The sequence below is a fragment of the Neolewinella marina genome, assembly GCF_002631205.1.
Classification (GTDB): Bacteria; Bacteroidota; Bacteroidia; order Chitinophagales; family Saprospiraceae; genus Neolewinella; species Neolewinella marina.
Genome location: NZ_PDLO01000013.1, coordinates 1 through 57,671 on the forward strand (window position 1 = coordinate 1; position 57,671 = coordinate 57,671).

The 57,671-nt window shown below is 63.2% G+C and carries 34 protein-coding genes (1 of these 34 running past the window's edge); 16 read left to right on the top strand and 18 right to left on the bottom strand.

Annotated elements, in window-relative coordinates; translation table 11 throughout:
* Positions 1-441: 441 nt before the first annotated feature.
* Complete coding sequence (locus CGL56_RS17560) at positions 442-2,001, bottom strand: sulfatase family protein (protein WP_099107896.1); 1,560 nt, start codon at positions 1,999-2,001, stop codon at positions 442-444.
* 55 nt (positions 2,002-2,056) lie between these two features.
* Positions 2,057-2,539, bottom strand: a complete 483-nt coding sequence (locus CGL56_RS17565) for a DUF4199 domain-containing protein (protein WP_099107897.1) — start codon at positions 2,537-2,539, stop codon at positions 2,057-2,059.
* 193 nt (positions 2,540-2,732) lie between these two features.
* Between CGL56_RS17565 and CGL56_RS17570 the strand changes: the two genes are divergently transcribed.
* The 4 genes from CGL56_RS17570 (at position 2,733) to CGL56_RS17585 (ending at position 7,593) form a co-directional block, all read left to right on the top strand.
* Positions 2,733-3,878, top strand: a complete 1,146-nt coding sequence (locus CGL56_RS17570) for an alpha/beta hydrolase family protein (RefSeq protein ID WP_209280313.1) — start codon at positions 2,733-2,735, stop codon at positions 3,876-3,878.
* Entirely contained in the window at positions 3,856-5,013 is a 1,158-nt protein-coding gene (gene pelA / locus CGL56_RS17575; RefSeq protein WP_099107899.1) for a pectate lyase, read from the top strand. Before CGL56_RS17570 ends, pelA begins: the two co-directional genes overlap by 23 nt.
* Positions 5,014-5,189: 176 nt before the next feature.
* Positions 5,190-5,891 carry a hypothetical protein gene (locus CGL56_RS17580; RefSeq protein ID WP_209280314.1) on the top strand — a complete coding sequence of 234 codons (702 nt, stop codon included), beginning with the start codon at positions 5,190-5,192 and terminating at the stop codon, positions 5,889-5,891.
* A 73-nt stretch (positions 5,892-5,964) separates the two neighbouring features.
* Positions 5,965-7,593 carry a long-chain fatty acid--CoA ligase gene (locus tag CGL56_RS17585; RefSeq protein WP_099107901.1) on the top strand — a complete coding sequence of 543 codons (1,629 nt, stop codon included), beginning with the start codon at positions 5,965-5,967 and terminating at the stop codon, positions 7,591-7,593.
* A gap of 73 nt (positions 7,594-7,666) precedes the next feature.
* On the opposite strand, the gene CGL56_RS17590 is transcribed toward CGL56_RS17585, so the two are convergent.
* From CGL56_RS17590 to CGL56_RS17600, 3 genes are all read right to left on the bottom strand, one after another.
* The gene (locus CGL56_RS17590; protein WP_099107902.1) at positions 7,667-10,540 is read right to left on the bottom strand and encodes a PKD domain-containing protein; all 2,874 of its coding nucleotides are present in this window, start codon (positions 10,538-10,540) and stop codon (positions 7,667-7,669) included.
* Positions 10,541-10,894: 354 nt separating this feature from the next.
* Positions 10,895-14,029 carry a glycoside hydrolase family 2 TIM barrel-domain containing protein gene (locus CGL56_RS17595; RefSeq protein WP_099107903.1) on the bottom strand — a complete coding sequence of 1,045 codons (3,135 nt, stop codon included), beginning with the start codon at positions 14,027-14,029 and terminating at the stop codon, positions 10,895-10,897.
* Positions 14,030-14,228: 199 nt separating this feature from the next.
* Positions 14,229-16,751, bottom strand: coding sequence for an outer membrane beta-barrel family protein (locus tag CGL56_RS17600; protein ID WP_099107904.1), 2,523 nt, complete (start codon positions 16,749-16,751; stop codon positions 14,229-14,231).
* 186 nt (positions 16,752-16,937) lie between these two features.
* Here CGL56_RS17600 and CGL56_RS17605 point away from each other — a divergent pair, with 186 nt between their 5' ends.
* Both CGL56_RS17605 and CGL56_RS18305 read left to right on the top strand, forming a co-directional pair.
* A complete protein-coding gene (locus tag CGL56_RS17605; protein WP_099107905.1) occupies positions 16,938-17,993 on the top strand; it encodes a sensor histidine kinase in 1,056 nt (351 codons plus the stop codon).
* On the top strand, positions 17,990-18,691 hold the full coding sequence (locus CGL56_RS18305; RefSeq protein ID WP_167641582.1) for a LytR/AlgR family response regulator transcription factor: 702 nt from the start codon (positions 17,990-17,992) through the stop codon (positions 18,689-18,691). Before CGL56_RS17605 ends, CGL56_RS18305 begins: the two co-directional genes overlap by 4 nt.
* On the opposite strand, the gene CGL56_RS17620 is transcribed toward CGL56_RS18305, so the two are convergent.
* Complete coding sequence (locus tag CGL56_RS17620; protein WP_099107906.1) at positions 18,688-19,836, bottom strand: dioxygenase family protein; 1,149 nt, start codon at positions 19,834-19,836, stop codon at positions 18,688-18,690. The two genes, CGL56_RS18305 and CGL56_RS17620, sit on opposite strands and share 4 nt — an antisense overlap.
* 30 nt (positions 19,837-19,866) lie before the next feature.
* Positions 19,867-20,739 carry a LytR/AlgR family response regulator transcription factor gene (locus tag CGL56_RS17625; protein WP_099107907.1) on the bottom strand — a complete coding sequence of 291 codons (873 nt, stop codon included), beginning with the start codon at positions 20,737-20,739 and terminating at the stop codon, positions 19,867-19,869.
* Positions 20,740-20,947: 208 nt separating this feature from the next.
* Here CGL56_RS17625 and CGL56_RS17630 point away from each other — a divergent pair, with 208 nt between their 5' ends.
* Positions 20,948-22,225: a hypothetical protein gene (locus CGL56_RS17630; RefSeq protein WP_143470786.1), complete on the top strand. Its 1,278-nt coding sequence runs from the start codon at positions 20,948-20,950 to the stop codon at positions 22,223-22,225.
* Here CGL56_RS17630 and CGL56_RS17635 read toward each other — a convergent pair.
* Positions 22,222-22,791 carry a carbonic anhydrase gene (locus tag CGL56_RS17635; protein ID WP_099107909.1) on the bottom strand — a complete coding sequence of 190 codons (570 nt, stop codon included), beginning with the start codon at positions 22,789-22,791 and terminating at the stop codon, positions 22,222-22,224. The two genes, CGL56_RS17630 and CGL56_RS17635, sit on opposite strands and share 4 nt — an antisense overlap.
* A gap of 189 nt (positions 22,792-22,980) precedes the next feature.
* On the opposite strand from CGL56_RS17635, the gene CGL56_RS17640 reads away from it, so the two are divergent.
* Positions 22,981-23,472 (top strand): VOC family protein, encoded by a 492-nt coding sequence (locus CGL56_RS17640; RefSeq protein WP_099107910.1) that lies wholly within the window; start codon positions 22,981-22,983, stop codon positions 23,470-23,472.
* A 68-nt stretch (positions 23,473-23,540) separates the two neighbouring features.
* On the opposite strand, the gene CGL56_RS17645 is transcribed toward CGL56_RS17640, so the two are convergent.
* The 8 genes from CGL56_RS17645 to CGL56_RS17680 form a co-directional block, all read right to left on the bottom strand.
* Positions 23,541-25,925 (bottom strand): T9SS type A sorting domain-containing protein, encoded by a 2,385-nt coding sequence (locus tag CGL56_RS17645; protein ID WP_099107911.1) that lies wholly within the window; start codon positions 25,923-25,925, stop codon positions 23,541-23,543.
* 33 nt (positions 25,926-25,958) lie between these two features.
* Entirely contained in the window at positions 25,959-26,771 is an 813-nt protein-coding gene (locus tag CGL56_RS17650) for a glycoside hydrolase family 16 protein (RefSeq protein ID WP_099107912.1), read from the bottom strand.
* Between the two features lie 6 nt (positions 26,772-26,777).
* A complete protein-coding gene (locus tag CGL56_RS17655) occupies positions 26,778-28,433 on the bottom strand; it encodes a glycoside hydrolase family 16 protein (protein ID WP_099107913.1) in 1,656 nt (551 codons plus the stop codon).
* A gap of 80 nt (positions 28,434-28,513) precedes the next feature.
* On the bottom strand, positions 28,514-30,544 hold the full coding sequence (locus CGL56_RS17660) for a PKD domain-containing protein (RefSeq protein WP_099107914.1): 2,031 nt from the start codon (positions 30,542-30,544) through the stop codon (positions 28,514-28,516).
* Positions 30,545-30,567: 23 nt separating this feature from the next.
* Positions 30,568-32,037, bottom strand: a complete 1,470-nt coding sequence (locus CGL56_RS17665) for a RagB/SusD family nutrient uptake outer membrane protein (RefSeq protein ID WP_099107915.1) — start codon at positions 32,035-32,037, stop codon at positions 30,568-30,570.
* 11 nt (positions 32,038-32,048) lie between these two features.
* Positions 32,049-35,111 (bottom strand): SusC/RagA family TonB-linked outer membrane protein, encoded by a 3,063-nt coding sequence (locus tag CGL56_RS17670; protein ID WP_099107916.1) that lies wholly within the window; start codon positions 35,109-35,111, stop codon positions 32,049-32,051.
* Positions 35,112-35,407: 296 nt separating this feature from the next.
* Positions 35,408-38,191, bottom strand: coding sequence for a helix-turn-helix and ligand-binding sensor domain-containing protein (locus tag CGL56_RS17675; RefSeq protein WP_099107917.1), 2,784 nt, complete (start codon positions 38,189-38,191; stop codon positions 35,408-35,410).
* Between the two features lie 63 nt (positions 38,192-38,254).
* Positions 38,255-39,853 (bottom strand): hypothetical protein, encoded by a 1,599-nt coding sequence (locus CGL56_RS17680; protein WP_143470787.1) that lies wholly within the window; start codon positions 39,851-39,853, stop codon positions 38,255-38,257.
* Positions 39,854-40,078: 225 nt separating this feature from the next.
* On the opposite strand from CGL56_RS17680, the gene CGL56_RS17685 reads away from it, so the two are divergent.
* The 5 genes from CGL56_RS17685 (at position 40,079) to CGL56_RS17705 (ending at position 52,818) form a co-directional block, all read left to right on the top strand.
* Positions 40,079-42,016 (top strand): sialate O-acetylesterase, encoded by a 1,938-nt coding sequence (locus CGL56_RS17685; RefSeq protein ID WP_099107919.1) that lies wholly within the window; start codon positions 40,079-40,081, stop codon positions 42,014-42,016.
* A gap of 16 nt (positions 42,017-42,032) precedes the next feature.
* Positions 42,033-44,108, top strand: coding sequence for a glycoside hydrolase family 43 protein (locus CGL56_RS17690; RefSeq protein ID WP_209280316.1), 2,076 nt, complete (start codon positions 42,033-42,035; stop codon positions 44,106-44,108).
* Positions 44,109-44,225: 117 nt separating this feature from the next.
* Complete coding sequence (locus tag CGL56_RS17695) at positions 44,226-44,657, top strand: hypothetical protein (protein ID WP_143470788.1); 432 nt, start codon at positions 44,226-44,228, stop codon at positions 44,655-44,657.
* A 68-nt stretch (positions 44,658-44,725) separates the two neighbouring features.
* Positions 44,726-46,120 (top strand): deoxyribodipyrimidine photo-lyase, encoded by a 1,395-nt coding sequence (locus CGL56_RS17700; RefSeq protein ID WP_099107922.1) that lies wholly within the window; start codon positions 44,726-44,728, stop codon positions 46,118-46,120.
* 1,055 nt (positions 46,121-47,175) lie between these two features.
* Entirely contained in the window at positions 47,176-52,818 is a 5,643-nt protein-coding gene (locus CGL56_RS17705; protein ID WP_167641583.1) for a T9SS type A sorting domain-containing protein, read from the top strand.
* A gap of 86 nt (positions 52,819-52,904) precedes the next feature.
* On the opposite strand, the gene CGL56_RS17710 is transcribed toward CGL56_RS17705, so the two are convergent.
* Complete coding sequence (locus CGL56_RS17710) at positions 52,905-53,693, bottom strand: hypothetical protein (RefSeq protein WP_099107924.1); 789 nt, start codon at positions 53,691-53,693, stop codon at positions 52,905-52,907.
* A gap of 82 nt (positions 53,694-53,775) precedes the next feature.
* Positions 53,776-54,834 carry a proline iminopeptidase-family hydrolase gene (locus tag CGL56_RS17715; protein WP_099107925.1) on the bottom strand — a complete coding sequence of 353 codons (1,059 nt, stop codon included), beginning with the start codon at positions 54,832-54,834 and terminating at the stop codon, positions 53,776-53,778.
* Between the two features lie 240 nt (positions 54,835-55,074).
* Here CGL56_RS17715 and CGL56_RS17720 point away from each other — a divergent pair, with 240 nt between their 5' ends.
* The 3 genes from CGL56_RS17720 to CGL56_RS17730 form a co-directional block, all read left to right on the top strand.
* Complete coding sequence (locus tag CGL56_RS17720) at positions 55,075-55,506, top strand: VOC family protein (RefSeq protein ID WP_099107926.1); 432 nt, start codon at positions 55,075-55,077, stop codon at positions 55,504-55,506.
* A 149-nt stretch (positions 55,507-55,655) separates the two neighbouring features.
* On the top strand, positions 55,656-56,555 hold the full coding sequence (locus CGL56_RS17725) for a sugar phosphate isomerase/epimerase family protein (protein ID WP_099107927.1): 900 nt from the start codon (positions 55,656-55,658) through the stop codon (positions 56,553-56,555).
* 114 nt (positions 56,556-56,669) lie between these two features.
* Positions 56,670-57,671, top strand: partial view of a mandelate racemase/muconate lactonizing enzyme family protein gene (locus CGL56_RS17730; protein ID WP_099107928.1) — the 5' portion only. 165 nt of this gene lie beyond the right edge of the window; 1,002 of the gene's 1,167 nt are visible here — the first part of the coding sequence; the start codon lies at positions 56,670-56,672; the stop codon falls past the right edge of the window.

Sequence of the window (57,671 nt, forward strand, 5' to 3'; positions counted from 1 at the left end):
GGCCGGGTGTACACGTGTACACCGAACAGAATACGCAGATAATAAACAATACCGGGCAGCTAGACCTGTTCCCGCCTAATCATTTACACTAATCCGTCAAGCTATATTAGGCACGGACACATTGTCCATGGTACTTTGTAAATGGTATATGGTAAATCTCCCCCGGCCCTGGAAGGGACGGCGCCGAATTAGCGGGGTCAATTCCGAGGGGACCGAGGAATGGGCCTCGCGGTCATTGGGCGTGATTTCCCATACCTCCCACATCAAAGGTTAAACAACCACGGAGGCCGCAGAGAATCACAGAAAGTTACGGTTGTTCCCTCCATGATTCTCCGTGTACCTCTGTGCCTCGGTGGTTCAAACCAATCGGGCCGGGAGGCCCTCCACCCTTTACCGTCTTGTACGCAAACACTCGGCCCAAAGGGCCTCGACCTGCCATTCCTACTCCAGCTTCAGCAGCTCAGTCTCCGAGTACTCCACCCCGCGGATCTTCGCGAAATCCCGCACCAGTTCCTTCAGTTTCTCGGGGTGGGTGGCGGCCAGGTTGTTTTGCTGGCCGATGTCTTCGGTGAGGTTGTAGAGCTGGTAGTCGGGGGCGTTGCCGAGTTCGATGTTGACCTGCCGCTGGACGGGCGGGCCGCTGTAGGGCGGGATCATGAGCCATTCGCCGCTGCGCAGGGCGGTGCGGGAGGTGGCTTCCAGCACGAGTTGCTCGCGGCCGCGGTCGCTCTCTCCCAGGAAGGTGGGGAGGAGGTCCTGTCCGTCTACCGAAGGGGTGGCCGCGCCGACGAGGGACGCCAGGGAGGGCAGCAGGTCGAGCTGGCTGACCAGGGCGTCGGATACTCCCGGCTCGATGCGGCCGGGCCAGTAGGTGATGAAGGGCACCCGCGTTCCCGCCTCGTAAAGGCTGTACTTGCCGCCGCGCAGGGGGCCGGCCGGCTGGTGGTCGCCCACGAGTTCCACGGCCTGGTCGTAGTAGCCGTCGTTGAGTACGGGGCCGTTGTCAGAGCTCAGGACGATGAGGGTGTTTTCCAGCAGGCCCTCTTCCTTCAGGGTCTTCACGAATTCCCCGATGGCCCAGTCGGCCTCCACGATGGCGTCGCCGCGGGGACCCATGCCCGATTTGCCCACGAAGCGGGGATGGGGGGTGCGCGGCACGTGGGGCTGCTGCAGGGCGTAGTAGAGGAAGAAGGGCTCGTCGTCGCGTTCACGCACGTAGGCCTGGGCTTCGGCGAGGAAGTGGTCGGCCATGTCCACGTCGCTCCACCGGGCGGCTGCTCCGCCCTTCATGAAGCCGATGCGGGGGATGCCGTTCACGATGCTGTTGTTGTGGCCGTGGTGCCACTTCATGGTGGTGAGCTCGGGGTTGTCCTTGCCGGTAGGTTCGCCGGGGAAGTTCTCCGAGTAGCTCACTTCGATGGGGTCGTTGGGGTCCAGCCCCACCACGTGGCCGTTCTCGAGGTAGACGGTGGGTACCCGGTCCTGGGTGGCGGCGAGGATGTAGCTGTGGTCGAAGCCCACTTCATTGGGGCCGGGGCTCACCGGGCCGTTCCAGTCCACGTTGCCGCGGCCGAGTCCGAGGTGCCACTTGCCCACCACGGCGGTGTGGTAGCCGCGCTGCCGGAGCATGCGGGGCACCGTCATCCGCGCGGTATCGATGATGAGGGGGGCGGTGCCGGGCAGGATCTTCGCGTCCTGGTTGCGCCAGGGGTAGACGCCCGTGAGCAGGGCGTAGCGGCTGGGCGTGCAGGTGGCCGAGGAGGCGTAACCGTTGGTGAACCGGCGTCCGCCTTCGGCCAGGGCGTCCATGTTCGGGGTGGCCAGGGCGGTAGCTCCGTAGGCGCCCACGTCGCCGTAGCCGAGGTCATCCAGGTAGATGAAGACGATGTTCGGCCGGTCAGCGGCGGCGTTCGGGGTGTCGGGGTCGGTTTCGGGGGCGGGGCCGCAGGAGCCGAGGAACAGGGCGAGGAGCCCGGCGAGGAGGAGCACAGATCGTTTCATTTTGCCAATTTAGAAAGTCTGTCCCTATATGGCACGCCGCGGACCCCGGTGCGCCCTACGTCCCCCGCCGCCGGACGAAGAAGGCCACGATCGCCGCGGTGAGCAGCCCGAGCACCAGGCTGCCGATGAAGGCCTGGAAGACGTAGCTGCTGAGGTTGAAGTTAGCCTCCGCCTCGGCCTGGGTGAGATACCCCTGCTCCACCGAGTAGCGGATCACGTTGGTGAAGTAGTCCGGCGTGACGATGGTGTGGGTGATGAGCTGGGCCAGGGGGCTGAGCACGGCCACCATGACCGTCATGACCACCCCCGCGGTGAAGCCCTGGCGGTAGCTCATCTCCCCGCCGTAGTAGTGCTCCCGCTTGTCGCGCAGCGCCAGTACGTAAACGATGGCGGCCGGAATGGCCACCAGGTTGGTGTAGGTGGGGTGGTAGGCCAGGTAGACGTCGTGGAGGCCCGCCAGCCGCTCCAGGAACAGCCAGCCTAGCATCATGAGGGTGAAGATGACGGCCCACTTGAGTTCGATGCGGTAACGGTTCATGGTCGGGGAGTGCGTAAAGAGGGTGTAGGGTTAAGGTAAGGGGCACGCGGGACAAGGAAGGCTACCCAGTACGCTTTCAAAGGCGTACTTTAGAATCCGCAATCTTGAAACCGATTGCAAAGCCGCTATGTACTTACCCCTGACGTCCCGATCGATTCCGCTGATTATCCTGCTGAGCTTGCTAGGGGGTGCAATGGCTGCCCAGTCCGTGCCGCTGGTGTACCCCCGGGAACATACGGGGGCGGACTGCCCTGAACCGCCGCTGCCCGGGCTAGAGGAGTTGCCGGTGGTGGCTACCCTGCCGGACCCCTTCGCTGCTTCCGACGGCAGCGGGCGAGATACCACCCTGATCGGCTGGCGGTGCCGGCGGGCGGAAATTTTGGCCGAGATCCAGCATTACGAGGTAGGCCGCAAGCCCCCGCGCCCGGATACCCTGACCGCCCGTTTCGATGGCGACAGCCTCTACGTAGCGGTGACGCGGAACGGATATACCCTGCAGCTTTCCGCCGCTGTGGCGCTGCCCGCGGGTGCCGGGCCTTTCCCCGCGGTGATCGGCATAGGGCCGGGTGCGGGTAGCCTACCCCCGGAGCTGTTCGCGGAGCGCGGGATAGCACAGATCGCCTTCAACTTCAGCCAGGTTATGGCCAACACCCAGACGCGCGGGGCTGAGCCCATCAACCACCTCTACCCCGAGCAGACCGACATGGGCGCCTACGCGGCCTGGCCCTGGGGGGTGAGCCGCCTCATCGACGGCCTCGAGCTGACGCAGGACGTGCTGCCCATCGACCTCAGCCGCCTCGGCGTCACTGGTTGCTCCTTCGCGGGGAAGATGGCGCTGTTCGCCGGGGCCTTTGACGAGCGCATTGCCCTGACCATCGCCCAGGAACCCGGGGGCGGGGGCGGAGCCGCCTGGCGGGTATCGGAAACCCTCGGCGAGGTGGAAACCCTGGGCCGCACCAGCCACGCCTGGTTCAAGGAAAGCATGTTCCAGTTTGCCAACGCGGTGGACCGCCTGCCCTTTGACCACCACGAGCTGATGGCCCTCATTGCGCCCCGCGCCTTCCTGTTTTTGGGAAACACGGATTATGAGTGGCTGGCCGACGAGTCGGGCTACGTCTCCGCCCGCGCCGCCCACGAAGTGTGGAAGGCGTTGGGGGTGGCCGATCGCTTCGGCTTCTCCATCAACGGAGGCCACGGCCATTGCCAGTTGCCCGCTGAGCAGTGGCCCGAGGTGGGGGCCTTCATCGATAAATTCCTCCTCGGCGATCAGGCGGCAGATACCGAGGTGATGATTCACCCCTTCAAAACGGTAGATTATGCACGCTGGATGGAGTGGTAACTGGTCGGACCATTTACCGGTCGGACCACGTAATGGTCCCACCCGTTTTCGGCGGACCACCTTTCTCCCGGTCCTGCTCTGTCTATTGGTTTCCGGAGGGCTCGGTGCCCAGGCCGGGTCAATCGAATGGCGCGACGCCCTGCGCCAACCCGCGGAGTGGTACGCCGGCCCCGAGGCCGCCCGCATCGCCGATAACCTCCTGGTCTACCAGCACCCCATCGGCGGCTGGCCCAAAAACCTGGATATGGCCGCTGCCCTGGACCAGGAGGCGAAGGAGCGCATCCGCCGGCAGCAGGCTACTCGGGACCACGACCTCGGCCGGCCAACCATTGATAATGGCGCCACCTACACCCAGTTGCGCTACCTGGCCAGGGTGTACGCCGCCGGGGGAGGGGAGCGCTACCGGGAAGCCTTCAACAAGGGCATCGACTACCTGCTGGAAGCCCAGTACCCGAACGGTGGCTGGCCGCAGTACTACCCGCTGCGCAAAGGCTATTACTCCCACATCACCTTCAACGACGGCGCCATGATCGGGGCCCTCGAGCTGCTGCGGGAGGTAGCCACGGGAACCTACCCCTTCGTGGACCGCCGGAGGGTGAGGGCCGCCCGCGCGGCGGTGGAGAAAGGGGTAGAGCTGATTCTGGCCACCCAGATCGAAGTTGATGGCCAGCTAACCGCCTGGTGCGCCCAGTACGACCCGCAAACCCTGGAACCCACTACGGCCCGGGCCTACGAGCTGGTCTCCCTGAGCGGGGCGGAAAGCGTGGGCATCGTTAATTTTCTGATGGGAATACCGGAACCCACGGTCGCCATCACCCGGGCGGTCGAGGGAGCGGTAGACTGGTTCGAAAGGGTACAGCTGTCGGAACTGCGCCTCATCCGGCAAGAGAACCCCGCCCTGCCCAAGGGCTACGACCTGATCGTGGGCTTCGACCCCGAACACGCCACCCCCCTGTGGGCCCGCTTCTACGAGATCGGTACGAACTACCCGATGTTCGTGGGGCGCGACGGGGTGGTGCGCTACGCCCTCTCCGAGATCGAGTACGAACGGCGGGTGGGCTACCGCTGGCTCAACGACTGGGCTACGGAGCTGCTGGAAAAGGACTATCCCGCCTGGCGGAAAGCGTGGAATTAGGCACCTGCCCTCCGGGGCCTCCCTGAAATACCAGAAAAAAAATTGACCGCGAGCGTAACAACCAGGCAGGCCAGCGCATGATGCAGTAGCCCCGGCGACCGATTGGCACGGGGTGATTCGACCGCTTCTTCACTCACTCCTGGCGTATGGGCAAGTACGGCAATTTGCACCTCTGGATGATCCTCCCTTTCCTGGTGATGCAATTGGGCATCTACGAGGACTACTGGGGAGACTTTACCGACAACGCCTGGTCGGTGCACGTGCACTACTGGACCGGGACGGTCTGGTACCTCTACCTGATCGTCCAGCCCTACTACGCCACCCACGGGCAGCTCGTGCGCCACCGGACCAACGGCATCATCGGTATGTTCCTGGCGGGGGGCGTATGCCTCACGGCACTGAGCATGATGCACCGGGACGTCAACAACGCCCATCTGGCGGCGGAAATGGCCGACCGCTTCGGCCCCTTCGAGCCCTGGTTCTTCTACGGGGTGGCGGCCGTGGAGATCCCCATGATGGCCGCCTTCGGGGTTGCGGTGATCATGAGTATCGTGCAGCGCAAGCAACTGGAAAACCACGCCTGGTGGCTTATCACCACCGTCTTCATCATCATGATGCCGGCCCTGGCGCGGGGGATCCAGAACCTGTACGTGGATTACTACCGGGATAACTGGCCGGACATCGACATCATGGCCCCGATCTACTTTTCCCAGTTCCTCATCGTGCTGATGGTACTGGCTGCGGCGCGCTACTACCGCAAACTGAATCACCCGGCCACCTTCGTGGCCATTGCCGTGAATCTCTACGCTTGCCTGATCAAGCCCCTCGGGCAATCGCCGGCGGTGCAGGCCTTCTTCGAGGGGGTGGTGAAGGGATAGTTGGGGCGGAGCTCGTCCGACCAGCCAATACCGGACGAATGGTTAAATTACAAATCCACCCAACCTCCCGCTTATGCAAGGCCTGATGATGCAATACCCCCTCACCACCAATACCATCCTGGAGTACGGCAACCGGGTCTTTCACCACAAGCGGATCATCACCCACCTGCCCGACGGTACCCGGCGGGTCTGCACCTTCGGCGACCTCTACCGCCGGTGCAAACAGCTGGCCAATGCCCTGCGGCACACCCTCGGCGTCCAACCCGGGGATGTGGTGGGCACCTTCGCCTGGAACCACGGCCCCCACGTGGAGCTCTACTACGGCATTTCAGGCATCGGAGCGGTCTGCCACACGATCAACGTGCGGCTGTCGCCCCAGCAGATCGAGTACAGCATCAACCACTCCGAGGACAAGGTGATCTTCGTCGACGCCACCCTCGTTCCCCTGCTGGAGAAGATTGCCCCCCTGGCCGAGACGGTCCGCCACTACGTGATCCTGAACGCCCCGGCCGACTTCACCACCACCTTGGAGCCTATCCTCCACTACGAAGAACTGCTGGCCGAGCAGCCCGACGAGTTCGAGTGGCCGGAACTCGACGAAAACACCGCCTGCGGCATGTGCTACACCAGCGGCACCACCGGACTGCCCAAGGGGGTACTGTACTCCCACCGGTCCACCTACCTCCACGCCATGGCCATCATGTCGCCGAACGCCGGCAACCTGAGCAGTCGGGATACGGCCCTGCTCATCGTGCCCCAGTTCCACGTCATGGCCTGGGGCTACCCCTACGTATGCCTCCTGGCCGGGGCCAATATGGTCCTGCCGTCTTCCAACCTCCAGCCCGCCGCCCTCATCCGCATCCTGCAGGAGGAGCAGGTGACCCGGGCCAACGGGGTGCCCACGATCTGGCTGGGCATCTACGAAGAGCTGAAAAATAACCCACCCGCCGAACCCCTGGCGCTGGAGGAGTACGTGGTGGGCGGTTCGGCCCTGCCGGCCAGCCTGATCGAGGCCTTCGAGCGCGACTTCGGCATTCGGGGCGTCCACGCTTGGGGCATGACGGAAACCTCCCCCCTGGGTACCCTGAGCCGGCTGCAGCCCCGCCACGAATCCCTTCCGCCCAAGGACCAGCTGGCCGTCCGCGCCAAACAGGGGATCCCCTTCCCGGGGGTGGAGATCCGCATCGTATCCGACGAAGGGACGGTGTTGCCGTGGGACGGTAAGACGATGGGGGAACTTCAGGTGCGGGGTGCCTGGACGATCAGCGCCTACTTCAAGACGGCGAACCAGGAAAGCTTCACCGACGACGGATGGTTCCGCACCGGCGACGTGAGCACCATCGATGAAGCCGGTTATATGGAGATCAAGGACCGCACCAAGGACCTCATCAAGAGCGGCGGGGAGTGGATCTCGAGCGTCGCCCTGGAAAGCGCCCTGATGGCCCACCCCCGGGTGAAGGAGGCGGCCGTCATCGCCATCCCCGACCAGAAGTGGATCGAGCGCCCCCTGGCCGCCGTCGTCTTTCACGACCGGCGGCAAGCGGCCACCAAGGAGGAGCTCATGGATTTCCTGGCCCGCGACTTCGTCAGCTACCAGATTCCCCACGACTACGTCTTCCTGGATGAGGTGCCCAAGACCAGCGTCGGAAAGTTCAACAAGAAGGAACTGCGCCGGCGCTACGCCGAGGAGGAGCTGATCTGACCTACCCCCCGAAAACCGAAAAGCGGTGCCGAATTGCTTCGACACCGCTTTCCGGTTTCAGGGATCAGCCGGTTTACCGCCGGATGAATGATTGGGTAGTGCTGCGGTCGCCTTCCACCACGCGCACCTGGTACATGCCGCTGGGCAGGGATCCGATGGTGAGTTTGGTGGAGATTTGCTCGCTTTCCTTTTCCAGTACCTGCTCCTGTATGCGGCGGCCGTGGAGGTCGTAGACGATCAGGTCTACCGGACCGGTGTAGTCGCTGTTGATGGACAGGGTAACCTGCTCCACGGCGGGGTTCGGGTAGGCCGATACGCTGGGCGCGGCCACCGGGGAGGTGAAGGAAGCCGGGGTGGTCGACATCGACATCTGGTTGATATCCATGCTTTCGCTCGTCGTGCCGCAGCCGCCAACGTTGGGGCCGAGTCCGGCGGGGGCGGTCACCCCGGAAGTCAGGACCACCTTGTCGATTTTGGTGCCGGGCTCGCGGTTGGCGATCCGGATGGTGTGGTATCCGATACCGAGGTCGATGGCTGCGGCATTGCCGTCGTGATTCACCTGCCGCCATTCGAAGCCGGAGGTCAGCAGCTGGTCGCCGTTGGTTTCCCGCCAGAACTTCATCCAGGGGCGGTTGTCCACCTTCACCCACACGCTGTTGCGGCCAGGATCCGGAGCATCGAGGCGGATGTAGAGGTGGTGAAGTCCTGGCTTGGTAGCGACTACTTCGTACTGCAGTTCCTGGCCGACCACGTCGGAAGCGGGCTCATCCAGCTGCCGCTCCCCGGCGAAGACCATATAGGTTCCTTCGGAGGCGTCGGCGGAGGACCGCTCCTGCCAGCCGTTGTTCACCAGGGCGCATTCGGCTTCGGAGGCGCCGGCGGGGTTGGCCGCCTCACAGTTCGAGGCGTCAGAGCCAAAGCCGGTGGGGAGACTGCCGCGCTGGGTGAGGTAAATCTTGTCGAGTTGGGCACCCGCTTCGCGGAAGGCGAAGTCGATAGTGTTCACCCCTTCGGCGAGGGTCAGGCCAGTGGGCATTTTATTCCAGCTGAAGCCACTGCTCTGGGCGATGCCGCTGCTCCACTTGTACCAGCCGCCGTTGTTTACGCGGACCCAGTAGGAGTCGGCCGTGTTGGTCGGGGCGTTGATGCGGGCAAAGAGTTGGTAAGTGCCGGCGGCGGCGGAGGCCAGGGTAAAGCGGACGCGGTTCTCGGCGCGGTCCTCGGGGGCGGCCGTCATGGCGCTGCCGCGGGGAGTCACTACGTACTTCTGTCCGGAGGCGAGGAGGGCTGTCTCGGTGGTCCAGTTGCTGCCGACTACGGCGCACTCGGCTTCCAGCCAGAAGTCACCGGCCAGGGCGGGCGGGGCTTCGTTCACCTGGATGGTCACCACGTCGCGGTCTTCCAGTCCGCCGTCGTCGGTTACCGTCAGGGTGACGGAGTAGGTACCCGTGGTCAGCAGGGCGGTGGGGCGCACGCCTTCGGCCGAGCCGCCGTTCCACTTCCACTGGTAGGAAACGATGCGGCCGTCCAGGTCGGCGGAATTGCTGCCGTCAAGGGTTACGGCCAGCGGGGTGGCTCCGTAGGGCTGGTCCACGGTGGCCACCGCTACGGGGGGCTCATTGGGGGCGTTGCAGCTGTAGTCGATGCCGCCCAGGCCCGAGGGGCGCTCACCGGTGGCCGAGAGGAAGAGTTTGTCGATCCGGGTACCGGCTTCGCGGAAGGCGATGTCGATGGTGTTGGTACCGGCGACCAGGTTTACCGCTTCCAGCATTTCGTTCCACTGGAAGCCGGCGCTGCGGGTCAGGCCCGATTTCCAGGCGTACCAGGCACCGCCGTTCACCCGCAGGTAGTAGGAGTCGCTGAAGCCACTCGGGGCGTCCACGCGGGCAAAGAGGCGGAAGGGCCCTTCCTGGGCGTCGCGGATGGTGAAGGTGAGGAGGTTTTCGGGCGCGGCCGCGGGTGCCGCCTGAGTGGCATTGCGCGGGGAAGCCGCATAAGCCTCACCGGAGGCTGCGCTGCTGGTGTGGGTAGCCCAGTTTTCGCCGACGCGGGCACACTCGGCTTCCAGCCAGAAGGTAGCATAGGTGGGGGGCGCAAAGGCCGTAACGTAGACGCGGTCGGTGGAGCGGGCACCGGTATCATCGGTCACCTGCAGGATAACCTCGTGGACGCCTTTGGGGAAAACCACCCGGGGGCGGGGGCCGGTAGCCGAGCCACCTTCCCACGACCAGCGGTAGTTGAGCACCTGTCCGTCGGCGTCCTTGGAGGTGGTGGCGTCGAACTGGACGGTCAGCGGACCGGTGCCGGTGAGGCGGTCGGCGCGGATCAGGGCGGTAGGGATGAGGTTGCGGTCGGGGTCGGCGGCACAGTCTTCGATCTGGACGACTTCCACCACGGCCCGGTTGGGACAGGCGGCGGTGCCGGAGGCCAGTACGTAGAGGCCGGGAGCGGTTACCCGGGGTTCGCTGGCCGAGGAGGAGAATCCGTTCGGCCCCGTCCAGCGGTAGGCATCGCTGGCCGAATAGCCGCGCAGGGTGACGGTGTCACCGGCGCAGTGGAGGATCTTGCCCAGCCGGTCGGTATTGGCGTCGACGCGGCAATCCGGCAGGTTGGTGCCAACCGCCAGGGGGAAGGAGACGCTTGCCTGGAAACCCAGGGCGTCGAGGGCCGTCACCCGCAGCTGGTACAGCTCACCCACGGCCGCGGCGGGCGCCTGGATGGTAAAGGTGGCTTCGGCGGGGGAGAACTTTACCCAGTCCGGTAGCCGACTGCCGTCGGCCAGGGTGGCGGCAAATCCCAACCCTTCACCGGTGAAGGAGCCGTTTACGACGTAGGTCCATTCTGTATCGGCGGTCACCGTCAGGGCCGGAATCGACCGGACGGCGGGTCCCTCAAAGTACGACGCGGCCCCGGCGGGACCGACGCTGCAAAGGAGACAGAAAGCCAAGAGGCTGGGTAAGGGTAAAGCGGTAGCTATTACGCCCTTGAGCGTTGGAATAATTTTCATGAGAGAGAGATAAAATCAGAGAGAGAATCAGGTGCAAATACCAATCACGCTTTAAACGAACGTGAACAACACAGAGAGAATCAAATAAGTCACCCTCAAACGGTCTACCCCCACCGACTAATTTTGCAGGTTGGGTGTTTTAACTCCGGATGTTCGTTGAGCGGAGTTAAAAAGACCTTGATTTCCTAGTAAACGTCAGGTAGCCGACATATTATTTTTGACTTGCTATAAAGAAAGTGGCCATTTGTCGGGCCACCACCAGTTCTCATACGGTAGGGAAGGTGAGTGCCGCTATCAGCGGACGGGGCTGAGGAGGAAGCTGTAGGTATAGTCGCCCGCCGGCAGGGTGTACTGGGCGTGGGGGCGGGCCCCCCAGCTGTCGTCGCCGCCGACGCCCGATTGTTTGTAGTCCACGTTTACGGTCACCAGCGGGCGCACGGGAATGTCGTAGGTGTGGCGCTGCACCTTTTCCGGGCCCTCGTCGTAGTCGCTGTTCAGCTGGTGGTGGGCGTTGAAGCCGAGGAGGGCCGATTCTGCCCGCACCGCGATGCCCCGTCCATTCCCGTCGAGGAACTGCACCTCCCGCACCCCGGTGCGGTAGCCGTTCTCCTGGGGGCGGGTATAGGCGTAGCCAAGGTCACCCACGCTACTGGAATAGCGGCCCACCAAGGCGGCGGTGTTGCGGTCCTGGTAGTTCTCCACGGGGCCCCGTCCGTAGTAGGTCACGGCGTCGTAGGCCGGTTGCAGGGCGAAGGTGTTGCCGAGGCGGGGGATGGCCGCCAGTTCCTTGTTGACGCCTCTTAATTGGTTGCTTACCCGCAGTTCGCCCCGGGCGTTGAAGGTGTAGCTGACCTTTACCGTGCCACCGGTACCCGGCAGGTCGTATTCGGCCGTGAGGCACTGCAGCCCGTTCTCGGCCGGATCCACCGTGAAGGATTTCAGTACGGGTTCCTGGCTGGCCTTTTTCCAGACCTTTGCTTCGCGGGGCATGCCGTAGCCGTAATCGTTGTCGGTGGGTGCCCGCCAGAAGTTGGGCTTGAGGGGGCTCACCAGCAAGTTGCCCGCGCCGTAGTCGAGGCGGTAGAGCAGGCCGGTTTCCTTGTCGAAGGCCGCGGTGAAGTCTTCTCCACTCAGGGTAACGGTTTCCGGCCCTTCCTCCACCTCGGGCGAGTTACCGGGGGTGGCCGTCAGCCGGGCGAAATGGGGTTTTGAGAGGGGAAACTCTGCCCTGGCAACCACGTGGCCCGACGCCAGCAGGGGCTCGGCTTCCTTCAGGCGGGCCTGTACGCGCAGGTAGTATTCCTGGCCGGTTTCCCGGGCGGGCAGTTCGAGGGCAAGCGTGGTGTCCCGTCGCGCGGCCAGGGCGGTGGGGGGCAGGTCGCCGGAGGCCACCTCTTCACCGTCGGCCAGGAGGCTCCACGAGAGGGCGAACCGGTCCAGGCTGATGAAGTCGTAGCCGTTATAGAGGGTCAACCGGCCGGCCACCGGGTCGTAGTCGGGGAACTTGATGTACTGGTACACCTGCTTCACCTCGTGGAGGGCGGGGTGGGGGGAGCGGTCGGGGCTCACCAGGCCATTGAGGTTGAAGTTGCGGTCGTTCTGGAGGTACTGTCCGCCCAGGTCGCCGCCGTAGGCGTAGTAGGTGACGCCGTCGGGGGTGGTGGCGTCGAGGCCCTGGTCGACCCAGTCCCAGATGAATCCGCCCTGCAGCACGTCGTAGCGCTCGATGACGTCCCAGTAGTCCTGCAGGTTGCCGACACTGTTGCCCATGGCGTGGGCGTATTCACACAGGATCAGCGGGCGTTGGGGATCGTCCTCGGCGTAGGCGATGAGGTCCGGGATGCGGGCGTACATCGGGGCCTGGATGTCGGTGTTCTCGTACTGGGTGGCGCCTTCGTACTGCACGGGGCGGGTGGGGTCCACCTTTTTGAGCCACTGGTAGGTGACGTAGAAGTTCTCCCCGTTGCCGGCCTCGTTGCCGAGCGACCAGGTGACGATGCTGGGGAAGTTCTTGTCGCGCTCGTACATCCTTACCGTGCGGTCCAGGTGGGCGGCCCGCCACTCGGGCAGGTAGGCGGGGTGGATGGCCTGCCGCTGGAAGTCATCGTCGAGGCCCTGGTTGGTGGTACCCATGCCGTGGGTCTCGATGTTGGCCTCGTCCACTACGTAGAAGCCGTACTCGTCACACATCCGGTAGAAGAACTCATTCTTCGGGTAGTGGCTGCACCGGATGGCGTTGATGTTGAATTCCTTCATCCGCTGCATGTCCTGGCGGGTGAGTTCCTCGGAGATCACGTGGCCCGTGGCCGGGTCGTGGTCGTGGAGGTTGACGCCCTTGAGGTAGACGGGCACTCCGTTGACCAGGAACTGGTTGTCGCGGATCTCGATGGTCCGGAAGCCCACGCGGGAGCTGGTGGACTCCACCGCCCGGCCCACGGAATCCCGCAGGGTAATGACCAGGGTATAGAGGTTGGGCGTCTCGGCGGTCCAGGGCCGGGCCGCGGGGACCGTCCCCGAGAACTCCACCGCCCCGCCGCCAACGGGCACCCGGAGCGGGCGGTTGAACTCCAGGACGGGCCGCTCGCCTTCCAGCAGGGTGGCTTCCACCCGGTAGGCGTCACTCACCGTGCCGGTGGTGTTGCGGTACTCCAGTTCAAGGTGGAAGTCGCCGTCGCGGTAGGCTATGGTGTCCAGGGAGGCCACCACGCGGAAGTCGCGCAGGGTCACCTTCGGCGTGGCGTAGAGATAAACGTCGCGGTCGATGCCGCTGAGCCGCCAGAAGTCCTGGTCCTCCAGGTAGCTGCCGTCCGACCAGCGGTACACCTCCACGGCCAGGGTGTTCTCCCCCGGGCGGAGGTAGTGGGTGATGCGGAATTCGGCCGGTGTCTTGCTGCCCTCGCTGTAGCCTACCCGCTCGCCGTTCACCCAGACGTAGAAGGCCGAGCTGACCCCACCGAAGTGGAGGTAGATCTCCTGCCCCGCCCAGTCGGCCGGCACGGTGAAGTTGCGACGGTAGCTGCCCACGGGGTTGTGGTCGTGGTCGATGAAGGGCGGATTGGCCGGGAAGGGGTAGGTGATGTTGGTGTAGATCGGCGTGCCGTGGCCCTCCAGTTCCCAATTGGCGGGCACGGGGATGTCAGCCCAGGCGGACACATCGAAATCCGGCTGGTAAAAGTACACCGGCCGGTCGGAGGGAGTGGGCACCCAGTTGAATTTCCAACTGCCGTTCAGGCTGCGGTAGAAGGGAGACTGTTCGTACGGCACCTGCGCCCGCGCCGCCTCGGGAGACGCGTAGCGGTAAAAGGCAGCGTGGGGGTACTCCCGGTTGATCTGGTAAACTTCGGGGTCCTCCCATTCGCGGAGGGTTTGGGCGGAGAGAACGATGGGAAGCAGGACAAGGCAAACAAGAACGGAGAAAACCAGGCGCATAGGGATCGAGGGGTTAAAGGAGCAACTTACGACTTAAGCCACAACCTTTTGCCGGGTTCTCCCCGGCGACCCGGCCATCGGTCAGCGGCCCGTCAACCCGGGGGCACCGTGCGCGAATTGCGGCTGCGGAAGGAGTAGCACGCAAAAACGGGAGACGCCAATCGGCATCTCCCGTTCCCCTTACCGGCCGCTGCCGGACCTAGCCGCCGATCATATCGCCACCCTGGGAGGTGTTGTTGGTGTTCTTGCGCTGGAAGAGGGAGGTGTCCATCTTGCCGAAGCGGTAGGCGAAGTTCAGGCGTACCGTCTGGGGGTTCATGAGCCGGGAGGTTTCCTGGCTGAAGAAGTCCGTCTGGGTAAAGGTCCCGAATTCCCGGCTGCCAAAGACGTCCTGCACGCTCAGGGTGAGGGAGGCGGCATTATCCCAGAAGCTCTTGCGCAGGGAGGCGTCGACGAACCAAACCGACTGGGTGTACCCCTGGGCGGTGTTCTGGGTGCCACCCCCGCCCCCGCGGAAGGCGTCGTTGTTGGTCGTAGGCGTGAAGGAGGCCTGGCTGCGGTACTCACCATTGAGCTGGAGGGCGAAGTTGTTCGGCAGCCTGATCTGGGCGGTTTCCTTCAGGAAGGCACTCATCCGGTTTACCTGCAGGCCGGCCTCCAGGTTGGAGGCGTTGACGTTGGACTGGTACACGTTCAGGTTGGAGGTCAGGTCGAGCCAGCCGAAGAGGTTGGTCTTCAGGGTGGCCTCGGCCCCGTAGGCGGTGGCCTGGTCGGTGTTGGCGTAGCTGGTTACGATGACCTCCTCGCCGAGGGTTTCGTTGAACTCGGTGAACTGGTAGCCGGCGATCAGGTCGGTGGCCTGCTTATAGTAGACGGACACGAGGAGGTTGTTGCCGCTGGGAAAGATGTTCTGGTACGAGAGCTCCAGGGAGGTGGTGAATTCCGGTAGCAGCTGGGGGTTGCCGCGGCGCAGGTTCAGCGAATCCGAGAAGTCGGTGAAGGGCATCGTCTGGAAGAAGTTCGGGCGGTTCACCCGGCGGGTGTAAGCGAGTTGCAACTGGTCGGTTTCGTTGAGCTTGCGGGTAATGAAGGCACTGGGGAAGAGGCTAAGGGGGTAGTCGATGGAGAAGGAGGAGTCGCGGTCGGCAAGCTCACCCCGGTAGAAGGAGCTCTCGGCGCGCAGCCCGGCCTGGAATCCCCAGGCGCCCACCTCGCGGCCGGCCTGCAGGTAGCCGGCGAAGACGTTGTCGTTGAAGGCGAAGTAGTCGGAGAGCTGCACCACCTGGGTCCAATCGTCCCCCTCGCCGGGGTTGACGAAGTTGGCCTGGTCGCTGACGTTGCCGCGCAGGGTGGCCTTGATGCCGCCTTCCAGCTTGGTCTTGGCGTCGAGGGGTGCCACGAAGTCGGACTGCAGCGTCAGGAAGCTGCCCGAGCCCGTGGACTCCTGCCGCTCCTGGCTCAGGGCGCCGCTGTCGTATTCGTTGCGGTAGAGGCTGTTGCCCGAGAAGCTCACCGCATTGTAGCTGAGGTCGGCGGTCCACTCGGCGCCCGGCTGGGGGAAGAGGTGCTTGAACTGCAGGGCGGCGCCGTAGTTGCTGAAGTTGCGGTCCTGGACGCTGAAGCGATCGTAGGAAGCATTCTCGGTTCCGGAAGCGTAGAGGTAATCGGTGGAGGTGGTGATGGTGCCCTTGGGGGCAAACTGACCATTCATATAGCTGCCGCTCAGGGTCAGGGTGTTGCGGTTGTCGAGGAAGTAGTCCAGCCCGGCCCGTACGTTGCCGAAGGTGCCCTGGTTGGTGGATTCCGACGTCTGGGAAATGAGGGTATTGGGGTCGCCGAAGTAGCTCTCGCGCAGGGTGGTGGACAGGGAGGTGCGGCGGTTGCTCATCAGCATGCCGGAAGCAAAGGCGTTCACCTTCTCGCCCCGGGCGTTGAGGTCGCCACCGAGGTTGTAGCCCCCCTGGGAGTCGCCGCCCACCCGCAGGTTGCCATTGTAGCCGACCTGCTGGTTCTTCTTCAACACGATGTTCACGATGCCCGCCGCGCCGCCGCCGGCGTCGAACTTGGCCGATGGGTTGGTGATCACCTCCACGCTTTCGATGGTATTGGCGGAGATCTGGTCGAGGGAGAGGGTAGTCGGCCGCCCGTCGATGAATACCTGGGGGGAGCCGTTGCGCAGGCTTACGTTGTCGTCGAGGTCGACCGACAGGGAGGGGACGTTCTTCAGGGCATCCACGGCGGTGCCACCGGCGGAGCTGAGGTCCTTGTCTACCCGGTAGCTCTTGCGGTCCAGGGACAGGGTGGACAGGGAGGCCTCCGCGGTAACGGTCACCTCGCTGAGGGTGCTGGCGGAGGTTTCCAGCGTCAGGTTGCCAAGGTCGCGGCTGGCGGCGCCACCGAAGTCAAAGGGCTGGCGCATCTCCGCGTAGCCGAGGAAGGAGATCACCAGTTCGTAGTTGCCCCTCACGGCCAGGTTCTCAATGTTGAAGTCGCCATTGTCCTCGGTAAATTGGCCGGCGAGGAGGGTGTCCTTCAGGGACTGGGTAGCGGGGTCCACCACCTGGCCGGCTACCTGGACGGTGGCGTAACCGACGGGGGCTCCGGCTTCATCCACTACCTTGCCGTACACCCGCCCCGTAGGTGCCGGGCGACCGGGAAACTGGGCGAACAGGGAGGTGGTGGTGGCCAGTAAAAGGGCAAGAAGGAGGAAGGGATGTCTCATGGCGGAGGGTTGAAAAGCGCCCGGCGGCAGTGCCGGAACTACTGATTGCAACACGAAGGTGGGGGGATATATGGCCCCCAAACCGGGTGTCTCGGTGAACCCGGGAAGTGTCTCGGTGAACGCCCCGGACCACCCCCGCCGGGGGGGCGGAAAAAGCCGACCTTTGGAGCGTCAGCTGTCCTTTATATGTCCACAACGCGCATTTCCCGGTCCGTTCTTACCCAGGCATCCGTGTGGGTGGGCCTCCTGCTCCTCTTCACCCTGTCGGGGGATACGACCCACCGTACGACGGCCGACTACTGGCTTATCGTGGTGCGCATTGGCGGCTTCGCGGCCTTCTTTAACCTGCTGTACTATCTGGTCCTCCCCCTTTACTTCGCCGGCCGGAAGCGGGCGTTCTACGGTTGGGTGGTGGTGGTCTTTCTGGGGTACGTGGCCTACTCCATCGGCACCGACTACTGGCTGCTCGACCTTGCTCACCGGGGCGCGGACGCGGGTGCCGGGGAAGCCCCCCCACGCCGGGAACGCCCGTGGACCTTCCTGCTGTTTGTGGCCACCTTCATCGGGCTGGCCATTTTCGGGGTGGCGGCCACCTTCCGGGGATTCGCCGCCTTCGAAAGCAAGCGCAAGGCCGAGGAGGAAGCCAACCGCCAGCGGCTGGAAGCCGAGATCGCCCTGCTGAAGTCCCAGATCAACCCCCATTTCCTGCTCAATACCATCAACAACCTTTACGCCCTGGCCCTTACCGCGCCGGACAAGACCCCCGATGCCCTGCTGAAGTTGTCGGAGATGGTGAGCTACATCCTCTACGAATGCGCCAGCCCGCGGGTGACGCTGGCGCGCGACCTCGACTTCATCGCCAGCTACGTCGACCTCCAGCGGCTGCGCCTCCCACCGAACGCCGAACTCCGCCTGGAACTGCCCGCCGCCACGCCCGAGCGGCTGCTCATCGAGCCCATGCTGCTGGTCCCCTTCGTCGAGAATGCCTTCAAGCACGGGCTGACCACCAGCCAACCCTGCACCATCAGCATCCGCATCCTGCTGGAAGGAAACGAGCTGCGGCTGCAAGTGAAAAACCTCCTGCTGCCGCCGAAACAACGGCAAAACGGACAGCCCTCCGGCATCGGCATGGCCAACACCCGGCAGCGGCTGCAGCACGCCTACCCGGACCGCCATACCCTGCACGTGGAGCAGCGGGACGGCCACCACCACGTAGAACTCCAACTCAACCTCGCCCCATGACCTTCATCGCCCTCGACGACGAGCCCCTGGCCCTGGTGCTGATCGAACGGCTGGCCCGTGAGGCCCCCGACTGGCAGTTGCTCCGGACCTTCACCGACGCGGCGGCCGCCGCGGAGTACCTGGGCCGCAACACGGTCGACCTGTTGATCACCGACATCAACATGCCCGACATCAGCGGACTGGAGTTCGTCCGCCAGCTCCCCGACGAGCGGCCCCTGGTCATCTTCCTGACCGCCTACAAGGACCACGCCCTGGAAGGGTTCGAACTGGACGTGGTGGACTACCTCGTCAAGCCCGTAGCCCCGGCCAGGTTCCAACGCGCCCTGGCCAAGGCCGGTGAGTGGCTCCGCCTGCGGGAACCGGCACCCGCGGGCCCCGCCCCGGAAGACCACTTTTTCGTCTTCTCCGAATACCAGGAGATCCGCATCACCACGGCCGACATCCGCTACATCGAGGGCATGGGCGACTACGTAAAGATCCACCTCGCAGGCAGCCCCCGCCCGGTGGTGACCCTGGGTCGCCTGAAGCACATGGCCGACCGGCTCCGCGACCATGGCTTTCAGCGCATCCACCGCTCCTACCTCATCAACCTCGCACGCGTGGACGCGAAGCAGAAGTCCCGGGTGCGCATCGGCGAAGACTGGCTGCCCGTGGGAGAGACCTACGCCGCTGCCCTGCACAAGGTATGGGAAGACTAACGCGCCCCGCCCCCCAACCGCTCATCCACCTCGGCGAAGCGTTCCGGGGTCGGTAACGGATCCACCCAGTTGCCGATCACCTTGCCGTTATCGTAGAGCAGGAGGGTCAGGCGGGCCTCCGAGTGGAGGCTAAGGGCGCTTACTTCCGAAGCCGTATCCTGCAGGTTCGGAACGAGGGTAAGGGCTACGTTGCTCAGGTTCAGGCAGGTGGCCATTTCTTCGAGGCGCCTGATGCGTTCGGCCCGGGGCAGCTTCGAGTCGTCTCCGTCTACGAGAAATACCCGCAGCGCGCCGGCCCCTTGTGCTGCTTGCCCTTCCAGAAAAGCGAGCCAGCGCTCGATGGCCGACCAGTCGGCTCCGGCCCCGGCGAAGAGGAGGGCACCCCGGTATTTGCCGTATTTGCAAACCGGGCAGACGCGGGTGCCGGCATCCGGCCCGTGGACGTGGTAAGGGGTGAAGGAGGTCAGGTCTTCCCCGATGGCCGGACCGGACCGCGGGCCCCTGGTGGCTTCGGCCGGATGCCCCGGGATGTTGAGACCCACGATGATGTTGTGTTCGGCGATCTGCCGGTCGCCTACCTCCTTGACCCTCAGCACCCCGCTGCCCCCGCGGTTTTCGGCTCCCCGGCGGCGGGCGGTGGTCAACAGGGAATCGTCGTCGAAGACGAAGGCGTCGAGGTAATAGGGCACCTCAATGCCGGGTTCCAGCAGGGCGGGATGAATATGGGCGGGATCGTCGCGGCCTGGGTAGGGGGCGGGACGGACGGTGTAAATCGCATAGCGGCCCTCCTTGTCCGATTTCACCCAGCCCCGCAGGGAACCGTGGCGCGCCACCCGGGGGTCGGATAGATCATGCGTGGGGTAGACGCCCGTAGCGTCCGTTTGGTAGTAGTAGAGGACGACGCCGGCAGCGGGGGTGACGCCGTCGGGCCGCAGCATCCTGCCCCGGATCACGAGCCGTTGCCCCCCGGAATGCCAGCCGGCCGTGGTGTCAGTGGCAGCAATCTCCGCGGGCATGCCGTAGTAAAAGAACTCACGGTTTTCAAAGGGGCCACCGACGGTTTCGGGGCCGGTCGCCTGGGCGGAACAGCGGTGGAGAGCGCCCGACAGCAACAGCAGCAGGGTACAGAAGGGAAAACGTAGCATAGCGGCTTTTTTTCCAAAATGGCGGGAAATTCACTGGCCTGCAGCTTGGGTTGGCTGACCCGTGTACCCCGTTTGCCCACCCGTGTCGGCCGTCACCGCGGCAAAGAAATCATCGCGGTAGTGCCGGCTCAGCCGCAGGGTCCGTCCACCCTCCAGGGCCAGGTCGTAGTCGCCGTTGCGGCGGGAAACGTAGGCGGATACGGCGGACAGCCGCACCACGGCGGACTTGTGGACGCGCAGAAAGCCGTGGGGAGCCAGCCGCTCGGTCAATTCGTTCAGGGAATCGCTGACGAGGTACTTCCGGTCGGCGGTATGCAGGGCCACGTAGGGCTTTTCCGCCACCGCGTAGCGCAGCTCGGCGATGGGCAGCAGGGTGGTTTGCCCGCCCGACTTCACGGTGAGGGTAGGCGGGGCCGCGGGGGCCAGGGAACCCTCAACAGGCCGCCGGGGGAGGGTAGCGCCACCCCAGAGGGCGAAAACCGACAGCAGACCGTAGCCCAGGAGGCAGCCGAAGAGGTTCTCGGAGACCAGGTAATTCAGGCTGCGGCCGTAGGGAAAGGTGGAGTCGAGCATCCAGGTTGACCAGCCGTACACCAGGGCCGGGAACAGCAGGAAGTGGACGAAGGCCGTGGACAGTACCCCCCCGGCGACGACCACTGGTATAGGATACCCGCGGAAAAATCCCCACCGACACAGCCACCGCAGCAGGGGGTAGAGGGGGAGCATCAACAGCCAGAAGGCCGCGAAAAGGCCGGATTCGGAAAGGTAAAAGGCCGAATCCCGCCGGCTGGCATCGAGAATGTCCTGAAAGACCACCAGCAGGAATACGCCGCCGGCCGCGACCAGCAACCAGCGCCACCTCAGCCGGGGCAGGGAAGTGGGCTGTGAAGTGGGCGGGGGCATGGCGGCAGCGTTCGGTCCTCCTGAAGTTACGACAATTGCCGCGGACGCGGGTGGGCCCTAGCGCCGGTACACCGGGTACGCCCGGCCGCCCACCACCAGGTAATAAAGGCCCCGGGGGAGGCCAGTTGCATACTGCTGTGAGAAGCAGCCGGTTACTGCCACGGCAGCAGGGGGTGCTATCTTTACCCCCCTAAATACCTCCTCTCCCGTGCGTACGATTGCTGTCTTTCTGTTGGTGCTACTGTTCCATGCCCTGCCGGGGCAGGCGGTGTATTCCGTGCGGGAAACCCTCCTCTTGCCGGACGGGGTAACCCTGGAGGGGGCGGCGGTGTATGCCCGATTGCCCTTGTCGGGCAGCGGGCAAGTGGTAAGCCACGTCCTGTTCTCCTCTTCCCCGGCTGACGGCTCCGGGAACAGTTACCGCTGGGACCTCGACCGCCTGCCGCAGACCGATAGCCTGCGGTTCAGCTACCGGGTTAGCCTGGCCCCGACCCCGGCGTGGAACCGCGACAGCCTGGACCAGCACCCCCGCCCCGCCTTCACCTGGCCCGACACCGACGATGGCCCCTACGTACTGCCCCCGCTGGTGCGGGAGGACGTGGGCAAGACGGAGTTCAGTACCCTTACGCCCGGGGATACCAGCCTGGCGGATGTGGATCGCCTCATCCGGCGACTGGACCGGCGGGTGCGGACGGTGAGGAGCGCGGAAGGTTTTGACTACTCCCAGCCCCTGCTGGAAGACCTCTTCCGGCGGCGCACCACGGCGCGCCGCAAGCATCTGTTACTTTCCCTGGGCCTGCAACACCTGGAACTACCCCACAGGGTGGTCGCCGGCAAGGTGCTGAGCTACGGGGAGGTGAGGGAAAATGAATTGTGGGTGGAGATCCCGGTAAACGGTCGCTGGTACCGGGTGTACTACGGCGACGGTATCGATCGCCGGGAGTGGGGGGAACCCGCCGAGCCCGACCGCTTCCTGGCCTGCTCCTACGACTGGCGCGACTTCACCCTGGAGGTGGTCAACGCCCCCGGCATGCCGCCGGTACCTACTACCCTGAGCGGGGAATATTCCAATGTGGTGGTGGATTTCTGGGTGGCCAAGGATGAGGCCCTGGCGCGGCAGCGGTACGCCCAGGCGCTCGTGTACCTGGACTCGGTGCTGACCTACCTGCCCCGGAGCGTGGTGGCGATCTCGGAAGTTGGCCTGGTGTATACCCAGGCGGGGCGGCCCGACGATGGGCTACCGTTTCTGCAGCAGGCCCTGCGGCTGGCGGCCACGCCGGCGGACCAGAGCCTGGCCATGGTGCAGATGGCGAAATACTTTTCCCTGCAGCGGCAGGCGGAGGAGTCGCTCCAGGCCCTCGCGCGGGCCTACCGGCTTACGCCGGTCGACCTGTCGGTGATCTACACCGACCCGCGCTTCCAGTACCTGGCCCGTCAGGGGAACCTGGAGCAACGCCTTTCCGCCTACGTGCGGAGGCTGGACTAGGAGAGCATGTCTACCTTGCCCGTGTGAAGGTTGTAGTAGGCGGGTACGATCTTCACCTTGCCGTCCTGTACGGCCTGGCGGATGATGCTGCTGCGGTCCTGCAGTTCTTGGGCGGTGAGGCGAGCATTCTCCTTCACGACTTCGTTCACGGACGCGCCCTGGGGGGAAGACTTGATGGCCGGCTTGATGTGGGCCGTGAGGTGGTTGAGGTTGTAGCCGTTGTCGCCTCCCTGGAGGGCGGCCGTGACGGCGCCGCAGCTCTCGTGGCCGAGGACTACGATGACCGGGCTACCGATGTGGGCCACCGCGTACTCGATGCTGGCGATGGAGGAGGTGTTGGCAATGTTGCCGGCTACCCGCACGACGAAAATCTCGCCGAGGCCGGTGTCGAAGGCCAGTTCGGGCACAACGCGGCTGTCGGCGCAGCTGAGCACGATGGCGTAGGGCTTCTGGCCGGAGGTGAGTTCTCCGCGGCGGGAAGAGTTCTGCAGTTTGCCGTCGAGCTTGTCGGCTACGAAGCGTTCGTTGCCTTCCTGGAGGCGGGATACTACCTGGTCAATGGTCATAGGGGTATGTCTTTAGTGCATGATGGTTACGCCCCTGGAAAGGGACACGGTGAATAATGTTTGCTGCAAAAAAAAGAACATTGGCGCTTTCCACCGGCCAAAACCGGGAATAATTTCCCTCGTGACCGCCTAAACCTTACTTTCGATGGCCTTCCCCCCGGCCCATATGTCTGAACTACCTGCCCCGCTATGGCTGATCCCACTTACCGCATTCCCGCCGCTACCCGTATCGGGCACGTCCACCTGAAGGTAGCCGATTTGGAGCGGGCCCTCGGCTTCTACTGCGGCCTGCTGGGGTTCGAGGAGACCACCCGCTATGGCAGCCAGGCCGCCTTCATCTCCGCCGGCGGCTACCACCACCACATCGGGCTCAATACCTGGCAAAGCCTCGGCGCGCCCCCGGCCCCGAAACGGGGCGTCGGACTGTTCCACACGGCCATCCTTTATCCGGAACGCCGCGACCTGGCCCGGGCCCTGCAGCGGTTGCGGGAGGCGGACTACCCCCTGACCGGCGCGGCCGACCACGGCGTGAGCGAGGCAATCTACCTGGACGATCCGGACGGTAACGGGGTGGAGCTGTACTGGGACCGCCCCCGTGAGGAATGGCCCCAATCTCCCGACGGCGGCATCGAGATGTTCACCCGCCACCTGGACCTGGAAGCCCTGCTCCGCGAGCAGTAGCAACAAAAAAAACAGGCCCCCCGGTCAAGAAACCGGAGGGCCAGGATTAATACTGAGAGAACGCGGTCTTACTGTTTACGGAGCTTGACCGTAAACTGTCCCCGGGCCGTGGAAACCAAGGCTACGTAGAGGCCGGGGCGGAGGTCGCCCATGGGCAGGGTGTACTGCTCTCCTCCGGGGCGGTGCTCTCCGATCAGGCGGCCGGTGGCGTCGAACAGCAGCAGGGATTCCATCCGCACCGGAGCGGTGATGATGGCCTGGTCGGTTACCGGATTGGGGTAAGCCGACAGGATGCCCATTTCGGGCCGCTCGTTGGCTACCGTCGCGGCATTGTAGAAGTAGATGTTGTCGAGGTAGATCGCTCCGGTGCCGGTGGGCAGGGCGGAGATGATGAACTGGTTGACGTCGGACTGATTCATGCCCGCAAAATCCGTGAGGGGAATATCAAGACGCACCCACTGCCCCTGGGTCACCTTGAAGGCGAGCTCAAACTCGGTGTCGGTCCCGTTGTCGAAGCCGTCCTTGCCGAAGTCGACCAGCTTGATGCGGAAGGTATCCAGATTGGCCGACCAGTAGTCGACGTGCAGGTGGGTCATACCGGTGAGGTCAAGGGCATTGTTGCCGGTAGTCTCAATGCCGGCAAAGTCGAGGTTGCCGTACACCTTGGTGGCGTTGCCGTCGATGGAGACCTCGGCGTAGGTGGCGCTGCTCCAGTCGGTACGCCAGGTGTCGACCGCCACGTTCGTGTAGGCTTCGCTGAAGAGGGAGATGATGTCGTTGCCCTCGTGGACGGGAGCGGGGGCCGCCGTGGTAGGCTCGTCGTCTCCGCCGCCACCGCCGTTGCTTTCACCGCCGAAGTAGACATCGTCCCAGTAGTAGGTAGCGGCCTCGGCCGGCTGGGTGCCAAAGTTGAAGAAGATAGACATCTTGTTGTAGGCCGCGGCCAGGTTCAGGGCGGCGGTGCCCGGGGCTTCGTTGGCGAAGTCGAAGACCAGGGTTTCCCACTCCATGGCCTTGGTGGTGGTGGTTTCGGTTTCCACGGTGACGGTGACATCCGCGCTGTTCTCCACCTTCAGGCGGACGGGCGTTCCGGCCGTCGGCGACCAGACCCTCACGGAGACGGTAGTGGCCTCGGCGGTGAAGGGCACGGGGTTAGCGAAGCCGGGGTCATTCGGGCTGCCGCCCTGGTCCACGGTCAGGGTGGTACCGGCCCAGGTTTCCGCCCCGGCCGTTTTCGTGGTTTCGGCTACGTGGTTCTCCTCATCGGTTGGGTCGGTGACCACCTGGGAGACGGCGCCGCCGAAGTCGACGAGGCCGTAGGTGACGTCCTCATCCTCGAAGGTGACGGGCAGGTCGAGGGGGGTGCCGCCGCCGGTTTCACTCCGGTAGAAGAAGATGTTGTCCAAATACACCTTGCTGCTGCCCACGGGCAGGCTGGAGATGATGAACTGGCTGATGTCGTCCTTGTTGAGGCCGGCAAAGCTGGCCAGGGGGTAGTCCACGCTCACCCACTGCCCGCGGGGCAGGTCGCGGGCGATCTCCGCGTCGGTATCGTTGCCGCCATCGAATCCGTCGCCGCCGAAGTCGACCAGTTTCACGCGGAAAGTGGTGCTGTTGGGCGACCAGAAGTCGAAGTGCAGGTGGGTCATGCCGGCGGCCATCAGGTCGAGGGCGTTCTCGCCGGTCATTTCAATGCCCGCGAAGTCGAGGTCGTAGTACACCTTCACGGCGCTTTCGGCGATGACCGTATCCTTCAGTTTGGCCGAACTCCATTCCGTCAGCCAGGTATCCACGCTCACGTCGGTATAGGCATCGCTGAAGAGGGAAACGACGGTGGAGGCGTCCCGCGTCGGGGTCGGGGCGGCCACGATGGGGGCCGACAGTTCCGCGGCGGCCTCTCCCTGGTAGAAGAAGATGTTGTCGAGGAAGACCACGCTGCTGCCGGCCGGCAGGCTGGAGATGATGAACTGGTTGATGTCCGACATATTCATGCCGGAAAACTCCGTCAGGGGGAGGTCCAGGCTCATCCATTCGCCCTGGGTCACGGCCCGGACCACTTCCTTTTCGGTGTCGGTCCCGTTGTCGAAACCGTCGCCGCCGAAGTCGACCAGCTTCACGCGGAAGGTGGTGCTGTTGGCCGACCACAGGTCGAGGTGGAGGTGGGTCATGCCGGCGGCCATCAGGTCGAGGGCGTTCTCGCCGGTCATTTCGATGCCAGCGAAGTCGAGGTTCTCGTAGACGCGGACGTAGTTGTCGCCGATGAGCACTTCACTGGCGTCGGCCATGCTCCAGTCGGTGCGCCAGGTGTCGACCGTCACGTCGGTGTAGGCGTCACTGTAGAGGGAAATCACCTTCGCGGCCTCCACCGTGGGAGTGGGTGGGGCCGTCGTGGGCCCCTGGGCGGCCAGCAGGCCGGAGGCGAGGATGAGGATCAGAGTGTAAATGTGTTGCATAGGATCTGTTTTAAGCTTCGTTGATTTGAAAGGTTATTCCGGGGCGTATACCCGGACGTAGTCGATGATGTACTCCTGGGGGAAGATGGAATCGTCCACCCCGGGGCCGCCGAAGTTGCCGCCGATGGCCAGGTTGATCAGGATGTAAAAGGGCTGGTCGAAGGGCCATACGTCCTCGTTCCGCTCCTCGGGGTCGTAGGTGTACACCAGCTGGTCGTCGACGAAGAAGGAGATCTCATCGGCGGTCCATTCGGCGGCGTAGCGGTGGAAGCCCTCCTCGATGTCCGCGAAGCGGCTCTTCTTGGTACTGGCGGTAGCCCCGTGGGTGGCCGGGGTGTGCAGGGAGGTGAACACCTCGCCGGGCTCACGGCCTACGTATTCCAGGATGTCGATCTCGCCGCAGCGGGGCCAGCCCACCGAATCGATGTTCTTCCCCAGCATCCAGAAGGCGGGCCACAGGCCCTCACCCACCGGTAGCTTGGCGCGGGTTTCGATGCGGCCGTACTGGAAGGCGTGCTTGTTCTTGGTCGTGATGCGGGTCGAGGTGTAGCCCTCTCCTTCCTTGCGGGCGGTGATCACGAGGTGGCCGTCCTCAAGCCGGTGGTTGTCGCGGGTATAGTGCTGCCGCTCGGCGTTGCCCCAGCCGCAGAGGTTCGGGCAGCCGTCGCCGAGTTCGTAGTTCCAGGCCGTGGTATCGAGGGCCTCTCCGTTGAACTCATCCGACCAGACCAGCTCCCGGTCCGGAGCGGCGGGTGAAGGGGTGGTGATCGGGCTGTTTGCCTCGGCCTGAAAGCAGCCGGACAGGCCAAATGCCGCCAGGGAGAGGATAGAAATGGAAAGTTTCATCTGAGCTTATTGGTATACGCGTACATAGTCCACCTCCATGGTGGACTGCTGGAAATCCGCGTCGATATTGCCTCCGAAGTTGCCACCCATGGCGACGTTGAAGATGAGGAAGAAGTCCTTGTTGAAGGGCAGTCCGGCGCGGTTGCTGAAGGTATGGTAGAGGTTATCGTCCACGTAGAAGCGGATGGTGTTTTCCGACCAGATGGCCTTGTACACGTGGAATTCAGTGGAGGCCGTTTCCACCACCGTGCTCTCGGTCACGGCGTTGCCCCCGGAGTTGCCGGGGAAGTGGAGGGAGGAGAAGACACGGTTCTGCTGGTTGCCCACGTGCTCCATGATGTCGATCTCGCCGCAGGCGGGCCAGGTGTTCGTCTGGTAGTCGGCGCCGAGCATCCACAGGGCGGGCCAGGTGCCGCCGCCGGAGGGGAGCTTGGCGCGGATCTCGATGCGGCCGTAGGTGAACTCGAATTTGTCCTCCGTAACGATGCGCGAGGAGGTAAAGTCCGAGCCGCGGTAGTTCTCCCGCTGGGCCGTGATCTTGAGCGTACCGTCGGATACGCTGATGTTTTCGGGGCGGTTGGTGTAGTACTGCGACTCGTTGTTGCCCCAGCCGTCGGTGCCCGTGCCGGTGTTGTAGCTCCAGGAGGTGTCGGCCAGTGCGGTGCCATCGAATTCATCCGCCCAGACGAGCTGGTTGAATTCCGGTTCCTCACCGCCGCCACCCTGGACGGGCTTCGTGGAGGTGAAGATGTGGTACCAGGCCAGGCCGGCGTTGTTGCCCTGCACGGCCCGCACCACGAGACGGTTTTCGGTGAGTGAAAGGATCTCGTACCGCGAGGTGCCAATGTAGTAGCTCATGAAGCCGCCATCGGTGAAGTTGAGCACCGTGCCGCGGGTCTGTCCGGGGATGCCGTTGGCCGCCACTACCGACTCCGAGGGGGAGAGGGTGACTAGCTGGGGCTCGTCCTTTACGTCGAATTCGTAGCAAAAGTCGTAGCCCTGGCTACCGCCGGCCACGTCCTGGTAGGCGGCGTTGAAGTAGGTGAGGCCGAAGTTGTTCAGCTCGTAGTAGAGCTGGTCGCCCTGGCGGCTGAAGACCAGTTCGTCTTCGTAGAGGCACTGGCTCTCTCCGGCGCCGTCTTTCTCGAAGGGGGCGGCCTGGTAGTAGTTGGCGAAGTAGTTCTTGGTGGCGTCGCCGTCGTTCTGACCTACGCCCAGTTGGCCGGGCTCGTCGGCGGCCCAGTACCAGGTCTTGGTCCCGTCGCCGGTCAGCAGCCGCAGGGCCTCGGCGTCGCTGAAGGTGCTCTCCACGGTCACTTCGGTGGTGGCGGTGGTGGCCACGCCCCCGGTTCCGGAGGCCACTACGGTCACTTCATAGTTTTGTACGCCCACCTGGGTAAAGCGCTTGGTGAGCTGGCCGCTGGGGGCCACTTCCTGGGTGCCGTCGCTGAAGACGAATTTGTAGGTGATGGCGTCCTCGGCGGTGGCGGTGAAGATCACCACCCCGCTGCCGTCGCCGTTCGGGGTATCGGCGGTTTGCCCTACCACGGTGGCCTCGATCTGGAGGTTCCGGGGTGCCCGGATGTCGCCGAAGGCGTATTCTTCCTGGTTGCAGGCGGTCAGGCCCAGGGCCAGCAGCAACAGTAGGTATTGGAATTTCATGCTTGAATTTTTCTGGATGGAAAAAGCTTCCGGGGCGCGGACGCGGGTGCCGGCCGCGCCCCGGGTGCCGGGGGGAAGGGCTACTGCGTCAGCCGGATGTCGTCGAAGTAGTAGTCGGTGCCCGTGCCGGCGGTTCCGAAGTCGAAAAAGAGGACCACCTTGGAGTAGTCGCGGCTCAGGTCGGCGCCGCTGAGGTCGAAGGTGAGCTCCTCCCACTGGTTGGCTACCGTGGTGTTGGCGGTCGCCTCGAGGAAGACGTTGCCGTCGGTTCCGTTCTCGAGCTTGAAGAGGACGGGGATGTTCGCCCGGGGCGACCACACCTTCACCCGGGCGGTCTGCCGGCCGGCGAAGTCGATCGGTCGGGAAAGGGCGATCACCGCGCCGGCCCATACTTCGGATCCTTGTCCCTTGTTGAGCTTGACCACCCGGTTGCTGGGGTTGAGGCCGCTGGCGTCGGGGTTGTCGATCACCTCGGCCGATGCTCCGCCGAAGCCGCTGAAAGGGTAGGTCTGATCGGTCGACTCGAAGGTCAGGGGCAGCACCAACTCGGTGGGCTCGCTGCCCCCCGCCAGGCGGATGTCGTCGAAGTAGTAGTCGGCGCCGGTGCCGGCGGTTCCGAAGTCGAAGAAGAGGACCACCTTGGCGTAGTCGCGGCTCAGGTCCGCACCGCTGAGGTCGAAGGTGAGCTCCTCCCACTGGTTGGCTACCGTAGTGTTGACCGTCACTTCGAGGAAGATGTCGGGATTATCGGCGTTCTCCAGCTTCAGGAGGACCGGGATGCCGGCCTGGGGCGACCACACCTTGACGGCGATCTGGTTGCCGGCCGTGAAGTCGATGGGGCGGGGCAGCTGCAGCACCGCGCCGGCCCATACTTCCGAACCTTCGCTCTTGTTGAGCTTGCCTACCCGGCCGCTGATATTGAGGCCCCTGGCGTCGGGGTTGTCGACGATCTCCGCCGTGGCGCCGCCGAAGCCGATCCACTCGTAGGTTAGGTCGGTTGATTCGAAGGTCAACGGCAGGCTCACCTCGGGGCGCCCGCCGGTGAGGGCCACCTCGTCGAAGTAGTAGTCGGCGCCGGTACCGGCCGTGCCGAAGTCGAAGAAGAGGACCAGCTTGGAGTAGCTCTGGCCAAGGTCGGCCCCGCTGAAGTCAAAGGTGAGCTCCTCCCACTGGTCGGCTACGGTGGTGTTGACCGTCACCTCGGCGAAGATGTCGCCGTCGGTGGCGTTCTCCAGCTTGAGCAGGACGGAGATGCCGGCCTGCGGCGACCAGACCTTCATGCTCAGTTGCTGCGTCTCGCTGAAGTCGATGGGCGCACCAAGCTCAAATACCGTACCGGCCCACACCTCCGATCCCTGGCTTTTGGTGAGTTTGCCTACCCGGGCGCTGGTATTGATGCCACTGGCGTCGGGGTTGTCGACCACCTCGGCGGTGGCTCCGCCAAAGCCGATGAAGGTGTAGGTCTTGGTGGGATCCTCAAAGGTGAGGGGCAGTAGCACGGGGTTGTCGATGGTTACCGTCACGGTGTCCTCCACCCGCGCGGAACCGCCGCTGAGGGCCGCTACCCGTACCTCGTAGGTGCCCGTGGCGGCGTATTCGTGGCTGACGGTTTCCCCCTCCTGGAAGGAAACGGGTTCCTCGTCGGGGTCTTCCCCGAAGTAGGCCAGGAAATTGGTCTCAAGATCGGCCGTGGCGCTTACGTCGATCGACAGGGGGTTGCCCGGGGTGGGCACCACCGTGACCTCCAGGTTTTCGGGGGCCTGGAAGCTTACGGTCAGCTCTTCGCTATAGGAGGTGGTCTCTCCGTTGATGTTCATGGCTTCCAGGGAGACGGTGTACACGCCCTCGGGATAGACGTGGGTGATGGACGCTCCCGGGGCCAGGGTGACGGGGGCGGAGCCGCCGTCGCCGAAGTCGACGGAGAAGGAGGTTACCCCCCGCCCGCCGGGGCGGATGGTGGTGGTACCGGTATTGTCGGGGGTAATGGAAAAGTCCAGGGAAAGCTCGCTGGGCGCCTCGGCGTCTTCCAGGGCCGGCAGGAACATCTCATCATTGCACCCGCTGACGAGCACGAAGAGAAAAAGGAAGTAAAGGATGGTGGTTGGTTGCATCACTGTAGATTTTGGCGGCCGGATCAGTAGCCGGGGTTCTGCACCCAGTTGCCGTTGGAAAACTGAATCTCTTGGAAGGGGACCGGGAACAGCTCGTGCTTGCCGGTCTGGAAACCCTCGATGGCGTCGGCGGCGCGGCCGGTGCGGACCAGGTCGAAGAAGCGGTGGCCTTCGCCCAGCAGCTCGAGGCGGCGTTCCCGCAGGATGAAGTCGCGCAGGGCATCACCGGAGGCGCTGATGTCGTGGTCGGTGTCTCCGAAGGCGCGGCGGCGTACCCGGTTGAGGTACTCCCGCGCCAGCTCGTCCTGACCGATGGCGTTCAGGGCCTCGGCGGCCATCAGCAGTACGTCGGCGTAGCGGATGGCGCGGTAATTGTTGGGGTTGGTCAGGTTCTGGTCGCCGATGTTGCTGTCGCCCTTGCGGGCCAGGTACTTGCGGTTGAAGTAGCCGGTATGCTCGTAGCCGGTGCCGTAGGTGGCCCCCGTTTGCTGGGCCCAGTCCTCGATATCGAGAATGGCCACTTCGCGGCGGGCGTCGCCGGGTTCGTAGGCCTCGTAGGCCTCCTGGGTGGGGACGTTGAAGCTGAAGCCGCCGTCGAAGACCGGTCCGGCGTAGTTGCGGATGCCGTTAAAGCCTACTGCCACGTTGCCCTCGCTGCACTGGAGGCAGCCGAATCCGGCGCCCTCGGCGTCGGTGTACTGGACTTCAAAGATGGAGCCCGGACCGTTCTCTCCGGACTGCTCGAAGATGCCGTCGTAGTCCTCGGGCAGGCTGTAGTTGCCGGCGTTGATCACCGCCTGCAGCACTTCGGCGGCGGCGGCGTACTCCTCTTGGTAGAGGTAGGCCTTGCCGAGCAGGGCCTGGGCGGCAGCCCGCGGGGCCCGGCCCACCTGGGGCGCGGTTACGGCCAGGTCGGGAATGGCGGCCAGCAGGTCCGCCTCGATGGCGGCGTAGACCTCTGAGACGGGGGCGCGGGGGATGGTGGTCTCGTCGCCCAGGCTGAAACGGGCATCGGTCTTCAGGGGGATGGGCCCGAACCACTTTACCAGTTCAAAATTGTAGTAGGCCCGGAGGAAGCGCGCCTCGGCCAGGATCTGCTCCTTGCCGGGGAAGTCAATCTTGTCCTGGAATTCCAGGATGTAGCTGGCGCGGTTCACCCCGGCGAACATCCAGTCCCAGATGTTATCGAGCTGGTCGTTGACCGGGGTGTGGATCATGTCGTCCACCTGCTGGATGCCGATCACGTCGGTTGCGCTCTCGCCGCCGGCCAGTGTGTTGTCGGAGGCGATTTCCCCCAGCATCACGTTCAGGTAGGTGGGCTGCAGCAGGTCGTAGGCCCCGATGAGGGCTTTCTCGTAGTCGGAGGGGGTGTTGAAGTAGTTCTCCGAGTCGATGGAGTAGACCGGGTCGCGGCCGATGAACTCGTCCTCACAGGCCGTAAGGGGAAGGGCAAGTAGCGCCCAGAGGATATATTTCACTTGCTTGTGGTGCATGGTGGTCGGGGTTAGAGGCTGAGGTTGGCGCCGATGAGGAAGGAGCGGGCGATGGGGTAGAAGCCGAAGTCGATACCGCCGCCCAGGGGGGAGCCGCTGGAGGCGGCCGGGTCGTAGCCCAGGTAGTCGGAGGCGGTCAGCAGGTTGTTGCCGCTGAAGTAGACCCGCAGGCTGCTGCCCTCCCGGCCGGCGATGGGCAGGGGCAGGGTGTAGCCGAGGGTAATGGTCTGCAGGCGCAGGAAGGAACCGTCCTCCACGAAGAAGTCGGAAAACACCCGGTTGGAGGTAGCGGCGGTGGTTACCCGCGGCACTTCGTTGGTGGAGCCGGGGCCGGTCCACCGCTGCAGGTAGTAGTCGAGGCGGTTCACGTCGGAAAGGGCGCGCTCGTAGTTGCGCACGATTTCGTTGCCCAGGGAGGCAAAGGCGTAGGCCGTGAAGTCGAAACGGCGGAATTCCAGCTGGGTGTTGAAGCCCATGGTCACGTTGGCGATCGGGTCGCCGAGGTAGGTGCGGTCGTTGGGGTCGATTACGCCGTCGCCGTTCACGTCGACGTAGCGCAGGTCGCCGGGCTGGGCGGCGGCGCCCAGGGCAATCTGGCTGGGCGCGCCCTCGATCTCGTCGGCGCTCTGGAAGATGCCGGCGGTGCGGTAGCCGTAGAAATAGCCGATGGGCAGCCCCACTTCCATGCGGGAGGGCGCCAGCTGGCCAACGCCGAAGGAGCCCCCTTCGATGAAGCCCGTGCCGTTGTTGACCTCCAGCACCTCGTTGTCGAGGGTGGTGAAGTTGTAGCTCAGGCTGAGCCGCCAGTCGTTGTTCAGCCGCTGCCGGTAGTTGAGGGCCAGCTCCAGTCCCTGGTTGCGCACGGCCCCGGCATTGACGGTGGGCGAGGCGCTGCCGGGGGCGGCCGTGCCTACGATACCGGAGACGGGAATGTTGCTGATCAGGAGGTTGTCGCGGGTATTGATGAAGTAGTCGGCCGTGACGTTCAGCTTGTAATCCAGCAGGCTCAGGTCGAAACCGGCGTTGAATTTCTTGGCTTCCTCCCACTGCAGGGCGGGGTTGGGCAGGGCCCCGATGGCGGTGCCGTTCACGAGCACCCCGTCGAAGACGTAGGTGGCCTCCCCGCTCAGGCTACCGATGTAGCCGTTGTTCAGGATCTGGTCGTTGCCCAGGATACCGTAGCTGATGCGCAGCTTCAGGAGGTCGACCGGGCTGGCCTCCCCGAGGCTGCCTTCCTCCACGGCGATGTAGCCGGCGGTGAAGGAGGGGAAGAGCGCCGCCCGGTTCTGGGGACCAAACTTGGTGGAGGCGTCGCGCCGCAGCATGGCGGTCAGGAAATAACGCTCGGCGTAGTTGTACTGCACCCGCCCGAAGTAGGACAGCCGCCGCTCGTCGTAGGAGTAGGACCCCACGTCGCGGGCGCCTTCCGGACTGGTGCCGGTAGCCAGGCTGATGTCGGCAAATTCAAAGGCGTTGTTCGGTACGTCGTAACCGGTGGCGAACAGACCGTTGCCCAGTTCCCGGAATATGGTGGTGCCGGCCGTGGCGGTCAGATGGTGGTTGCCGCCGAAGGCCTTGTCGTAGGTGCCGTAAAGGTCCAGGGAGTAGTTGTTGTCGTTGATGGCGTTCTGGTTGACGCTGCTGCGGGTGACGTCGAACACCTTGCCGCCGTAGCTCACCTGGCGGTTGAAGTTGCGCCCTTCGCTGTTGGCGGTGTTGAAGCCGACGCGGCCGGTGAGGGTCAGGGCGTCGACGACGTTCCAGTCCAGGGTGGCCTGTCCGTTAAGCTTGTTCAGGCCGTAGTCGTTGAAGGTGTTGGCGATCTGGGCGGCGGGGTTGATGACCTCGATGCCAAGGCCGGTGGTACTCGGGACGAGGCTGAACTCGCCGTCCGCGTCGCGCACCGCCAGGGTGGGCGGGGCGTTGAGGGCGTTGAAGAGGACGGAGCCGAGGCCGTTCTCGCTCAGCGAGCGGCGGTCGATGTGGGTGTAGATCGCGTTGGTGGTCAGCTTGAGGCGGCTGGTGAGGTCCAGGCCCAGTGATACCCGGGCGGTGCTGCGGGAGAAGTCGGACTTGTCGCCACCGATGATGCCTTCCTGGTTGAGCAGGGAGCCGCCGATGGAGTAGGTGACCCGGTCACTGCCGCCCGAGACGGTCACGTCGTGGTTCATGATGGGCGCGTTGCCAAAGACTTCCGCCTGGTAGTCGGTGCCGAAGCCCAGGCCGGAGGCGTCGGGGTAGGGGAGGGGCTCACCGCCGGCGGCGTAGGCCTCGTTGAGCAGCAGGGCGTACTCAGTGGCGTTGAGCAGGTTCAGGGAACGCGAGCTTTCCTGGGTGCCTACGTAGGTGTTGTAGCTCAGGCGGGCGGGCTGGTTCTTTTTGCCGGTCTTGGTGGTGACCAGGATGACGCCGTTGGCGCCGATGGTGCCGTAGACGGCCGCCTGGGCATCCTTGAGGACGGTGATGGTCTCAATGTCCGAGGGGTTGAGGGTACCCAGGTCGCCCTGGTAGCCGTCGATGATCACCAGGGGGGCGTTTTGCCCGTTGGTGGACACCCCGCGGATCCGGATGTTGAGGCCCGCGCCGGGGGCGCCCGACTGGGTGGTCACGTTGACCCCGGCCACGGTGCCCTGCAGGGCCTGCTCGATCTTGATGGGCTTGAGGTCGGTGATGGTCTCCGAATCCACCGTGGAAACGGCGCCGGTCACGTTCCGCTTCTGCTGAGTGCCGTAGCCGATTACCACCACCTCGTCGAGGGCCTGGACGTCGGGGGAAAGGGCGATGTTCAGGGGGCTGTTGTCCGCTACCGTTATGGTGGTGGGTTCGTAGCCGGTGTAGGTGATGCGCAGTTCCGTGCCGGCACTGACATCGGCTATACTAAAGGAACCGTCAAAATCCGTTACCGTACCCCGCACGCCGCCGGTGGAGGCGGCTTCCACTACGATTACGCTGGCGCCGATGAGGGGGTCGCCGTTGTCGGCGTCGGTGATGGTTCCGGTGGCCGTAAAGGACTGGGCGGTCAGGCCGATACTCGCGCCGCAGAGCGCGAGTAGGAGTAAAAGATATCTATGCATGAGACTTTACGTTAGGCACGACCGCCGCCGAAAAAATCGACGATAACCGGTCGCACTTTTGGTTGCCCAACAAAGCTAGGGGCGTAGGGGTGGCCCCGGAGAATGTATGACCCCTACAAAAACTCCCGACGCAACAAATGCCTGCGTAGCCTAGCAATACCGGGGGTCGTGCACGTCTTCCATCTGACAGCCAGCGAACGCTGTATAGGCGATGTATAGGTGTTGTAGGGGTGGCTACAGCCCCGCTGAGGCCGGGCTATTGCGGGGTTAGGGGCTTTTCCGCGCCGCCGCCCCGGTCAGATCTCGAGGATGTACTCCGTCAGTCCCGTATCCCGTTCCAGCCCCATCTTTTTACGCAGCCGGTACCGTTTTACTTCCACGCTGCGGGGGGAGATGTTCAGCATCGGGGCGATTTCCTTGGAGCTGAGATTGAGCCGCAGGTAGGCGCAGAGCTTGAGGTCGTTGGGCGTGAGTTCCGGGTGGCGGTCCTTCACTTTCTTGAAGAAGTCGCGGTCGGCGTTCTCGAAGGCGTCCCGGAACAACTCCCAGGTTTCGGCCTCGTCGATGTTGCGGTCGATTTGCTTGACGACTTCGCGGATGTTCTTCTGGGGGTCGCGGGCGGCCAGCAGTTCTTCCTTGATCTGCTGGAGCAGTTCGTTCTTCTTCACCAGGTTCATGGTGGAGAGGGCCGCCTCCCGGTTCTTGGCCTCGATGTCTTCCCGCAACCGCTCGTTGTTGAGGCGGGTGAGTTCGAGTTCGGCCTGCCGCTCCCGGGCGGCCAGGGCGCGGTCCTGCTCCACCTGCCACAGCCTTTGCTTGCGGCGGTAGTATCGGGTGTAGGCGCGGTGCAGCAGGAAGACGGCACCGGCCGCCCCCAGAAAGTAAAGGATCAGGGCGAGGTAGGAGGCGTACCAGGGCCGCAGAATGGTGAAGGAGTAGGTCACCGTGTTTTCTGACATCCGCCGGCCGAGCAGTGAGCGGGCTTCCAGCTGGTATTTCCCGTAGGGCAGGCCGGGGAAGTTCACCGTCATGCTTTCCTTCCATTCGCTCCAGCGGTCGTCGAGGCCACTTAACCGATACTGCAGCCGCGGCCGGAAGTATTCGCTGTAGTCCGGCACTGAAAAAGCAAACCCCAGGTTGCGCTCGCCAAAGGGGATGCGGGGCTCGCCCGTCAGCGGCAGGGCCGCCGCCGGTTGCTGCCCACCGGCGTGGGTCACCCGGGTGAGGTAGAGTTCGTGGCGCTGCAGGGGCAGGGCGGCGCGCGCCAGCATCAGGTAGCCGTCGGCGGTGCCCAGCAGCAGGGTGTCTCCCCCCAGGGGGGTGATGTTTTCGTAGCCGAGGGGGGAATCGAGGAGGTTCGCGGCCAGGGGGATGGTGACCCGGCTCAGGGATTTCGACAGCGCGCCCTGGTGAAAATATCCGAGCCCCGCCCGCGAGACGAACCAGAGCCGGTCGGCGGTGGCCGTCATGCGGCCCGAGAGGTACTCCGGCCCCGGCAGGGCTTCATTCAGCTGGGGCGACCGGCGAAAGCCCGCACGGAAGTCCTCCAGCACAAATATGCCCTCCCGCGAATAGTAATAGACGCTGTTCTGAAAGGCCACCAGACCCGCGTTCTTGCCCTTCGCCGGGGTGGGGTACTCCAGCAGTTCGGTTACGCGGCGGAAGGCGGGGTCGAACCGCAGCCCGTAGACGCCCCGGTATTCGTGGCTGACGTAGGCCTCCCGGCCGGGTCTCAGGACGAGGTAGCGGGCCGACAGGTCAAAGCCCTCGATCGAGTTGCGGAGGGCCCAGCCCCCTGGCCCCCGTTCCAGCACCGACAGCCCCCTGTAGTGGCCCTGCAGCAGCAGGTCGGGTTCGCCGGGTACCACCTGGAAGGTCCAGGTGCCCGGCAGGTCGGAGATCAGCCGGGCGCGGTCGCCCTCCACCAGGAAGGTGCCCGAATCGTGGCCGCAGAACAACTGCCCGTCGTGCACAAACAGTGACCACACCTGCCCCCGGGTGCCGGCAATGGGGGTAAACCCTCCGTTAGCGTCGCGGACGAACAGCCCCTGGTTGCTGCCGAGGTACAGCCGGCCGGCGTGGCGGGCGGAAGCGTGGACCGTCCCGAGGCGACCGCTGCGGTCAGTGTACTTCCTGACGGGGGAGGGCAGGTTGATGCAGTTGAGGCCGTGGTCGGAACCCACCCAGAGGTTGCTCTGGGCGTCCTGGAACAGCGAAAGGACGGTGTTGTTGGTCAGGCCGTTCACCTGATTAAGGTGGTGGGTGAGGCGGCCGGAGGCGTCGGTGAGGTAAACGCCGTTGGAGATCGTGCCGAAGGCGTGTCCGCCCCGCTGCAGGGCCAGGGCGCGGTAGATGCGCTTGTCGCTCAGGAAGGGGAAGCGGTCCACGGGCAGCAGGGTGGTGCCGGCGAGGCGGAAGGTGCCCGCCGCATCGGTCTGCAGGAAGAGTTCGTCGCCTTCCGCCCAGGCGTGCACCAGTTGACCGGGAGCACCACCGGGCGGGAGCAGGGTATCTACGGCGCCGCCTTCCAGGGCGTACAGCCCCCGGTCCGGGTTGGTGAAGTAGAGCTCACTCCCGACGCGGAAGGTCTTCGTTACCCCGCCGGGCGGGCGAATGGAGGTAATCTCTCCGGTGGCGGGGTGGTAGAGGAAGAACTGCTGGAGGGATTGAAAGACGAGGGCATCTCCGTAGGCCAGGATGTCCCAGAATTGCTCGTCGGGGAGCAGTTGGCCGGTCACCCCATCCGTCAGGGAGTGGTAGCACAGTCCCCCGTCGGCCTGCCGGTCCCAGTAACCGAATTCCATATAACTGCCGGTGTACACCCGGTCTTCGGCCACGTAGACGGACCGCAGTACGGATTCATTCGGGGAGGGGTAGTGGCGCCACTGGCTGCCGTTGAATTCCAGCAGTCCTTCGTTGTTGGCCACGTAGATGAACTGGCGGTCGTCCTGGCCCACCATCCAGTTCTGGCTGCCCGCTCCGTAGGTCGTGGGCGCGTAGCGGATCACCGGCGGCAGCTCCTGGGCGGCGGCGCGCAGGTGCAAGAGCGTAAGCAGGATGGCGATCAGGAAAAGACGCATGACAGGGGTACCAACGCCGGAAGGTACGCATGCGGTGCGTCAGCTGGCCGCCATACCGGTGGGCTAGAGGCTGTTCAGGGCCGAGTCCAACAGGGCGTTCAGCTGGCTGCCGTTGTAGCGCTTTATGATTTCCCGCTGGTTGTTGTTCCAGTTCAGCTTCAGGTTGGAGTCGAGGAGGTTGAGGTCCTGGAAGGCGTCGATCCGCTGGTTGGGGTACAGCAGGTAGAGGGTCTCGTAGTGCGTCTTGAGGCTGGCCAGCACCTGCTGGTAGTCCTCGCGGACGGTCAGGATGCTGTTGGTCGCCAGCTGGAGCTGCTGCTCCAGGGCGTCGATGGTCTCGATCTCGATGGCATCCGCGGAGGGGAAGTTCGAGTTGAACTCGTTGGTGGCCAGGGTGAAGTTGATGCGGTTGTTCTCGATGAAGTCGGTGGGTGACTTTTTAGTGAATCGCCGCAGCATCTGCCACTCCAGGGCTTCCAGCTCCTCGCGGAGCTTCTTGGCCAGGGAGATGTCCTGGTTGATCTTGTTCTGCAGGTCCAGGTCCTGGCCGATGTACTGCTGCAGGTGGCCGAGGTAATCCTGGTACTGGCGGTTCTTTTCGTTCAGCTGCTGGATCTTCTCCAGGACGAGGGGGTCATCGATGGGCTCGAACTGGATCTTGTTGCGCTTGTCGCTGCGCATGTAATATTGGTTCTCGTAGCGGACGATGTCCATCTCCTGCTTGGGGGTGATCTGGACGGACTGGATGCCCTCGAAGACGTTGCCGACCAGGGAGATCAGGGTGGCGAATTTGCCGCCGAGCAGGAGGTTATCCAGGGTGAGGGCCACGTCCTGGAACTTGAATTTGGAGATGTCCTGCCGCAGCCCCTGCAGCTGGGGTTTGGTGGAGGCGTCGGCTTTCGCGACCACCTCCTCGAAGTAGCGGACGAATTCCGGGGAGGTGAAGGGGTTCGAGCTGTTCGCTTTCAGGTTGGCCAGTTCCGTGCTTTCGTTGCGGTTGATGAGGTTGCTCAGGACCTGGTGGTACTGCTCGATACGCTGGAACTCCTCGATGTAGTTGGCGTTGAGCTGGCGGTGGCGGATGGGCTTGGTGGCCAGCTCGTTCTGGTAGCGCTTGCGGTTCCTGATGATGGTCAGGCCGGTAGAGGAGTAGGGGATGATCTCGACCTGTTGCACCAGGAAGTAGCCGTCCTGGGTGGAGAACTTGATCTCTACCTGGTCCACGTCGGGCTCCTGGATGATGTGGTAGATCTGCTTGTAGGCGTCGGACCGGCTGAAGCGGTAGGTCTTCTTGTTGCTTTCGATTCGGGTATTGGCCTGGATGGGGGTGATGGTGATGCTGCCCCTCACTTCCGGGGCGTCCATCCAGATGGTGGTGTCGTTCGGCGCCAGCAGGCGGGCGTAGAGGATCACCTGGCCGATGTGCTCTCCCCGGGTGGTCAGCGTGCTTACCCCGTCGATGGTGGTGGTGTAACTGCCGTCCTTGAGGCCCTCCACGTTGTTGATCACGCGGCCGAACTTGAAGTTCACCAGGTCCGGAGTTGCGGTGCCGAGGTTGAGGGTCTGCGCTTTGGACTCGTCAAAAATATCGTCCTGGGCCATCGCGCGGGGTCCGGCCAGCAGAAGGGAGAGCAACAGCAAAAACGAGAGGTAATGGTGCATCGGGGGAGGATTTGGGGAAAACGGGGCTGAGCCGGCCAGCGGCCTGTCGTAGTAAACGCCGGACCACTACCCGAAAGTACACAGCCCGCCGGCAGGATCGCAACGGCTAAACTAGGAAAAGCCGCGGAACTACCCCCTCCCCGGCGACCTGCCTCGTCCGCCGTGAAGTGGTCGGACGACTTAAGTGGTCCGACCACTACCTTAGGGGGACACAATCGATTCCGTATGCGTCTTGCGTTTTTATCCCTTTTTCTGATTTTGCTGGCCGCTCCTGTTGCCGCCCAGGTTCGGTTACCCCGTTTGCTGAGTGATGGCGTAGTGTTGCAGCGTGATACCGAGTTGAATCTCTGGGGGTGGGCCAGCCCCGGGGAGCGGGTGTCGTTGAACCTGGATGGCGCGCGATACCGGACCCGTGCCGGGGCGGATGGTAAATGGAGGATTACCCTGCCCGCCCGCCCCGCCGGTGGGCCATACGATTTGGAATTCCGCGCAACCAACCGGGTATGGCTTCGAGACGTGCTTTTCGGCGACGTGTGGCTTTGCTCGGGGCAATCGAATATGGAACTTGCCCTGGACCGGGTGCGCGATGAATATCCTGATATCGTGAACCATTATACCAACGACCGGATCCGCCAATTCCTGGTGCCGGACCGCTACGATTTCAATCGTCCCCATGACGACCTGGAAGCCGGTGCCTGGGAATCGGCCCGCCCGGAAAACCTGCCAGGGTTCACCGCGGTAGGCTTCTTCTTTGCCCGGGAGATCTACGAACGGGAGCAGGTGCCCATCGGCCTCATCAATGCCGCGCTGGGGGGCAGTCCGGTGGAATCCTGGATGAGCGAGGACGCCCTGAAGCGCTTCCCCGAGGCCTACGCCGAGATGCAGCGATTCCGGGATACGGCGATGGTAGCGGAACTCGAGGCCCGGGAACGGGCCGCCCAGGCCGAATGGCTCCGCCAGCTCAACGCTTCCGACGCCGGCCTGGAGTCCACCACCCGGTGGTCGGCCGCAAACCTCGACGAGTCAAACTGGCGCGAGATGCAGGTACCCGGCTACTGGGCCGACCAGGGCACGGGCTTGCTCAACGGTTCAGTGTGGCTCCGGCGCAGCGTGGAGGTGCCAACCGCCATGGCGGGCCGGGAGGCCAGGTTATGGCTGGGCCGGGTGGTAGACCAGGATTCCGTGTGGCTCAATGGCACTTTCATCGGTACTACCAGCTACCAGTACCCGCCCCGCAAGTACACGGTTCCGGCCGGCGAGCTCAGGGCCGGTAAGAATACCCTGGCCGTGCGGGTCATCAACGGCGGAGGCAAGGGTGGATTCGTACCCGACAAGCCCTACTTCCTGGCCGTCGGTGGCGTGGATACTATCGACCTGCGCGGTACCTGGAAGTACCGCGTCGGCGCGCCGATGGATCCCCAGCCCGGCACCACCTTCGTGCGCTGGAAGGCGGGCGGGCTGTTCAACCGGATGATCGCTCCCCTGCGGGATTTTCCGCTCAAGGGGGTGCTCTGGTACCAGGGAGAATCGAATACCGGCGACCCGGCAGGCTACGCAAAAACCTTTCCCGCCCTGATCCAGGACTGGCGGCGACAATGGGGTCACGAAGGTCTCCCGTTTCTGTTCGTTCAGTTAACCAACTTCATGGACCCCGCCCCCGGCCCCTCGGAAAGCAACTGGGCAGCCCTGCGGCAGGCCCAGTTGGAAACCCTCCGCCTGCCCCACACCGGTATGGCGGTAGCCATCGACGTGGGTGAATGGAACGACATCCACCCCCTCAACAAGGAATCGGTGGGCCACCGGCTGGCCCTCGCCGCCCGAAGGGTTGCTTACGGCGATCCGGAATCCCCCTTCAGTCCGTACCCCTCCGAAACCACCTTCTTGCCCGGGGTAGTCCGCATCACCCTCGCCGGCACCGACCAACTGACCGTTAAGGACGGCGACGACCGCCCCCGCTACTTCGAAATCTCCGGCGACGGCAAGCGCTTCGTGCGGGCCAGCGCCCGCCTCGAAGGTAACACCGTGATCGTGAGCAGTCCGGAAGTGCCGCAGCCGGTGGCCGTCCGCTATGCCTGGGCCGACAACCCCGCCGAAGCCAACCTCTATTCCGCGGAAGGGCTTCCGGTGAGCCCCTTCGAGGTGCGCAAGGATGGACAGCGGTAGATTAACCTTGATGACCATGCTACGGAAATTGTTCTGCCTCGCCGCGCTCTCACTCTTCGGCGCCCTGCCCGCCCAGGAGGCCACCTGGACCGCCGACAATGGCAACGGCACCTTCACCAATCCTCTCTTCTACGAGGAATTTTCCGACCCCGACCTGATTCGGGTAGGCGACGATTATTATATGACCGGCACCACGATGCACGCCATGCCTGGGCTGCCCGTACTGCACTCCCGCGACCTGGTCAACTGGGAACTGCTCACCTATGCGGCCGATCGGCTCGACCTGGGGCCGGAATTTCGCCTCGAGGAGGGGAAAGATATTTATGGACAGGGATTTTGGGCCCCCTGCCTCCGCTACCACGAAGGCACCTTCTACATCTTCTCCAACGTGAACGGACAGGGGACCCAGGTATTTACCGCCACCGATCCCGGCGGCCCCTGGCAGCGTCAACAGATGCGGGCCAACCTTCACGACCTTACGGTGCTCTTCGACGACGACGGCAAGAAGTATGCTGTCTGGGGTTACCGCGAAGTGAAGATGGTACAGCTCACCGATGACCTGCTCGACGTGGTGCCAGGCACGGAGCGCGTCATCGTGGAAGCGGGCAGCGGAGCCGGGGAAGGCAGTCACATCTACAAGATTGACGGCAAGTACTACATCACGAACACCAATTACGATCCGGTTTGCTATCAGGTATGCCTCCGGGCCGACCAGCCGTACGGTCCCTACGAGGTCAAGGTCATGAGCGCCGAGGAGAACCTCGGGGTGGGGCAGCGCGCCCGGGTATTCGATACCCGCACTGGCCCGCCCTATACCGTCGTCCGCTACCCTGAAAACTACGTTGGCTGCATCCCCATGCACCAGGGTGGTATCGTGCAAACGCAGACCGGCGAATGGTGGGGCTGGTCGATGATGGATTACAACAGCGTGGGCCGAGTCACCGCCCTTTCGCCCGTAACCTGGCAGGATGGCTGGCCATACTTCGGCCTGCCCGGCAATCTCACCCGCAGTCCCCGTACCTGGGTGAAGCCGAATACCGGATCCACTTCCGTACCGACTGCACCCTTCAGGCGCGACGACACCTTTGACGGCCCTACGCTCAACCCCGTATGGCAATGGAACCACGTGCCCGACGACAGCCGTTTGTCACTCACGGAGCGACCGGGATACCTGCGCCTGCACGCCCTCCCGGCGGAGGGGTTCTGGCGCGCCCGCAATTCGCTGACGCAGCGTGGCATCGGACCGGAATCCACCGCGACGGCGGAAGTGGACGTTTCCGGTCTGCGCAGCGGCGACCTGGCCGGCCTGGGCCTCCTCAACCTCCCCTACGCCTGGATCGGCGTGGCGCGGGAAGGCGACCGGCAGACCATCCGCTACTACAACCAACAGACCGGGGAACAGCGGGAGGTGGCCCTGGCCCAGGACCGCCTCTGGCTGCGGGCCCACGGCAATTTCGAAACCGATACCGCCTACCTCAGCTACAGTCTCAATGGAAAGGCATTCCTGCGCCTGGGCGGTCCGGTACACCTGCCTTATCAGCTGCGCACCTTTCAGGGGGTACGTTACGCCCTGTTCAACTTCAATCGGCTGGGGGAGGTGGGTGGCCAATTCGACGTCGCGGACTTCACCGTCGATGAGCCGCGGCACCGGGCACTTACCCGTCCGATCCCCTACGGCCGGACGATACGCCTGACGAGTCTGGCCGACAGCAGCGTCCTCGTGAACTGGCGCAATTACCTGCGCCCGGTCGGTGCCAATACCCCGTATACCGCCGACCACGCCGACGAATTCCGCGTACTCGACCGCGGCCAGGGGCGCATTTCCTTGCAATCGGTCGCCACCGGGGAATACCTGACGGTGCGGGGCAGCGGCGGAATGGCCGAAGTTCGACTCACCGCGGAGGACGCCGGGGCGGAATCCACCTTCCAGTGGCAGGATATGCTCCGGGGCGACCTCATGCTGATGTCGCTGGCTACCCACCGCTATTTATCGGTCGATCCTGGTGCCGGCAGCCTGGCGCGGGCCGACGCCCGCGGCGCACGACCGGATCGCCGGGGTGGGGCCTGCTTTCGCTGGGAGCTGCTGGATTGATTTCCTGAGGACCGTCCAAAGGGGGGGCGCTGATGGTGGGGGCGGCGGCGCGCCGGTTCCGGGGTCCGGTACCACAAATGGCCGGGCGGAAGGGTTATAGCAGAAAAGCGAACCCCTATGATGAAATATGCCCTGTTGCCCTGTGTTGCCTTGATCCTGATGACCTGCGGCCCCGTGTCGGAACCCCTGGAAGAAGTCGGGGTGGGGCCGGGTGAAGTAACCGACACGGCCGGCGACCTCCAGGGCCTCTGGCGCAGCGAGGACGACAGCCTGAGTACGGTACGCTTCGAGGGCAACCTGATGATCTTCGGCTACGAAGGCGAACCGGACGCCACCCCGGAAAACTTCGTGGTGGGCCGCAGCTGTCCCGACGTATCCGACGCCGTAGCACCCACCGGGGAGGGCAACTACCTCGCCGTACCGGACGATGGCCGCTGCTACTTCATCACCCGGCTGACGGAAGACAAGCTGCACATGAGCCTGGTGGGGCGGGGCAACACCATCCGCTACGTGAAGGTGGCGGGCGGGATTTCGGGAGAGGAGGATTAGGTACCCGCGCGCCGGCGCCCAACAGGATCGCCCCGAAAACCAAACCCCCGGGCGGCCGTTAGGCGGGCATGGACGACCTCAAGCACTTCAGTATCGCGCCCGAGCGCATCCGCCAGCTCAACGACCAACCCCTGCGGGAGGACGGCAGGTACGTAGTCTACTGGATGCAGGAAAGTATGCGCGCCTGGGAGAACCCGGCCCTGGAGTACGCCATCCGCTGGGCCAACGACCTGGACAAGGCCTGCGTAGTCGTCTTCACCCTCATCGACGACTTTCCGGAGGCCAACCTGCGCCACTACCGCTTCCTGCTGGAGGGACTGAAGGAGGTGGCCGACCGGGTGGCGGAGCGCGAGCTGAAGTTTGTCCTGCTCCACGGTGACCGGGTAGAGAAAATTACTGCCTTTGCCTCGGCGAACGATGTTTGCGCCGTAGTCACCGATCGGGCTTACCTCCGCCACGAACGCGGCTGGCGGGCCGGGGCGGCGGAGCGACTGGACGTTCCCTTGGTGCAAGTAGAGGGCAACGTAGTGGTGCCGGTGGAGACGGCCAGTAACAAGCGGGAATACGCCGCCCGCACCATCCGCAAGAAAATCATGGAGCGGGTGGATGAATTCAGCGGGGAAACGACCGAGACTGAGCCGCTACACGCCAGCAAGGACGATCAACTGGACAGTGACCTGGACTTCACTAGCGTGGACGCCGTGCTCGACCAGCTGAAGATAGACCGCAGCGTGCCACCGAGCCCGGACTTCACCGGCGGCACCAGCGAGGCCCGCCGCCGGCTGACTTCCTTTCTCCGTAGTGACCTGAAAGGCTACGGCGACGGCCGCCTGGACCCCGCCGACGACGCCACCAGCCACCTGAGCCCTTACCTCCATTTTGGCCACATCAGTCCGTGCGAGATCCTGCGCAAGGTCCGCGACTCCAGCGCCCCCCAGAGCGACCGCGAGGCCTACGTGGAGGAACTGGTGGTGCGCCGGGAGCTGGCCCACAACTTCGTTTTCTACTCCCCGGACGACTACGACAGCCTGAACGCGCTGCCCAACTGGGCGAAGGAAACAATGGAAAAACACGCGGATGACCCCCGCCCGAACCACTTTACGCGGGAACAACTGGAAAACGGGGCAACCGACGATGAGGCCTGGAACGCCGCCATGAAGGAGATGCGGGAACGCGGGTTCCTGCCCAACTACCTGCGCATGTACTGGGGAAAGCAGATCATCCGCTGGACCAACACCTACGAATACGCCTACCGCACCACCCTCTACCTGAACAACAAGTACTTCATGGACGGCCGCGACGCCAACAGCTTCACTAACGTGCTGTGGCTCTTTGGCTTACACGATCGGGCGTGGACGGAGCGGGAGGTGTTCGGCAAACTCCGGATGCTGAGTAAAGGGGGGCTGGAACGGAAGTTTGATGTGGGGGCTTATTTGAAAAGGGTGAGTGATCTGGGGGAATAGGTGCTCTAAAAAGTAGCATAGCGTCAAGACCAAATGTTTCCTAAGCGGTGAAATATTATTCTAAAACGGAGGCCGTAAACGAGAAATTATTTACGGAAATGGGGGTTTTTGTAAAATTTATTTTGTTTTGTCTTATATTCGTTCAATTGTAATACGCGCACTTCTTCGCCGCGCACCCCTTAATCCATTATTACACCTTCATTTGTTAAGGCCCCGCCAGCGGAGGCCCTAAAATTTATATTTCCCAAAAACACTCTACCATGCTACGCTTTTTTCGCTCCGGCCTGATGGTCGGCCTGTGCCTCTGTGCCGGTTACGGAAGTCTTCTGGCTACGGCTACCGACCCCTGTGCAGTGCCGGCGGGGCCGTACTTGGTTGACTACGGTCAGCTGGAAGCTTGTGAAACACCACTATATAAGGATGTTTTTGCTGACCAAGTTTTGAACTCCGGGGGACAAAGCATTTTGGTTGATCCCACATTTTCCAGCGTACATGGTGAAAGTGACCACTTTGCTACGGTAACGTTTAAGGATTTGCCCCGCCCACCATATGACTGTAGTAGGTATCTATCAAATAGCGACTCTGCTCAAATGAGGATTGAGTTACGGTTCTCTCCTGGAGATTATTTCTCTCCGGCTGACACCATCATCGGCCCTTTCACCTACGTAAGCGAAGGTACTTTTCGAATAGACAACCTACCTCCCGACTATACCTTCAATTTTTATGTTCGATTAAGGTATATTCCTGAACATTCTGGTACATCTAATTATGATTGGGCTTTTGCTTGTTACACTAATAATATAGATGAGCCGCTGACTATATCGACCTCCCCGCTTAAAGACCCGGAGCAAGTCAACGCACAGGATAGCATAGGGCTCGATCGGGTGACCATCACCTGGGAGCAGGGGTCTGACGTGCCGGAAAACCGCCTCCTCTATCGCATTTACCGGGATGGGGTTCTGATTCATACGACTCCCTCGCCGGGTATTTTTAATTATACTGATGTAGGACTTTTGCCGGGGAGTCAGCATGTATATAAAGTAGCTACTTACCTAATGGATTCAGGGGTTATCGGTTTTGAATCCCCCGGTGTTTCCGACCAGGGATCCACCACTTCCATTGGCCTCACCGCCACTGACGGCACCAAGTACGGCAACACCAACCTGTCGTGGAACGACCTCTCCACCATTGCCACCGAGATTCGGATCGAGCGCAGTATTCCCGGCAGCACCGAACGGGAGGAGTTGGATATTCTGAGCAAAAATGCCAGGGGATACAACGACGACACCGGCATTCCGGGCTATGCTTATACGTATTATTTAACACCGCTTGGTGGGAGCTTTTATACGGATAGCGATACTGGCTACAGCCGTCCTGACGGGATCGTAAAAGGTCACGTTCGTTCCCAGTTAGGTGCCGGCGTATCGGGGGTTGATATCACCCTGTCCCTTCAGGGGGCACTGCCGGCCGGGGGAGGAAACCTTCCGACCAACTGTGCGGCGACTTACTGCACCACCACCGACTCAGAGGGGTATTACGAATTTCAGAACGTGTACTACTACGAGGAGGCGGACTTCGTGGTTACTCCCGATAAAAGCGGTAGCGGGATTCCTCATGAATTTTCACCCATCTCAGCTTCCCGCAGGCTTACTACTGTCTCTAAAAATGCGTTGGGAGTAGATTTTACCGACCTGACGGTCTTTACCGCAGCGGGGCAAGTCACCTTTCCGGAGTCGCCCAATTTCGTGACCTGTGGCGTTGAGGGGGTGCGTATTCTGATCAACGATAAAGATTACGGAATCCAGACGGATCGGGATGGCAACTGGTCCTTTGCCCTGCAGGATGAAGGGACATACGAGTTCACCCCGGTCTACCTGCACCACCGGCTTGAGGACGCCGATTCTGCTTCTTCCACGGTCGTCTACATCGACCAGGACAAAACCGACCTCAACTTCGAGGACATGGAAACCGACACCCTACAGGTGATCGTCCAGGGCAGCTGTCAGACGCCCCTGGGCGATTATGCGGTCGTGCGGATCACCTCACCGCGCAACTGCTATTATAAAGATTACCTAACCGACGCGAACGGCATCCTTGAACTGCCCGAGATGCCGGCGCGCGACTACAGTGTGGAGGTAGTGGACCTCATCGGAACCTCGACCAACATCACCAATATTCTGGATCAGATTGGCAACACCGCGATCAAGGTGGACCTAACCCGGCGGGACACCAGCGAGATCGTGACCGAGGCGGAGACTACCACCTACATTCCCCAGATCCTAGATACGCTCAGCAACGACTCCGTGATCGTGTTGCAGGCAGCTGATACCATTTTGGCAGGCAGTACCGACACTATACGGGCGGCCGTCAATCCGGTGGTGTCGTTCATCTACCGGGCGCCACTTAACATCAGCATTGATTATGCCATGGCCGGAGCCACCGTCACTACTTGTCCTTCTCCGGACAGCGACAGTAACATAGTGGTCATGGAGCAAGGTTTTTCCTATAACCTCGACATTAATGTTCGGGAGCTGCTCGGCACCGACTGTTACATTGATACCGGGTTTCTGAAAATTTACGATTTCGTATCGGATCGGGGCGGTGAATTCGTCCGCGTTCCCATCCGCGGCGGAATTGCGAGCTATCAGGTCGACGCCGGCGAGCCGATTATCGCCACCAGTACGGTTCACAATCACGAGAAACTGCTCTACATCATCCCGGAGGTCGACCTGGTCGAACCCGTTCCGGTGGAGTCGTGGATCCTCGTCACCGGGGCCCGCAGCAACACCCCCAGTTTCATTACCCGGACACCCGATATCCCGATGCTCATCCTGCATGATCCTCCCGGTGACAACAGCTACAGCTACGTGGAAAAGGGCACTTCCTTTACCAACTTCACCACCAATGAAACCCAAAGGGGGGATGATCTGGGAACCTTCGCCAACCTGGTGACGGGCGCCAATTTCAAGACGCCCTTCAGTACGAACGCCTTCGGAGCCATCATCAAATTTTCGGCCGAGGCGGGACGGGACCAGTTCGACCGCAATGGCATGTATACCACGATGACCTTCACGGAGAATTTCTCGACCTCGGCCATGGACAATTTGACCGGCCACGCCGGGGACGTATACATCGGGGCGGCCTACAACCAGGAATTTGCCCTGGCGGATTTCCTCACCTACGATGAGGGCAGCTGTACGGCGACCGTCGATGTGGTGCCGTCGATCTCTTCCCAGGATTTTGCCACCACCTTCGTCTATACGGAAACCCACATCAAGAACACCCTGCTGCCCACGCTGGGGCTGCTGCGGGCCAACATCATTGACGATCAACCCTTCGCCTCCCTCTCCCTGGAGGACCAGGCGGAGGTCAGCAACCTCATCGCCGACAGCCTGATGTGGGAGAACATCCTGGCCCAGAACGATACCGCCCGGGGTCGGGACGCCACCTTTGAGGAAAATGTATCCTTCAGTGCCGGAGCCCCCCTGACGCGGGAATACGAGAGTTCGACGACCACTGAAGTCTCGTACGAGTACAACCTGTTTGTTAATTCCGAATTTGCCCTTGGAGGAAAGATCAAAAATGAGAACGGCATCTGGCACGACAGTGAACTGGGGGTCATGGGCAAGTTCCGGTTTTCGACCACCACGAATACGGGTTCCAACAATACCCAAAGCCGGAAGGTGGGCTACGTGCTCGACGATGGCGATATCGGGGATTTCTTTTCGATCGATATCGCTACCGACAATTCCTATAACGTGCCGGCTTTTAACCTGAAAGTAGGTACCACCAGCTGTCCCCAGGAACCGGGCTCCCAGGCCCGCGACCGGCCCGCCATCACCATCCTACCTCCGGAGATCACCAACGTGCCCGCGGACGGTACGGCGAATTTCCTCTGCCAGGTCGTCAACAACAGCGAAAGCCGGGAAACCCGGGAGTATGCCGTGCGGGTGGTTTCAACCACCAACCCCGACGGCGCCCAGGTACGACTCGGTGGCCAGCTCATCAACAATGGGGCAGCCAACTTCTTCCTTCCCTACGGGGAGACGGCCAACCTGAACCTGTCCGTCACCCGCGGTCCCCTGGCCAGTAATTACAAAGACATCGGCATCATGATCTACCCGCCCTGCGAGTACGACCTCTGGCAGGACAACGGAAGCCTGATCAACTCCGATACGGCCTACATCCGCACCCTGAATTTTGAAACGGAGTGTACCAACATCACCCTGCGGAACCCCGATGACGGCTGGCTAATCAACCAAAACTCCGGAAATACACTGGTGACTACACTCTCCGGCTACGACCTGAATAACGAGGATTTCAGCGAAGTCACCGTCGAGATAAAGAAGGAAGGTGAAGGTTTTCGGACCGCCGCCCGACTAGACAAGTCGGTGCTCGTGGGCGCCAATTACGACCTGAGCCTGGATATGTCTAACTACGGAGACGGCGCCTACCGGATCCGCGCCAGTGCCAACTGCGGACTGAGCGGCATCACCTACTCCTCGGAAAAGCGGGGCAACATCGACCGCAACTCCCTGGCGCCCTTCGGCATCCCGACCCCGAGCGATGGCTTCCTGCGCTTCGGCGAGGAAATTTCCGTGGCCTTTGACAAGGAAGTCGACTGCACCTTCACCCCCGGCTACTCCCCCGTGGTACGTCTCACCCGCGCCGATACCGGAGCGGAAATACCGGTCACCGCCTCCTGCTTCGGCAACAAGCTGGTGCTGAATACTACCCCTCACCTGACGGAAATGCCTCAGCTGCAGGGGGTTGAGATCATTGCTACGGTGGACAGCCTCCAGGACCTCAGCGGCAACATCCAGAAGTACGCCACCAACTGGTCGTTCCTGGTCAATGTCAATCCCGTGTTCTGGGATCCCGATCCGATCTATTCGGCGGGCCTCGTGGGTCGATCGCACCTCGTCACCGGAGTGTTGAAGAACAACACCCTGGCCAGCAAGGCCTTCTCGCTGGATACCCTCGACGATGCCACGGTGATCCGTTATCCCGACTGGCTCACGCCCCTGCAGTTTCGCGGCACCATCCTGCCGAGCGACGACTACCGCATCGACTTCGCCGTCAGTGATGAGCTCACGCCGGGCATCTACCACGACACCATCACCGCCCTGGTGGAAGACCGCCCCGTTTCGGTACCCGTAACCTTCGAGTTGCTGGCGCAGGAAGTCAACTGGGCCTTCAATCCGGACCAGTACGAGTATGACATGACCATCGTGGCCCAGTTCAGTCTGGATGGAACGGACAACCTCCTCTCCGACGACCCGCGTGACCTCATTGGCGCTTTTGTGAACGGACAGATCCGCGGCGTAGCCAAGGTGGAATACATCCCGGCTTCCAACTCCTACGCCGCCTACCTCAAGGTGCACAGCAATACGCTGGGCGGCGGTCAGGCGGATGAGATCACCTTCCGCTTCTGGCACGCCCTGAACGGGGTGGAATACGGAGCGGTCGAAAGGCTGACCTTCCAGGCCAACGCCCACGTCGGCTCGGCCAGCCAGCCCTATATCCTCCACCCGGAAGGCATCTTCCAGGTCATCCCCCTCAATCAGGGGTGGAACTGGATCTCGCTGAACGTGGAAACCGACGATATGTCGCGGGAGTACGTTTTCCAGAGCATACTCAACAGCACCTCCGGCAACGATATCATGGTGAAGTCCCAGGCAAATTCCGCCCAGTACAGCTCAGGATCCGGCTGGAACGGCAATCTGAGGAACCTGGCCCTGGGCCAGGGCTATCTGGTGCACCTTTCGAATGCCCCCGACACCCTCAAGGTGGTCGGACTGCCCAGCCCGACCCCCGTATCGGTGGCGATCAACAACAGCTGGAACTGGATCGGTTATCCGCGTATCCATCCCGAGCCCGTGAACGACGTGCTGGTTGACCTGAACCCCGCAGAAGGGGATATCCTGAAGGGGAAAGCCGATTTTGCCCTCTTTGAAGCCGCCTCCGGCGGCTGGACGGGCAGTATGCGGCAGTTCTTCCCCGGGGCGGGCTACAAGCTGAAGTCCTCCCGGAAAGGAACCATTGTCCACCCCGCTCAGAAGAGCCTGAACTATGAGGTGGAACGTGGTCGCTACGAGCACAACATGAACGTGACGGGCGTCTTCGACGCCGGGCTGCTGGGCGAGGATACCTACGACGTCCTTGAAGTGATCGCCCTGGTCAACGGAGAATGCCGGGGTATCGGCGGCATGGAGTACTGCCCCTCGGAGGACAGCTACCGCGCCTTCGTGCTGATCTCAGGTAACCTGCCGGATTACGGATTGCCGGTCGAGTTCCGCATCGTCAATACCGTCACCGGAGCGGAATACCGCACGAACGGAGAGGAACAGACCTTCGGAGCCGACTACATCGTAGGCTCGGTATCCGAACCCTACCCCTTCTTCTCGTCCACCACCGCGGTCGGGGACGTTGGCGCCATCGGCTACGAGCTGGGCACCAACAGGCCCAATCCGGCCACTGGCACCACGGTGATCCCCTTCAGCATCCCCACCGCCCAGGCCGTTCGCCTCCAGGTGTACGACCTGAACGGGCGACTGATGACCACCCTGGCCGACCGCAACTTCGCGGCCGGCGACCACGCCGTCACCGTCGACATCTCCGCTTACCCCACCGGCATCTACCTCTACCGGATGGAGACCGAAGGGTTTGAACGGGCCCGCCGGATGATCGTCCGGTAACGGTTCCCCGCCAGAGCTGACCTAACCGCCGCAGCGCGATACTGAAGAAATTCGGTATCGCGCTGCTTTTTGTGGGCTAAGTAGAATCAGCTCCTACGCGCCAGCCGCGCCGACTTCCGCTTCTTCAGCGACCGCTTCTTACCAATGGGGCGGTTGGAAGGTTCGGCCACTTCCTCCAGCAGCCGCAGTACTCGCGCGGTGTTGTCGATCTGGGCGTTGGACAGCGTCATGTACTGCTGGAGCACCGATTCCTGGGCCTTCACCAGGCCGGGAATGTCGCTGGCCTGCTGCTGGATACTGATGAGATTGGCCTGGATGTTCTGGGTCATGGCCTGCTTGTCGATCAGGTCGGTGAACCAGGCCAGCACCCCCACCGTCAGCTGGGTATAGTTGGAGCGGCTGTCCTGCAGCTTCAGTGGCGGATCGGAGAGCATCAGCCCCACGATACTCGCCATGCCGAAGGTGCCGAAGGTGACCGACAGGATCTCCTCACCCAGGGTGCCGAAGTAGACCGCCACGCAGATGAGTCCGAAGCCCAGCGCGTAGGTGAGCACGTACATCGTCTTGGCCACCCATTGGGTGTGCTTGCTTTCGTGGAGGGTGAGGTTCAGGGAGTCCTTGAGTGACTTGATCAGGGCGAAGGTGTCGGTGGCCGATTCCTCCATGAATTGCTGCTGCTTCCTCACCTGTTCCTGCTGGAGGGTTAGGTGCTGCTGCAGCTGCAGCCGTATATACTGCACCTTCTGGATGGTGTCGGGGTCGTAGCCGGCGGCCGCCAGCGACTCCGCAGAGTAGGCGTTCTGGGTATCCAGGACGAGGTCCAGGGGATCGGGCAGTTCGGTCCGTCGGTCGGCCGTGGGGGGTGAGTCGTGCACGGGTTCCGGTTTGCCCCGTCGGGGGAATTCCCGGCGCGGACAGATAAATTAGGGGTGGGGGCCCATACCGCGCAACCGGGGTCTACTGGACCCGCCGCTCCTCGTCGATCCGGTTGATGAAGTTGATCACCCCGCGGAAGTAGTTCTGCTGGTCGTCGTACATGGCCATATGGCTGCCGGCGGGCAGGTAGAGGTAGTAGCCCCGGGGCAGGCGGTCGGCCATCTGCTCCATGTGGGCGGGATCCATGGTGTCGTGCTCGGCGCCGATGACCAGGGTGGGCACGGTGACTTGGTCAAGGTCCTCGCTGCGGTCCCAGTTGGCCAGGCTGGCGCTGGGGAGGATGCCGAATTCACTGGGCCCCTGCATGGCCAGGTAGACGTCGTAATTGATGTTGCTCAACCCCCGCATGGCCGGGTCGGGCCACTCCTCCACCGGCATCCGCAATACGTGCTCGGTGTAGTAGTGGTTCATGAGTAGTTCCTCGTAGCGGGGGTTGCCGTAGTCCTCGGCGGCTTCCAGGGATTTGATCTCTTCCAGCACCGCGGGATCCAGCTTGGGCCCCAGTACCTCCTGGGCGTAGCGGTTGTACTCGGGTACGGAGGACATCATATTGGAAATGATCAGCCCCTTGAGGTGCTCCTGGTGGGCCAGGGCGTACTCCAGGGCCAGAATGCCGCCCCAGCTGTGGCCCAGGAGGAAGAAGTTGGTGGAGTCGAGGCCCAGCGCCTGCCGCACCTGCTCCACTTCACTGACGAAGCGGGGGATGGTCCAGAGGCTGGAGTCGCCCGGCTGGTCGCTGCGCCCGCTTTCCAGCTGGTCGTAGTAATAGTACTCGATCCCTTCGCCAGGGAAGTAGCTGTCGGCCGCCTCGAAGTATTCGTGGGTGGCGCCGGGGCCGCCGTGGAGGAGGAGCACCTTCTTGTAGGGGTTGTTGCCCACCCGCTTCGTCCATACCCGGTACTCCCCGGCGGGGGTCGAGATTGGGATCATGCGTACCCCGCCGGACAGCACGTCGTCGCGGCCGGTGTTGTCGAAGTAGTCGGCAGCTTCGGTCTGGGCGGGCGCGGACGCGGGTTCCGTTTCCGGTTGACAGCCCAGCAGGGGCAGGGTGATCAGCAGCAGAAGCAGGCAGCGCAGCATAGGTCAGGAATTTTATCCCAAGGTACTTCTTAGTACCGTCAGGGGCAGCACCTCGGAGCGTCGCAGACCTCCGAGGGTGCTGCGGCGATCAGGACACTCGCCGGAGGCCTTCGCTGCGCTCGGCCACACGACGAGGTCCGCCGGTAACCCTAATTTACCGTAGCTTGGGCTACCCCCCCTCGACCCTTGTTGGCGACACGGGGCCATTCACTCCATTCACCCTTCAACAATTCAATCGCTATGGCCAGCGTAGGCACCTACCTTAACTTCTCCAACCAGACGGAAGAAGTCTTCAACTTCTACAAGTCGGTTTTTGGCGGCGAATTTGTCGGCGGTATTTCCCGCTTCGGCGAAGCACCGCCCCAGGAGGGCATGCCCCCGATGTCCGAGGAAGACAAGAACCTGGTCATGAACGTCCAGCTGCCTATCCTGGGCGGTCACCTGCTGATGGGTAGCGATTCACCGTCCAGCATGGGCATGACCGTCAACCCCGGCAACAACACCCACATCGTCCTCAATCCCGATAGCCGGGAGGAGACCGACCGCCTCTTCCACGCCCTCTCCGAAGGCGGTAAGGTCACAATGGAGCTGCAGGAAACTTTCTGGAATGCCTACTTCGGGATGTGCACCGACAAGTACGGCATACAGTGGATGGTCAATCACGACCTGTAAAACGCGGTCTCCCCGATGGCTATCGGGGCGCCAGTACAACGCGGCCTCCCCCGATAGCTATCGGGGCGCCAGCAAGTAGCGATCTAACCCCCCCGAGTCCCCAGCACATTCTATATTAACGGCAGCTTAATTCGATCACCCCACCCGATATGCCCCTAGCAATTCACAACTGGATGCGCGCCGAGCCCCTGGAGGCCACCCTCGCCCGCATCAAGCCCCTCGGTTACGACTACCTCGAAATTCAGGGTACGCCCGCCGACTACGACATCCCCACCGTACGCCAGCAGCTGAAAAAGCACGGCGTCAAATGCTGGGGCTCCGTTACCCTGATGCTCGGCGAGCGCAACCTCCTGGCCGCGGACGCCGGTGCCCGCGCCCGCTCCGTGCAGTACGTGAAGGACATCATCACCATGGTGAAGGAGCTGGACGGGGAGATGGTTTCCGTGGTGCCGGGTACCGTAGGCAAGATCGTACCCGGCGCCCGCCCCGAGGAGGAATGGGACTGGGCGGTAGCCTCCATGCAGGAGTGCTACGAATTCGCCCAGGCGGCCGGCATCAAGCTGGGCATCGAGCCCATCAACCGCTTCGAGACCTACTTCATCAACCGCGGCGACCAGGCCCTCGCCCTGGCCGAAGCCACCGGGCCCGACTGCGGCGTCTGCCTCGACATCTTCCACATGAACATCGAGGAGGAGGACTACCTGGACACCATCCGCCGCTGCAGCGACCGACTGGTCGGGTTCCACGTGGCCGACAACAACCGCATGGCCCCCGGCATGGGGCGCATCGACTGGCGTGAGTTGGTCGCCACCCTGCAGGAAGTCGGCTTCCAGGGACCCCTCTCGGTGGAGTTCGCCGCCCCCGTGGACCGCACCCCGGCCAACCCCTATCCGGACAGCATAGATACCGACCCCCAGGGCCTGACCGAGGAAGCCCGCAAATTCCTCGAGGATCACGGCAGCTCCGCCCTCACCGAGGACTTCTACACCATGCTTACGCGGCGGTCGGCGGAAACCCTGCTGCCCTTGCTAAATGAGCACCAGGATTAAGGGCCTCCGGGCCCGAAGCAGCAGCGTTCGCAACGATTTAAAGTTATACCAATCATCACCGGGCCGGGCGATCCGCAACCGGAAGCCGGTCACCCCAATTGACCCCCAGCACCCATGAAAATCAAGCGTATCCAGGCCTACTGGCTCCGTTGTCCCATTCCCGCCGGCCGACAATGGCGGTCCGACTACGGGCAATTGACCCACTTCGACATGACCCTGGTCGAGGTGGAAGACACCGACGGCAACCGGGGCTACGGTGAAGCCAAGGCCGCCGTGGGCGCCTCGGGAGCTTGCGCCTCCATCGTCACCTGCATCGAGCAGGAGCTCGCCCCCCAGCTGGTGGGCCGGGAAGTGGAGGACATCACCGCCGTCTGGGAGGCCGTGTACAGCGGCAGCCGCGACCACTACGCCCGCGACCGGGGGCGCGGCTTCCCCATCCTCGGCAACCGGGGCACCACCATCTCCGCCCTCAGTGGCATCGACACCGCCCTCTGGGACCTGAAGGGCAAGCGCCTAGGCGTACCCGTGGTGGACCTGCTCGGCGGAGGCTGCCGCGAAAGCATGCCCTGCTACGCCAGCGGCGGCTGGGCCGACAAGGAGCAGATCGGCGCCCAGCTGCAGGGCTACGTCGACCACGGTTACGGTGGCATCAAGATGCGCGTCGGCGTCATGGACGAAACCGTGAACCGCACCGTCGATCGGGTAGGGGAGGCCCGCCGAACGCTCGGCCCCGATATTGATATCATGGTCGACGCCCACGGCACCTTCTCGGTCACCGAAGCCCGTCGCTTCGCCCGGCAAACCGAAGACCTGGGCCTCTACTGGTTCGAAGAGCCGGTTTCCCCGGACAACAAGTCGGGTACGGCGGAAGTCCGCCAGGGCACCACCACCCCCATCGCCGCCGGGGAGAGCGAATTCACCCGCTTCGATTTTCGCGACCTCGTCGAACACCGCGCCGTGGACGTCCTCCAGCCCGATTGCGCCATCGTTGGCGGCATCACCGAAGCCCGCCGCGTGGCCGCCCTGGCCGAAACCTGGCAATTAGAGCTGGCCCCCCACTGCTGGGGCTCCGCTTTCAGCTTCATGGCCGGCGTCCACCTGGCCTTCAGCAGCCCC

Excerpts from the sequence above, each read along its gene's own strand:
- CGL56_RS17560 (WP_099107896.1), bottom strand. The coding sequence starts at position 2,001 with ATGAAACGATCTGTGCTCCTCCTCGCCGGGCTCCTCGCCCTGTTCCTC.
- CGL56_RS17565 (WP_099107897.1), bottom strand. The coding sequence starts at position 2,539 with ATGAACCGTTACCGCATCGAACTCAAGTGGGCCGTCATCTTCACCCTC.
- CGL56_RS17570 (WP_209280313.1), top strand. The coding sequence starts at position 2,733 with ATGGCTGCCCAGTCCGTGCCGCTGGTGTACCCCCGGGAACATACGGGG.
- pelA (WP_099107899.1), top strand. The coding sequence starts at position 3,856 with ATGCACGCTGGATGGAGTGGTAACTGGTCGGACCATTTACCGGTCGGA.
- CGL56_RS17580 (WP_209280314.1), top strand. The coding sequence starts at position 5,190 with ATGATCCTCCCTTTCCTGGTGATGCAATTGGGCATCTACGAGGACTAC.
- CGL56_RS17585 (WP_099107901.1), top strand. The coding sequence starts at position 5,965 with ATGCAAGGCCTGATGATGCAATACCCCCTCACCACCAATACCATCCTG.
- CGL56_RS17595 (WP_099107903.1), bottom strand. The coding sequence starts at position 14,029 with ATGCGCCTGGTTTTCTCCGTTCTTGTTTGCCTTGTCCTGCTTCCCATC.
- CGL56_RS17600 (WP_099107904.1), bottom strand. The coding sequence starts at position 16,751 with ATGAGACATCCCTTCCTCCTTCTTGCCCTTTTACTGGCCACCACCACC.
- CGL56_RS17605 (WP_099107905.1), top strand. The coding sequence starts at position 16,938 with ATGTCCACAACGCGCATTTCCCGGTCCGTTCTTACCCAGGCATCCGTG.
- CGL56_RS18305 (WP_167641582.1), top strand. The coding sequence starts at position 17,990 with ATGACCTTCATCGCCCTCGACGACGAGCCCCTGGCCCTGGTGCTGATC.
- CGL56_RS17620 (WP_099107906.1), bottom strand. The coding sequence starts at position 19,836 with ATGCTACGTTTTCCCTTCTGTACCCTGCTGCTGTTGCTGTCGGGCGCT.
- CGL56_RS17625 (WP_099107907.1), bottom strand. The coding sequence starts at position 20,739 with ATGCCCCCGCCCACTTCACAGCCCACTTCCCTGCCCCGGCTGAGGTGG.
- CGL56_RS17635 (WP_099107909.1), bottom strand. The coding sequence starts at position 22,791 with ATGACCATTGACCAGGTAGTATCCCGCCTCCAGGAAGGCAACGAACGC.
- CGL56_RS17640 (WP_099107910.1), top strand. The coding sequence starts at position 22,981 with ATGGCTGATCCCACTTACCGCATTCCCGCCGCTACCCGTATCGGGCAC.
- CGL56_RS17645 (WP_099107911.1), bottom strand. The coding sequence starts at position 25,925 with ATGCAACACATTTACACTCTGATCCTCATCCTCGCCTCCGGCCTGCTG.
- CGL56_RS17650 (WP_099107912.1), bottom strand. The coding sequence starts at position 26,771 with ATGAAACTTTCCATTTCTATCCTCTCCCTGGCGGCATTTGGCCTGTCC.
- CGL56_RS17655 (WP_099107913.1), bottom strand. The coding sequence starts at position 28,433 with ATGAAATTCCAATACCTACTGTTGCTGCTGGCCCTGGGCCTGACCGCC.
- CGL56_RS17660 (WP_099107914.1), bottom strand. The coding sequence starts at position 30,544 with ATGCAACCAACCACCATCCTTTACTTCCTTTTTCTCTTCGTGCTCGTC.
- CGL56_RS17665 (WP_099107915.1), bottom strand. The coding sequence starts at position 32,037 with ATGCACCACAAGCAAGTGAAATATATCCTCTGGGCGCTACTTGCCCTT.
- CGL56_RS17670 (WP_099107916.1), bottom strand. The coding sequence starts at position 35,111 with ATGCATAGATATCTTTTACTCCTACTCGCGCTCTGCGGCGCGAGTATC.
- CGL56_RS17675 (WP_099107917.1), bottom strand. The coding sequence starts at position 38,191 with ATGCGTCTTTTCCTGATCGCCATCCTGCTTACGCTCTTGCACCTGCGC.
- CGL56_RS17680 (WP_143470787.1), bottom strand. The coding sequence starts at position 39,853 with ATGCACCATTACCTCTCGTTTTTGCTGTTGCTCTCCCTTCTGCTGGCC.
- CGL56_RS17685 (WP_099107919.1), top strand. The coding sequence starts at position 40,079 with ATGCGTCTTGCGTTTTTATCCCTTTTTCTGATTTTGCTGGCCGCTCCT.
- CGL56_RS17690 (WP_209280316.1), top strand. The coding sequence starts at position 42,033 with ATGCTACGGAAATTGTTCTGCCTCGCCGCGCTCTCACTCTTCGGCGCC.
- CGL56_RS17695 (WP_143470788.1), top strand. The coding sequence starts at position 44,226 with ATGATGAAATATGCCCTGTTGCCCTGTGTTGCCTTGATCCTGATGACC.
- CGL56_RS17700 (WP_099107922.1), top strand. The coding sequence starts at position 44,726 with ATGGACGACCTCAAGCACTTCAGTATCGCGCCCGAGCGCATCCGCCAG.
- CGL56_RS17705 (WP_167641583.1), top strand. The coding sequence starts at position 47,176 with ATGGATTCAGGGGTTATCGGTTTTGAATCCCCCGGTGTTTCCGACCAG.
- CGL56_RS17715 (WP_099107925.1), bottom strand. The coding sequence starts at position 54,834 with ATGCTGCGCTGCCTGCTTCTGCTGCTGATCACCCTGCCCCTGCTGGGC.
- CGL56_RS17720 (WP_099107926.1), top strand. The coding sequence starts at position 55,075 with ATGGCCAGCGTAGGCACCTACCTTAACTTCTCCAACCAGACGGAAGAA.
- CGL56_RS17725 (WP_099107927.1), top strand. The coding sequence starts at position 55,656 with ATGCCCCTAGCAATTCACAACTGGATGCGCGCCGAGCCCCTGGAGGCC.